Below are 55,075 nucleotides of genomic sequence, written 5' to 3'. Positions count from 1 at the left end.
CCGATCGGACGCCGCGGCTACTGCCCGCGCCGACCGAGCGGCTGCGCTTTCGAGAGATGACGCCCGGCGATCTCGACGAGATGGCCGAGATGCTCGGCGATCCGAAGGTGATGGCGTTCTACCCGGCGCCGCTCTCCCGCGCGGAGAGCGCCGACTGGATCGACCGGATGCAGCGGCGCTACGAGGACGATGGGCATGGGCTCTGGCTGATCGAGACGCGCGACGGTGACTTCGTCGGCGACTGCGGACTCACGTGGCAGAGGGCGAACGGCGCACGGGTGCTCGAAGTCGGGTACCACGTGCGAACCGCTCAGCAGGGGCACGGGTACGCGACGGAGGCGGCGCGGGCCTGCGTCGAGGTCGCGCGCACCCATTTCGCCCCCACGACGCTGACGGCGATCATCCACCCCGAGAACATGGCATCGCGACGCGTCGCGGAGCATCTCGGCATGACGCACATCGACGACGACCGCGCCCATCCCTGGATCGTACGCACGGTCATGGGGATGCCGCTCGAGCGCGCGTCCGAAGATCAGGCCTGAGCGGCTCGCACGCGGATCTCGCGAGCGAGATGATCGCGCTGCTCGACGACCAGTCGCCGCAGCGATGACGGTGCGTCGTCGTTTGCCGCGAGCCAGGCGTCGACCGCGTCGGTGGTCGACGTGGACGGGAAGAATCCGATGACGAGACGTCGTGCGATCTCGATGCTCCGCGAGCGCCAGGTGTCGAGAAGGCGCGCGAAGTAGTCGTCGTCGAACCGCTCGGTCAGATCGCGGCGCCCTCCGGCCCGGAAGCCGGCGATCTCGGCGTCGAGGTGATCGTTGCTGAGCGACGAATCCTCCCAGGCCGTCTGCCATGCCGCGGCGCGGATATCCGCCGACGGGCGGGAGGCGAGTGCGCGACGGGCCGCCGTCCGGCCCGTGCCGGTGTCGTCGCCTTCGAGCTGCGTTGCGACCTCGTCGGCCGACGCCGCACCGACGGTGACGAGCGCGGTGAGCAACTGCCACCGGAGGTCGGGGTCGATCACGAGCCCCTCCGGCGTGTGCCCGTCGAGCAGTTCTCGCACCTGCGCCGTGTGGTGGTCGTCGAACGACGCCGCCGAGGCGAACGCACGTGCCCAGGAGAGCTGGGCGTCGCTGCCCGGCGCCGCCTCCCACAGCGAGACGAGGGTGGCGGCGAGCCATGCCCGCTGCTCTTCGTCGCGATGGGCGTCGGCGACGAAGTGGCGCACCGCGAACGCCGCATTCGCGAGAACACCCGTCAACAGTCCGCTGTTCGTCTCGTGGGCCGCGTGCCTCCGCACGATCGCGAGGAAGCGGCGGGCGTCGAGGTCGCCGTCGCGCGTCGCGTCCCAGAGCGACGACCAGACGAGCGCCCGTGCGAGCGGCGCCTCGAGCGCCGAGAGCGACTCCTCGACGGTGTCCAGCGACCGGGCGTCGAGGCGGGTCTTGGCGTAGGTGAGGTCGTCGTCGTTCACGATGACGAGGTCGGCGTCGGGGAGCACCACCGGGGTGCGCTCGTCGACGATGTCGACGGCGACCTGGTCCCGACGCACCAGCCGATCGCCGTCGCGACCGTAGATGCCGATGCGCACCCGGTGCGGGCGGGGGTCGGTCTGCACCAGCATCCACCCCTCATCGCCGTGCTCGAGGGAGAGCGTCGACATCCCGGTGGTCTCGAGCCACGCGGCGGACCACTCCGCCATGTCGCGTCCCGACACCGCGCTGAGCTCTGCGAGCAGGTCGGCGAGCGTCGTGTTGCCGTAGGCGTGGGCGGAGAAGTATCGACGTGCGCCCTCGAAGAACGCCTCCTCGCCGACGAACGCGACGAGCTGCTTCAGAACAGACGCGCCCTTCGCATAGGTGATGCCGTCGAAGTTGAGCTTAGCGGCCTCGAGGTCGGGGATATCGGCGACGATCGGATGCGTGGTGGGCAGCTGGTCCTGTTGATACGCCCACGCCTTGCGCCGCAGGGCGAACGTCACCCAGGCGTCGGTGAAGCGCGTCGCCGCAGCCGACGCGTGCGCTCCCATGTAGTCCGCGAACGACTCCTTGAGCCACAGGTCGTCCCACCAGCGCATGGTGACGAGGTCGCCGAACCACATGTGCGCCATCTCATGCAGGATCGTGTTGGCTCGCGCTGCTCGCTGTGCATCGGTGGCGGCACCACGGGAGATGTACGCCTCGGTGAACGTGACGAGGCCCGGGTTCTCCATGGCGCCCAGGTTGTACTCGGGCACGAAGATCTGGTCGTACTTGCCCCACGGGTACGGGAAGGCGAAGGCATCGGTGAAGAAGTCGAGGCCCTGTCTCGTCACCTCGAGGATCTCGTCGGCTTCGACGTGCTCCGCCAGGGACCGCCGGGCCAGAACCCCGAGCTCGATGCGCTGATCGTCGCGCGTCCACTTCCCCGAGACCCGCGCATACGGCCCGGCGGCGATAGCGGTGATGTAGCTCGAGATCGGCAGTGTGGGCGCGAACTCGACCCGCTGCACGCCGAGGCCGGCATCCACGCGCTCGGGGGCTTGGTTCGACAGCACCTCCCACCCGGTGGGGGCGTCGACGACGAAGGTGTACGACGCCTTCATGTCTGGCTGCTCGAAGCACGCCATCACTCGTCGCGCATCGGCGGGCTCGTACTGCGTGTACAGATATGTCAGATCGTCGGCGGGATCGTGGAACCGGTGCAGGCCCTCGCCGCTGCGGCTGTAGGCACCGACGGCATCGACCACGACGGTGTTCGATGCCTCCAGACGGTCGAGCACGAGGCGCGCGCCGTCCCAGGCGACGTCCCGCGGCTCGCCGTTGACGACGACGCGGTCGACGCTCTCGCCGATGAAGTCCAGCCAGGTCTGCGAAGCGGTGGCGTCGAACTCGAGGGTCGTCACGGTGCGGAAGCCGGTGCGGGCACGCTCGGGTGCTCCGGTGAGGTCGAGCTCGACGCGGATGCGGTGCACGGTGATCGCCGCGGATCGCGCGGCGGTCTCCTCGCGGGTCAGGTTGGCGGTGTCCATGCATCCATCCTCCCATCCGGTGGTCATCTCAGCCCGCCGGGGTGTTGCGGAATGCAACAGAGGGCCCTAGCGTTGCATAGAGCAACAGGAGGTGTCATGGCCACTCGTCCCACGCGATCCGACGACAGCGCGACCGTGCTGCGATCGCTCGTCGCCATCTCGCGACGCGGCGTCGCCGACGCGCGCATCGATGAGACACCGCTCACCATGACCGAGCAGTCGATCGTCACGGCCATCGCCGAGCAACCAGGGATCCGCTCGATCGACATCGCCCGGATGTTCCGTCTCAACCGCTCGACCGTGTCGCGGCAGCTCGCGTCGCTCATGCGACTCGGCATCGTCGCCGAGGGCGACGGCGACGGCGGGCGCGGGCGCCCGCTCACTCTGACCCCTGCGGGATCCGACGCCTACCGCCGCACGCTCGACACTCTGCAACGCATCGTGGATGAGCATCTCGCGACCTGGAGCGACGCCGAGGTGGCCCGCTTCGCCACCGACCTCTCCCGTTTCGACCGAAGCTCCGTGGCGCCCCGACCGGGCACCGCGGTGAATGACCCGACCCACGAAGTCGCACAGAAAGAAGAAGGAAAATGAAGAACATCACCGTCCTCGGTACCGGAGTGCTCGGATCGCAGATCGCGTTCCAGACCGCGTTCCACGGCTTCGACGTCGTCGCCTATGACGTCGACCAGCCGGCACTCGATCGTGCCGCCGACCGCTTCCGCGGGCTCGCGGCGCGATACGCGACGGACGGCGTCGACGGCGCCGCCGACGGTGGAGCGGAGGCGGCGATCGCGCGCATCCGGCTGAGCAGCGACCTGACGGATGCCGTCGCCGCCGCCGACCTCGTGATCGAAGCGGTGCCCGAGAACCTCGAGCTGAAGCAGGACATCTACCGCCGTCTCGCCGACGCCGCACCGCAGACCACGATCTTCGCGACCAACTCCTCGACGCTCCTGCCCAGCGCACTGGCTGAGTCGACGGGGCGGCCGGACCGTTTCCTCGCCCTGCACTTCGCCAACGAGATCTGGTCGCACAACACCGCGGAGATCATGGGCACGCCCGCGACCGATCCCGCCGTGTACCAGCAGGTGGTCGAGTTCGCCGGGCGGATCGGCATGGTCCCGATCGAGATCAAGAAGGAGAAGGCCGGCTACCTGCTGAACTCCCTGCTGGTGCCCTTCCTGCAGGCCGCGGGAGAACTGCTCGTCGACGGCATCGCCGAGCCCGAGGCGATCGACGCCACGTGGCGCATCGGTACCGGTGCCCCCGCGGGTCCTTTCGAGATCTACGACATCGTGGGCCTCACCACCGCGTACAACATCTCGCGCATGGGTGACGAGAAGCAGCAGGCGTTCGCCGACCTGATCAAGGAGCGGTACATCGACCAGGGCAAGCTCGGCGTCGCCACGGGCGAGGGCTTCTACACCTACCCGCGGGGTAACTGATCGCCGGACGCGCGGCGGACGTCGCCGGTGCCGCCGCGCGTCACCCCCGGAGCAGCCGCCGGATCGCCGTCTCGGGCGAGACCGTGAGGTCGAGCAGCTTGCCCCGCGCATACAGCGAGAACACCCGCGGGTCGATGTAGCTCGCACGGGCGACCGCGATGGTGTTGCCCAGCGCCGACGCGGTCGCCTGCACCGCCAGACGCTCCGCGCGGTCGCGGTCCTTGCGGGTGTCCATCGGCCCGATGCGGGCCAGCGCGTCGGCCGCCATGATCGTGCCGTGCAGCGTGCGGAAATCCTTGGCCGTGAAGCCCTCGCCCGTCACGTCCTTCAGGAAACGGTTGACCTCGGCGGGGGTGATCTTCACCCGACGCCGTCCGCGGCGGTAGGCCAGCAGGGGCGCACGGTCGGGTCCGGCCGACAGGTCGTCGAGCACGGCGGCGAGCACGTCGTCGGTGATCTCGATCGCCGCCGTCTGCCCGCTCTTCGCCGGGAACGACAACGACACCTTGTCGCCGTCGACCTTCACGTCGCGCCGACGCAGTGTCGTGAGCCCACGACTGCCGTGGCGGGCGAGGTACCGCTCCGAGCCGATGCGCAGCGCACCGTCGTCGAGCAGGCGGAACGCGGTGGCGAGCACCTTGTCCTTCGAGAGCTTCTCATCCTGCAGCGCGCGGGTGACGCGTCCGCGCGCGTGCGGCAGCGCTTCGGCGAGGTCGAGCGCCCGACCGTACTTGCGCCGGTCGCGCTTCGTGCGCCAGAGCGGGTGGTACAGGTACTGTTTGCGCCCCGCCGTGTCGATGCCGACGGCCTGGATGTGTGCGAGCGGGTCGGCGGCGATCCACACGTCCGTCCACGCCGGCGGAATCACCAGATCCTTGATGCGCTCGCGGTCCGCCTCCTGCACCGGATGGCCGTCGACATCCAGGTAGCGAAAACCGGTGCCGGAACGAAGGCGTCGGAACCCGACGTCCTCCCCCGGGATCACACGCACGAGAGCTGCCATGAGAGCATCCTCCCGCCGCCGTCGCGACCACGGCAGGGGCTGGCCCTGCGCTGGTCGTCTCTGGTAGTCGGGCACCGCACAGCGACGACGCGAGCTTGCGCAGTCGGTCCTCACCTGGTTCACTCAACGACATGGCAAGTGAATCGGTCGAGGCGAGGGAGTTCGACTCCGTGCGGCGCATGCTCGAGGGAATCGAAGACGATCGCCGAGGTCTCGGCCTCCGCATGACCGCCGAGACCTGGTGGGCCGCCCCCGCACAGGGCGTGGGCGCGGGGCTGATGGTCGCGGCGCCCGCTGCCGGACTCACCTGGGGATGGCTTCTCTTCCTCACCGGCGTCGCAATCTTCTTCGTGGTCGAAACCGTGTTCCGACGCCGCAGCGGCCTCTCGATCTCTGGGCCGGCGGGACCGCGCGGGCTCGTCCTCGTGGTCGGACTCGGGTGCTTCCTCGCTGTCGCGCTGGCTGCCGGGATCATTCTCTCGTTTCTCGGACTGATCGCCGCCGTCTGCGGCATCGCGGTGATCGCCGGCGGATGCTTCGCCCTCGGCGTCGTTGCGTACGACCGCGTCTACGCGATCGAGGTCGCGCGTGTCCGGTAGCGCCGTGCCGCGCTTCGATGAGACGATCCACGCCCCCACCCGCCTACGCCTCTGCGCGCTGCTGCGCCCTGTCGACGCTGCGGAGTTCTCGGCCATCGCGTCCGCCTTGGATCTCAGCGAGGCGACCCTCTCGAAGACGATCCGCAATCTCGCCGACCTCGGGCACGTGCGCGTCCGCAAGGGGCCGTCGGCTGATCGAAACGACGCCCGTCGGGTGAGCGCCGTCGAACTCACGCCGCAGGGGCGACGGGTATTCGACGGACACCTCGCCGCGTTGCGTGCGATGGTCGGTGAGTGACGCCCCTCACGCGCCTCGACCCTACGCCGACGTCAAAGCAAGAAGCCCGGACCTCCGCATTCCTGCGGATTTCCGGGCTTCTATGAAGTGCTGGGGTACCTGGACTCGAACCAAGAACAACGGAACCAGAAACCGCCGTGTTGCCAATTACACCATACCCCAAGGGCGAAACCGGAGCCTCGCACCGAGAATCTACTCTACCCGACCCCGGCTCCGGTTCCAAATGCGCACGGTCGCCCGCGCGTGGCGTTCAGACCGCGAGGGTCTCCGAGAGCAGACGCAGGCGGCGCAGCGTCTCGTCCTTGCCGATGAGCTCCATCGACTCGAACAGCGGCGGCGACACCCGGCGTCCGGTGATCGCGACGCGCGGCGGACCGTAGGCGACCCGAGGCTTGAGCTCGAGGTTCTCGACGAGCGCGGCGGCGAGAGCATCCTGGATCTTCTCCGGCGTGAACTCGGTGACCGGCTCGAGAGCCGCGACGCACGCGTCGAGCACCTCGCGGGCGTTCGCAGGCAGACCCTTGAGCGCATCCGCCTCGTAGGCGATGTCGTCGGTGAAGAGGAAGCCGAGCATGCCGGGCACCTCCCCCAGCAGCTGCACGCGCTCCTGCACGAGCGGCGCGGCGCGGAACGCGAGCACGAGCTGCTCGTGCGTGGGCTCGTCGAAGAGCCCTGCCGCCGCGAGATAGGGGATCGTGCGCTCGGCGAAGTCCTTCACGTCGAGCATGCGGATGTGGTCGCCGTTGATCGACTCGGCCTTCTTCTGGTCGAAGCGGGCCGGGTTCGGATTGACGTTCTCGATGTCGAACGCGGCGATGAACTCGTCGAGCGAGAACACGTCGCGATCGTGGCCGATCGACCAGCCGAGCAGGGCGAGGTAGTTGAGAAGACCTTCGTGGATGAAGCCGCGCTCGCGGTGCAGGAAGAGGTCGGCCTGCGGGTCGCGCTTGGAGAGCTTCTTGGTGCCGGTCTCCCCCAGCACGAGCGGCATGTGCGCGAAGCGCGGCACGAAGGTCGTGACACCTGCGTCGATGAGCGCCGCGTAGAGGGCGAGCTGACGAGCCGTCGACGGCATCAGGTCTTCGCCGCGGAGCACGTGCGTGATGCCCATGAGCGCATCGTCGACCGGGTTCACGAACGTGTACAGGGGGATGCCGTTCGGACGCACGACCACGAAGTCCGGGAACGAACCCGCCGGGAACGTCACCTCGCCCCGGATCAGGTCGACGTAGGTGAGGTCCTCGTCGGGCACCTGCAGGCGCAGCGCGGGCTGGCGCCCCTCGGCGCGGAAGGCGGCCTTCTGCTCCTCGGTGAGGGTGCGATCGTAGTTGTCGTAACCGAGCTGCTTCGCACGACCGTTGGCTTCGTTGCGGGCGTCGATCTCCTCGGCGTTCGAGTAGCTCTCGTAGAGCGCCCCCGTGGCGAGCAGCTTGTCGATCACCTCGCGGTAGATGTCGTGCCGCTGCGACTGGCGGTACGGCGCGTGCGGTCCCCCGACCTCGACGCCCTCATCCCAGTCGATCTTGAGCCAGGTCAGCGCGTCGACGAGCTGGCGGAAGCTCTCCTCGCTGTCGCGCGCCGCATCGGTGTCTTCGATGCGGAACACGAGCTTGCCACCGTTGTGACGCGCGTACGCCCAGTTGTAGAGCGCGGTGCGCACCATGCCGACGTGCGGCAGGCCGGTCGGCGAGGGGCAGAAGCGGACGCGGACGTCGGCACCGCTGGCGGTCGTGGTGAGGGGGTGAGGAGTAGCCATAGCCCTTCGATTCTAGGGCGCGCGCCCCACCCCCACCGCCGCCGTGTGCGGCAGCGACAGCACACCCCCTCGTCCGTGCGCGGCACAAGTCGCATCGAACCCGCGCCGGAAGCGCACACGCGCCGCAGCATTCAGCGCACCGTAGAACAGGCCCGCCGACGCGACGCCGCCCTCGGCCGACGACCAGAGCGCGGCCGAAGACACCTCCCAGACCCACGTCGACTCGGTGGACGAGACCTCCCGCCAGCCGGCATCGCGGAGCATCGCCGTCAGACCATCGGCGGTGCGCGCGAAGTCCCGCTGCGGGGGTAGCCGCTCGCCGGCTGCCGGCTCGAGATCTGCCCGCTCGCACACCTCCCGCCAGAACCACGACGGCGATGACACCCAGACGGTCGCGGCCAACGGAGCGCCAGCACCTGCCACGCGGGCGAGTTCGCCTGCCGAGCGGCGCGGGTCATCGACGTGGTTGAGCACGAAGTTGGCGGTCACCGCATCGAAGGAGTCGTCGTCGAAGGGAAGACGGGGCAAGCCGCCGGCGATGAACGGAACCTCCGGATGCTCGCGCTCCGCGACGGCGCGCATCGAGGCCTCGGGATCACACCCCGTTGCCCGCCACCCCTCACGCGCGAGCCGGGCGACAAGGTCACCCGTGCCCGATCCCACGTCGAGCACGGTGCGGCCCCCGCCCGGGCCGAGCATGTCGGTCAGGGTACCGATCGTCCCCGCGCAGAGCGAGGCGTACGAGGCCGCGTAGGCCTCCCCCACTCCGGCCCACTGCTTCATCAGCGACGTGAGCGCGCGAGCGGCGAGAGAGCGACGATCGCAACGACGAGGACGGATGCCGCGACCGCGAGCCCCGCGTACTGGAAAGTCGAGAGGATGACGCCGGCCAGCACAGCTCCTGCCGCTGCGGAGAGGCTCATCAGCGAGTCGCTGCGTCCCTGGCGGCGGGTGCGCAGCTCGGGGGCACTCGATTCGGTCAGCAGCGCGGCGCCCGCCACGGTCGCCGCGCTCCACCCGAGACCGAGCAGGATCAGCGCCACCATGACCCCCCACGCCTCGTGATTCGTGAAGATCGCGAAGACCAGCGAGGCGGCGAGGAGCCCCTGACCGAGGAGCACCACCTGCAGACGCCCGAGGCGGTCGGCGAGGATGCCGAACACCGGCGAAAGCGCGTACATGCCCGCGACGTGCAGGGCGATCGTCACACCGACGAGCTGCGAGACGTCGGCCGCCGCCGCGGCCGCATCGTGCCCCGGGTGCATGCTGTGCGCCATGTGCGACAGATGCACCGGCGTCATCGCCATGACCGATGCCATAGTGACGTGCGAGCCGGCGATCGCGAACATGGCGTAGCGGGCGGCGACGGGGCGGTCGGGAACGGCCGGCGCCGCGTTCGCCGCGGCCGCCGTCGCCAGACGCTGAGCGGCGAGCAGCGGGTCCGGGCGCAGCGCCACGAGGTAGAGCACCAGCGCGGCGGACTGCGCGACGAACGAGAAGACGTACGACCCCGTCTGCGGCGGCATTCCGATCGCGGCCCCGACGACTTCTCCCGGACCGAGCAGGAGCGGCCCCGCCACTCCCCCGACGGTCGTCGCCCAGACGACGATCGACAGGTCGCGACCGCGGTGCGCGGGAGCCGCGAGGTCGGTCGCGGCGAAGCGGGATTGCAGGTTTCCGGCGTTGCCCGCGCCGATCATGATAATTCCGACGAGCAGGAGGGGGAAGATCCGCACGGAGGCGGCGAGGATCACGACGGCGATGCCCACGAGGGCGAACAGGTTGCCGAGGGTCAGGGCGCGACGGCGGCCGACCCGTGCGGCGAGCCGGGCGAGCGGGATCGCGCAGAGCGCCGCTCCGAGGGTCACGGATGCCGTGGCCAATCCCGACAGAGCGTCGTCGCCCGAGATGTCGGCGGCGAGCAGCGCACCGAGCGACACGGTGGCGCCGAACGCGATCCCCCCGAGCACCTGCCCGAACGAGAGCGTCAGCACCGTGCGACGCTGCACCGCCGCCTGCTGGTCCGCGGTGAGGACGGGGGTGCTCATGCCGTCGGAGCGGCGTCGCGCACGGCGCTGCGGAGGATCCCGAGGCCGGTGATCTCGACCTCGACCGTGTCTCCGGCCTCGAAGGCTCCGACCCCCGCCGGCGTGCCGGTGAGGATCACGTCTCCCGGAAGCAGCGTGAACACGGCCGAGGCGTAGGCGATGATCTCGGCCACCGAGTGGATCATGTCGCTCAGCGGAGCCTTCTGTCGAACCTCGCCATTCACCCGCGTCTGGAGCACGGCATCCGCCGGATCGAAGTCGGTGCTGATGGTCGGCCCGAGGGGGCAGAACGTGTCGAAGCCCTTCGCGCGCGTCCACTGACCGTCTGCACGCTGCAGGTCGCGTGCGGTGACGTCGTTGGCGATCGTGTAGCCGAGCACGTGGTCGAGGGCGTTCTCGGCCGTCACGTTCTTCGCGAGCTTGCCGATGACGACCGCGAGCTCGCCCTCGAACTCGGTCTGCTGCGACAGCGCGGGGCGCACGATCGCGTCGCCCGGGCCGATGACAGACGTGTTCGGCTTGAGGAAGAGCAGCGGCTCGGCCGGGGCCTCGCCGCCCATCTCAGCGGCATGGTCGTGGTAGTTCTTGCCGACGCACACGACCTTCGACCGCGGGATCACGGGGGCGAGCAGCACCGCATCGGCGATCGGCACGCGGTCGCCCGTGGGCTCGTAACCGGCGTACAACGGGTCGCCCGAGAGGACGACGAGATCCTTGTCGTCGACGATCCCGAACAGGATGGCGTCGTCGTGGGCGAATCGGGCGATCTTCATGCATCCAGCCTAGCCAGCGCGCTCGACGTCGAAGACCCCGCCCGGCGTGGCACGCGGGGCGGGGTGTTCAGCGAACGAGGTGCACTCAGGCGTCGAGGCGGAGCAGCCAGCCGTGGCGGTCCTCGCGACGGCCGTACTGGATGTCGGTGAGCTCTTCACGCAGCGACAGCGCGAGCTCGCCCAGGGGCTGAGGCTCTTCGAAGCCCTCGCCCACGAGCGCACCGATCGGGGTCACGACCGCGGCGGTGCCGCAGGCGAAGACCTCGACGATGTCGCCCGAAGCGACGCCCTGACGCCATTCGTCGATCGAGATGGGGCGACGCTCGACGGTGTAACCGCGGTCCTCGGCGAGCTGCAGCAGCGAGTCGCGGGTGATGCCGTCGAGGATGCTGTCGGACTCGGGCGTGACGACGCGGCCTTCCTTGAAGACGAACACCACGTTCATGCCGCCGAGCTCCTCGACATCGTTCTTCTCGTTGAGGAAGACGACCTGATCGCAGCCCTTGGCGCTCGCGAGGGCCTGCGGCAGAAGGCTCGAAGCGTAGTTGCCGCCCGTCTTCGCCTTGCCGGTGCCGCCGCGGCCGGCGCGCGAGTGCTCCTCCGACAGCCAGATGCGCACGGGCTTCACGCCACCGGTGAAGTACGCACCCGCCGGGCTGGCGATCACGTAGTAGGCGACCTTCTGCGCCGCTCGCACGCCGAGGAACGCCTCCTTGGCGAACATGAACGGGCGCAGATAGAGGCTCTGGTCGGCGCCGGAGGGCACCCACCGGCCGTCGACGGCGATGAGCTGTCGCAGCGACTCGATGAAGTACTCGCTCGGCAGCTCCGGCAGCGCGAGGCGGCGTGCGCTCGCCTGAAGCCGCGCCGCGTTGCGGTCGGGGCGGAAGGTGTGGATCGATCCGTCCGCATGGCGGTAGGCCTTGATGCCCTCGAAGATCTCCTGACCGTAGTGCAGCACCGAGGCCGCCGGGTCGAGAGGGATCGGCCCGTAGGGAGACACCCGCGGGCGATGCCAGCCGCCCTTGGCGGACCAGCAGATGTCGACCATGTGGTCGGTGAAGACGACGCCGAAGCCGGGGTTCTCCAGCACTTCGGCGACGCGCGCGGGCGAGGCCGCGGCGAGGTTTTTGGTCACAGCGAACTCGAGCGGCGCTGCGGGCGCCTGAGCGTCGATGGTCGTCATGGTGTTGTTCCGTTCTGAGGAGGGTCGCGTCTTCGCGCGGTCTCAGCCTACGCCTGCGCTCCGAGGCGCGCGGCGATGGCGGAGCCGATCTCGGCGGTCGTGCGCGAGCCGTCACGGCTGGCGATGTCGGCCTCGACCGCCGCGCTGACGCGAGCGAATTCGGCCGGGAGGCCGAGGTGGTCGAGCAGCAGCGCGATCGAGAGGATCGCCGCGGTGGGATCGGCCTTCTGCTGCCCCGCGATGTCGGGCGCCGAACCGTGCACCGGCTCGAACATCGACGGGAAGGCGCCGGTCGGGTTGATGTTCCCGGACGCGGCGAGACCGATGCCGCCGGTGACGGCACCGGCGAGATCGGTGAGGATGTCGCCGAAGAGGTTGTCGGTGACGATGACATCGAAGCGAGAGGGGTCGGTCACGAGAAAGATCGTGGCCGCGTCGACGTGCAGATAGTCGACGGAGACCTGCGGATGCTCCGCCGCGACCTCGTTCACGACGCGCTGCCAAATGGCACCGGCGTGCACGAGCACGTTCGTCTTGTGCACGAGGGTCAGCTTCTTGCGGCGGCGTTCGGCGAGTTCGAAGGCGTAGCGCACGACGCGCTCGACCCCGAAGGCCGTGTTCACGGAGGTCTCGTTCGCCACCTCGTGCGGGGTCCCGCGACGGATCGCCCCGCCGTTGCCGACGTACGGACCCTCGGTGCCCTCACGCACGACGACGAAGTCGATGTCGCCCGGATCGGCCAGCGGACCGGCCGCACCGGTGAACAGCTTCGACGGACGGAGGTTGACGTAGTGGTCGAGCGTGAAGCGGAGCTTCAGCAGCAGGCCGCGCTCGATGTTGGCGTCCTTCAGACGCGGGTCGCCCGGCGCGCCGCCGACGGCGCCGAGCAGGATCGCGTCGTGCGCCGAGATCGCGGCGAGATCGTCGTCGGTGAGGGTGTCGCCCGTCTCGAGGAACCGCGCGGCGCCGAGCGAGAAGCGCGTCTTCTCGAAGCTCACACCCGAGTCGGCGGTGACGGCGTCGAGCACCTTCTCCGCCTCGGCGATGACCTCGGGACCGATGCCGTCACCCGGGATGACGGCCAGTTTCACGACACGCGACATGGCTCTCCTTGCTTCGGGGAACCGGCACGACGCTCGACGAGGCGCGCCGGTTCCTTCAGCGTAGTGGTCAGTGCGGGGTGCGCGTGCGCAGTGTGACGGCGGCGATCACGGCCGCCACGACCACGAGCCCCGCGCCGATCAGCGAGGTGATGAAGACACCCGAGCCGAAGGCATCCGCTGCCGCCGCCCACAGTTGATCGCCGAGCGTTCCGGGCAGACCGTCGGCTGCGGTGTACGCGCCGGCGAGCGTCTCCTTCGCCGCGTCCGCGGCACCGGCGGGCAGCCCGTCGGGGAGCACGATGGCCGAACGGTAGAACGCGGTGATGATGCCGCCGAGCACCGCCGTACCGAGCACCGCGCCGAGTTCGTACGCCGTCTCGGAGACGGCGCTGGCGGCCCCCGCCTTCTCGGCCGGGGCGCTCGAGAGGATGAGCTCGTTCGAGATCGTCTCGGCCGCTCCGATACCTATGCCGAGCACCACGAAGGCGAGGATCAGCGGTGCGACGCCGTGCGCGTGCGAGGTGAAGGCCACGATCAGGTAGCCGACGACCGAGAAGGCGAGACCGACCGGGATGATCACGTGCGGGGGCACTCGACGCGACACCGGCACAACACCGAGACCCGCGACGATCATGACCGCCATGCCGGGCACGAGCGCGAGCCCGGCCATCATCGGCGACAGACCGAGCACGAGCTGCAGATGCTGAGACACGAAGTACAGGAACCCCACGAGAGCGACGACGCTCAGCAGGTTGACGAGGATCGCGCCGGAGAACGTGCCTCGGCGGAAGAGAGCCATGTCGAGTATCGGGATGTCGGCCCGCAGCTGGCGGCGGACGAACAGCACGCCCATCACCACACCGAGAAGCGCCCAGGCCCCCGCGACCACGGTCGGCCCGTCGACGGCGAAGGACTTGATCGCGTAGACCACCGGGATCATCGCCGCCATCGAGAGAGCGATGCTCACGAGATCGATGCGGCCCGGGTTCGGGTCGCGGCTCTCGGGCACGAGAAGCGGCGCGGCGATGAGCAGCGGGAGCAGCACGGGCACGGCGATGAGGAAGACCGAGCCCCAGGCGAAGTGCTCGAGGAGGAAGCCGCCGACGATCGGGCCGAGGGCCGATCCCGCGGAGAAGGCGGATGCCCACACCGCGATCGCGAGGCGGCGCTGGTCGCGGTTCGTGAAGATCGACCGGAGCAACGAGAGCGTCGACGGCATGAGCATCGCACCGAAGAAGCCCAGCAGCGCACGGGCGGCGATGAGCAGGCCGGCGGTCGGGGCGAAGGCAGCGAGCACCGAGACTGCGGCGAAGCCCGTGGCACCGATGAGGAGCAGTCGGCGACGGCCGAAGCGGTCACCGAGGGTGCCCATCGTCACCAGCAGACCGGCGAGCACGAGTGGGTAGACGTCGATGATCCACAGCTGCTCGGCCCCCGAGGGGGCGAGAGCGAGGGAGATCTCGGGCAGCGCGAAGCTGAGCACCGTGTTGTCGACCGACACCAGCAGCACCGGCAGCATGAGCACGACGAGCGCGGCCCATCCGCGAGCGCCGACGCGGGGGGCATCCGTTCCTGCCGTCGGGATCGACGCGGTCCGGGTCATGGCACACCTCTCAGTTCCGGGACGGTGTTACTAAACCGTCCGGATGGTATAGTAACAGATGCCGCCGACCGCGACCGAGAAGAGGATCCGATGCCCCGCCCACCCCTCGCCCGGGAACGCGTGCTCGACGCCTTCCAGCAACTCGTGCTCGAGGAGGGTGAGCGCTCCGCGACACTCGACGCGACGGCGAAGGCCGCCGGGGTGTCGAAGGGCGGTCTGCTCTACCACTTCGGGTCGAAGGACGAACTCGTCGCCGGGCTGCTCGATCGGCTCGACACCCTCACGACCGCAGACCTCGAGCGCATGGCCGCCGACGAGGAGGGCCCGGTCGTCTACTACATCCGAACTTCGGTCATGGAGGACGAGGCGCTCGACCGCGCACTCATCGCCGCCTCGCGGCTCGCCCAGGGCGGTTCCGTCCCCGCCGCCGACGCACTGCGACACGTGCGGCGTCGCTGGGAGGAGATGATCCGCCCGCACGTGCGCGACGAGACGAGTCTCGCTCTCGTCATGCTCCTGAGCGACGGGTTGTACTTCAACAACTCTCTCGACGTGAACGGGTCGGAGCACCTCGTTCCGCAGGGCGCCGATCTCGACCGCCTGATCGAGGTCGTCCTCCGCACCGCCGCTCCCTGAGTGCGCTGAGGAACCGGCTCGGGAACGGCGAAGGGCGGGACGCGCCTGCGCCCCGCCCTCCCTCGATCTCAGATCTCGGTGATCTCGATCTGCCGGAACAGGTCGGCGTCGATCGCGGTGCGCACGTCGTCGAGCAGCTCGTCTGCGACCGGCGAGTCGAGCGTCAGCACGCTCAGCGCCTGCGCTCCGGCCGCCTCACGAGCGATCTGCATGCCGGCGATGTTGATCCCCGCCTCGCCGAACTTCTGGCCGTAGACCGCGACGATTCCCGGGCGGTCGGTGTACAGCATCACCACGTGGTGCTTCTCGATCGGCAGTTCGAGTGCGTGGTCGTTGATGCCGATGAGCTTCTCGGCCTGCTTCGGGCCGGTCAGCGTGCCCGAGACCGACAGCTGCGAACCATCGGACAGCGCGCCGCTGAGCGTGATGACGTTGCGGTACTCGGCGCTGACGTCGTCCTTCAGCAGACGCACCGCGATGCCGCGCTGCTCGGCGAGGAGCGGAGCGTTCACGTACGACACCGTCTCGCTGACGATGTTGGTGAAGACGCCCTTCAGTGCGGCGAGCTTCAGCACGCTCACGTCGTAGTCGTTCAGTTCGCCGTGCACCTCGACGTCGAGGCTCGTGAGCGGCGATGTCGCGAGGGCGGCGAGGATCTGTCCGAGCTTCTCGACGAGCGAGATGCCGGGGCGCACGTAGGGGTCGATGACGCCGCCGGCGACGTTGACGGCGTCCGGCACGAGGTCTCCCCCCAGGGCCAGGCGCACCGAACGGGCGACCGAGACGCCCGCCTTCTCCTGGGCCTCCTCGGTGCTGGCGCCCAGGTGGGGGGTGACGACCACGTTCGGCAGGTCGAGGAGGGCGCGAGCGGTGCCACCCTCCGCGGGCGGCTCGGTCGTGAAGACGTCGAGTCCGGCGCCGGCGATCTCGCCCGCGACGAGCGCTTCGCGCAGTGCCTCCTCGTCGATCAGCCCGCCGCGTGCGACGTTCACGACGAACGCCGTGGGCTTCATGGCGCGGAACTGCTCGGCGCCGATCATGCCGGTCGTCTCCGGCGTCTTCGGCATGTGGATCGTGAGGAAGTCGGACTCGGCAACCAGCTCGTCGAGCGAGAGAAGCTGCACACCGAGCTGCTGGGCACGGGCGGAGGTGACATACGGGTCATAGGCGACGACGCGCATGTCGAAGGCGGCGAGACGGGCCGCGACCAGCGCGCCGATCCGTCCGAGACCGATGATGCCGACGGTCTTCTCGAAGAGCTCCGCACCCGTGAACGAGCTGCGCTTCCACGCACCGGACGAGAGCGACGCGTGCGCCGCGGGGATGCGGCGGGCGAGGCTGAGGATGTGTCCGACGGTCAGCTCGGCCGCCGAGACGATGTTCGAGGTCGGCGCGTTCACGACCATCACGCCCGCAGCGGTGGCCGCCTTGATGTCGACGTTGTCGAGTCCGACACCGGCGCGCGCCACGACCTTCAGCCGAGGTGCGTGCGAGAGGGCTTCCTCGTCGATGTGCGTCGCCGAGCGGATGAGCACCGCGTCGGTCTCGGCCAGCGCCGTGAACAGGGCGGGGCGATCGGTGCCGTCGACGTGGCGGACGTCGAAGTCCGGGCCCAGGGCCTCGATCGTGGCGGGAGAGAGAACTTCGGCGATGAGCACAACGGGCTTCGGCACAGTGGATCCTTCGGGGCAACACAACAGGGGCCGATGCGCCGCACACCGTCGGGGGCGCGATCGGTTCCACTGTACCCGAGCGAATCCCGCCGCCCCGCCGTGTGACGTTGCACCACGTCGCATCCTCGGTGCCGCCACGAGGGCGAGCGAGCGGAGCCGGGTGTCAGGGCGCGACGAGTCCGAGGCTGAACGCCAGCAGACAGAGCCGGAACACCGCGACGATGCCGAGCCCGGCGAGCAGTACGAGCGCCAGCTCCCCCACGCGACGTCGGCGCCCGATGCCCGCCGCGAAGGCGAAGACGAGGGCGGGGAACACCACACCGAACGCCAGGGTGATCCATCCCGCGGTCGTCAGCCCCGTCTGCGCCATCGAGACGAGGTGGGCGACCGCGTTCCAGACGGCGTAGGCGTAGAAGAGCCCCGCGAACCCCAGTACGAGGGCGGCGGGCCAGCGCAGTTGGTCGCGGCGGTGCCGCTCGGTCTCGACGGACATCAACCGATCACCCCCACGGTCACGAAGGGCCAGGGCACGAGGAGCACCACTCCCAGCAGCAGCAGCGCGATGCGGATCCACGAGGCCTTGGCGCGCGTGAGCACCCACACCGCCAGGAACCAGAGCGCGGGTGCGGCGATCGCGAGCACGAACCACGGGAGGAACATGAAGTCCGCCACGAAGAATCGTGCCAACGGCTGCAGTCGCAGCCCGCCCACGACCCACCCGACGGAGTAGAGCAGATAGATGCCTCCGACGACGCCCGTCGCGAGCAGCATCGTGGTGCTCAGCGGTGCGGGAACGGAATCCGCGTCGTCCTCGATCCCGGCGGCGGTGCGACCCGGCGCCTCGGTCGAGGCAGCCGCAGCGGTGGACGCGCGCGGCGCCCGGCGCGAGGTCGCAGCCGCCCGTCCCTCGGCGCCCGGGGCGCTCCGCGGCTCGCTCGCGTCGTCGTCGCCCTCCCAGCTCAGCGCGTCGTCGGCATCCCGTGTCATCCTTCCAGCGTAGGACACCTTCTCCACTAGGCTCGGCCCTGAAAACGAGGGGACGACATGAACGAGAGCATCGACGCCGTGAACAACGGCGCGCGACCCCGCGACTGGCAGCCGACCGCCTCCGCCCGCGCGACGGCCGTCCGGTTCCGCTGGATCGCCGGCATCCTGTGGTTCCTCGCCATCGCCGCCGAAGCGGTCGCGATCTTCTGGCTGCTGCGGCAGCGCGAGGTCGTGGGAGCGGACGGCCAGCTCGTGCGCGATCCCGACTCCGGGCTGCTCGAGCAGAGCGGTGCGACCACGCGCTTCCCCGCCTGGGCGTTCATCACCCTGTTGGTGCTTCTGGTGGCCATCGCCGCACTCTCGATCACGGGCTCGCTGCTGTGGAAGCGCGCGAACCGCCTCGACCCCGCCCGACGGTCGGAGACCACGCGCTTCTTCGTGCAGAATCAGCTCGGCGCCATCATCGCGGTCATCGCGTTCCTCCCCCTCATCGTGGTGGTCCTGCTCAACAAGGACATGTCGAAGGGGCAGAAGGCGACGGCCGGCATCGTCGGCATCGCGCTCGCCGTACTCGCGACCGTCATCGGCATCGATTTCGATCCGCCCTCCGTCGAGCAGTACACCGCCGACCAGTCCACGGTCATCCAGCTGCTCGGCGCCGACGAGGTGGTCTGGGTCGACGGCGGCGAGGTCTACCACGTGTGCGACGAGGTGCCGGCCATCCAGACCGGCAGCGAGATCCGCACCGGGACGACCGCCCAGGCCGTCGAGGCGGGGAAGATCCGTCTCACGCTGCAGTTCGCCTCGGAGCTGCGCACCTGCGGCCTCGCCGTTCCCGAGAACGGCGAGGAGATCACCGCGGCGCTGCGCGCGATCCAGGCCGGAGACACCGACACTCCCCTGCCTGCGCCCGTGTGGGCGGATCCGGCCGACGCGCCGATCCGGATCGACGACGCCCCGTCCGACTGATCGTCAGAACGCCGCCGCGTCGTCGCGCAGAGCCTCGACGAGCCGTTCCTCCGCCGCGCCGAGGTGATGGTGCAGGACCGACGACGCGCGATCGGCGTCGCCCGCCGCGATCGCGTCGAGGATCTCGGCGTGCTGGGCGGCGATCACCTCGGCGTCGAGCAGTCGTCGCCCCTGCACCTGCGCCATGCACAGCCGCACCTCGTCGAGCACGCTGCGGTACATCCGGCTGGTGCGTTCGCTGTGCAGGGCCTCGATCAGTGCGAGATGGAAGCGCAGGTCGGGGTCGACCGTCCGTGGGTCGGGTCCTGGCGGGAGGGCGGCGATCTCCGCATTCGCCTCGTGGGCCGCGGAGGGCGCTTCGCGCTGCCCGGCCAGTTCCCGCAGCGCCGCGCTCTCGAGACGGGTGCGGGTGCGATAGACGTCGCGCACGGTGGCGGGGTCGATGGCGACGACACGCGCGCTCCGATGCGCCGAGCGAACCAGCAGCCCCGCGGCGACGAGCTGCTCGATGGCGGCCTTCGCGCTGGGACGGGCCACACCGTATTCCTCGGCGACGAAGGCCTCGGTGACGGCGGATGCGGGTGCCAACTCGCCCGTGAGGATGCGGGTGCGCAGGCGCGCCGTGACGGCGTCGACGACACCGATCACGCCGAGCGGAGCATCCGACGATGAGGACATGGCAGACAGCCTATCCAGGTCGGCGATGATCGGTACACTTGTCTGACAATCCGTCTCGACGCCGAGGAGCACCATGCCGACCACTCTCGCGGAACCGCTCGACCCGAACCTCCTCGGCGACGAGGTCTCGGTGCAGTCCCGGTCGATCGACCGGTTCGCCCGGGCCCATGACGCCTCGCACTACCTGCTCGTGCCGGATGCGGTGGTCTCCCCCTCCGACGCGGAGGGCATGGCGCGCGTGTTCGACGCCGTGCGCGCAGCGGGCCGCACCCTCACCTTCCGCTCCGGCGGCACCAGCCTGTCGGGCCAGGGCGTCAGCGGCGACATCCTCGTCGACACCCGTTCCGCGTTCCGCGGCATCCGCGTCTCCGACTACGGCGCCACCGTCAGCGTCGGGCCCGGGGCGACGGTTCGCCAGGTCAACACCCGCCTCGCGCGCCACGGACGCAAGCTCGGCCCCGACCCCGCCAGCGAGATCGCGTGCACGATCGGCGGCGTGGTGGCCAACAACTCCAGCGGCATGGCCTGCGGCGTCGTCGAGAACTCGTACCGCACGATCGAGTCGATGGTGCTGGTGCTGCCGAGCGGCACGATCCTCGACACGGGCCTTCCCGACGCCGACGAGCGCCTGCACCGCTCCGACCCCGAGCTCGCCGCCGGCCTGCTGGCCCTGCGGGAGAAGCTGCTCGCCCACCCCGAGAACGCTGAGTTCATCCGTCGGCAGTTCTCGATGAAGAACACGATGGGCTACGGGCTCAACTCGCTGCTCGACTTCGACACCGCGGTCGCCATCCTCGAGCACCTGGTAATTGGATCGGAGGGAACGCTGGCGTTCGTCGCCGAGGCGCGCTTCCGCACCGTCGAGGTGCGCCCCGCCATCGCCACGGGCCTGTTGGTCTTCGAGACGCTGTCGGACGCGATGGCCGCTCTCCCCGGACTCGCAGACCTCGGCCTTGCGACGATCGAGCTGCTCGACGCGGCATCGCTCCGCGTGGCGCAGGGACTCACCGACGTGCCCCGCACCATCGCGAGCATCGACGTGCACGGGCACGCCGCCCTGCTCGTCGAGGTGCACGCGGCGGACGACGCGACCCTCGCGGCCGGCACGGACGCTGCCCTCGCTCACCTGTCGACCCTGCCCCTCGCCGTCCCGGCGGCTCTCACCACGGATGCCGCGGAGCGCGCCGCGCTCTGGCACGTGCGCAAGGGGCTCTACACGGCCGTCGCCGGCGCCCGCCCGTCGGGCACGACCGCGCTGCTCGAAGACATCGTGGTGCCGGTCGACCGGCTTCTCACGACCTGCGAGCGGTTGATCGAGCTGTTCGACGCGCACGACTACGAGGGCTCGGTCATCTTCGGACACGCCAAGGACGGCAACGTCCACTTCCTGCTGAACGAGCGCTTCGACGACCCCGCGAGCGTGGCTCGATACCGGCGGTTCACCGACGACCTCGTCGACCTCGTGCTGGGGCAGGGCGGCTCGCTCAAGGCCGAGCACGGAACGGGGCGCATCATGGCCCCGTTCGTGCGACGGCAGTACGGCGACGAGCTGACCGACATGATGTGGGAGATCAAGCGCCTGTTCGATCCGACCGGCATCCTCAATCCCGGCGTCGTGCTGTCGGACGACCCCGACTCCTACCTCCACGACCTCAAGCGCGTGCCCACAGTGGAGGCCGAAGTCGACCGGTGCGTGGAGTGCGGCTACTGCGAGCCGACCTGCCCGAGCAAGGACCTCACGCTGACGCCGAGGCAACGCATCGTGCTGCGACGCGACATGGCCTGGGCCGAGGAGCAGGGAGACACCGCCCTGCTCGCCGAGCTGCGCGCCGACTACGACTACGACGGTGTGCAGACCTGCGCGGTCGACGGCATGTGCGGTGTGGCGTGCCCGGTCGACATCAACACCGGCGATCTCGTGCGCCGTCTGCGTGCCGAGGAGGCGTCGAAGGTCGAAGACGCCGCGTGGGACGTCGCGGCGCGCGGCTGGGGCGCGGTGACCCGCGTCGGCGGGGCCGCGCTGACGATCGCGTCGGCTCTTCCCTCCCCTCTCGTCACCGGCGCGACGAAGGTCGGACGGGCGATCCTCGGATCCGACACGGTGCCGCTGTACGACGGCGGCCTCCCCCGCGGCGGATCCACCCCGCCGCGTCCGCAGTCGCCCGCCGACGCGCGCGCGGTGTTCTTCGGCGCGTGCATCGGCACGATGTTCGGCGCCGAGGGCCACGGCGAGGGCTCCCGCGACGCGGTGGCCGCGCTGCTCGACCGCGCCGGCATCCCCTTCGCCGTCCCGGAGGAGTCGGGCGGGCTCTGCTGCGGCACGCCCTGGAAGTCGAAGGGCCACCTCTCCGGCTACGACCGGATGACCGAGCGCACCCTCGCCGCGCTCTGGGAGGCGAGTCGCAACGGTGAGCTCCCCGTGGTGTGCGACGCGGCATCCTGCACCGAGGGGCTGCACACGATGCTCGCGAAGTCGCTGCGGGAGTACCCGCAGTACGCCGGGCTGGTGATCGAAGACGCGACGACGTTCATCGCCCGCGAGGTGCTCCCGCAGCTCACGGTGACGCAGAAGCTCGACAGCGTGGCGGTGCATCCCACCTGTTCGACCACCGCGCTCGGGGCGACCGGCGCGCTGACCGAGATCGCCCGCGCGGTAGCGACCGAGGTCTACGTGCCGGACGGCTGGGGCTGCTGCGCCTTCGCCGGCGACCGCGGGATGCTGCATCCCGAGCTCACGGCCAGCGCGACCGCCGTCGAAGCCGCCGAGGTGCGCGCGGCCGACGACGCACGCGGCGGGTTCGGAGCGTTCGTCTCGGCGAACCGTACGTGCGAGATCGGTATGACCCGCGCCACCGGTCAGCCCTACCGACACGTCGTCGAGGTGCTCGAGGAACTCACCCGCGCCTGACACGAGAGAGCGGGCCCTCCCCGAAGGGAAGGCCCGCTCTGACGTTCAGCGATCAGGCGATCGATGGATCAGCGCGCGGCGCTGCCGTCGACGTAATCCTCGTCCTGCTGCTTCCACGCGAAGAGCGCACGCAGCTCCTTGCCGGTCGCCTCGATGGGGTGCTGCTCCTCCTTGGCGCGCAGCGCGAGGAACTCCTCGCCGCCGTTGTCCTGGTCGTCGATGAAGCGCTTCGCGAACGCACCCGACTGGATGTCGGCGAGCACGCCCTTCATGCTCTCCTTGACGCGCTCGTCGACGACGCGGGGTCCCGACACGTAGTCGCCGAACTCGGCGGTGTCGGAGATCGACCAGCGCTGCTTGGCGATGCCGCCCTCCCACATGAGGTCGACGATGAGCTTCAGCTCGTGCAGCACCTCGAAGTAGGCGATCTGCGGCTGGTAGCCCGCCTCGACGAGGGTCTCGAAGCCGGCCTGCACGAGGTGGCTCATGCCACCGCACAGCACGGCCTGCTCGCCGAACAGGTCGGTCTCGGTCTCTTCGGTGAAGGTCGTCTTGATGACGCCGGCGCGGGTACCGCCGATCGCCTTCGCGTACGACAGAGCGACGTCCCAGGCGTGGCCGGACGCGTCGCGCTCGACGGCGATGATGTCGGGGATGCCGCGACCGGCGACGAACTCGCGACGCACCGTGTGGCCGGGGGCCTTCGGGGCGACGAGGATGACGTCGACACCCTCGGGGGCGTCGATGTAGCCGAAGCGGATGTTGAAGCCGTGCGCGAAGGCGAGGGTCTTGCCCGGGGCCAGGTTCGGGGCGATCGACTCGCTGTAGATCGTGCGCTGGTGCTGGTCCGGCGCGAGGATCATGATGAGGTCGGCCCACTCGGTGGCCTCGGCGACGGTCTTCACCGGGAAGCCGGCCTCCTCCGCCTTTGCTGCCGACTTGGAGCCCTCCTTGAGGGCGATCGCGACCTCGACACCCGAGTCGCGCAGGTTCTGCGCGTGGGCGTGGCCCTGCGAGCCGTAGCCCACGATGGCGACCTTCTTGCCCTGGATGAGCGACAGGTCGGCGTCGGCGTCGTGGAAGATCTCAGTGCTCACTGTGTGTTTCTCCTTGTTCGTGGCGGTTCGTCTCGCTCCGCGCCGGACAGCGGCGGAGCCGATGGTTGGGGGTGGTCTGGGTCAGCCGCGCAGCACGCGTTCGGTGATGCTCTTGCCTCCGCGGCCGATGGCGAGAAGACCCGACTGCGCGATCTCCTTGATGCCGAAGGGCTCGAGTGCACGGAGCATGGCGTCGACCTTGCCCTTGTCGCCCGTGACCTCGATCACGAGCGCGTCGGCGGCGTAGTCGACCACCGCTGCGCGGAAGAGGTTGACGACCTCGATCACGTTCGAGCGGGTGGTGTTGTCGGTGCGCACCTTGACGAGCATGTGCTCGCGCTGCACCGACGTGGCGAAGTCGAGCTCGACGATCTTGATCACGTTGATCAGCTTGTTCAGCTGCTTGGTGACCTGTTCGAGCGGCAGCTCGTCGACGTCGACGACGACGGTGATGCGCGAGATGCCGGGCACCTCGGTCACACCGACGGCGAGGGAGTGGATGTTGAATCCGCGGCGGGCGAAGAGGCCGGCCACGCGGGTGAGCAGGCCGGGGGTGTCCTCCACCAGGAGGCTCAGCACGTGGGTCGACATGGTCAGTCCTCCTCGTCGAATGCGGGTGCGTGGTCGCGGGCGTACTGGACGTAGCTGTTGCTGACGCCTTGGGGCACCATCGGCCACACCATGGAGTCGGCGCTGACGACGAAGTCGATCACGACCGGGCGGTCGTTGGTGTCGAGGGCCAACTGGATGGCCGCATCGACCTCCTCCTCCTTCTCGACCCGGATGGCCAGGCAGCCGTAGGCCTCCGCGAGCTTCACGAAGTCGGGGATGCGGATGGTGCCGTGTCCGGTGTTCAGGTCGGTGTTGGAGTGGCGCCCGTCGTAGAACAGGGTCTGCCACTGACGCACCATCCCGAGGGAGGAGTTGTTGATGATCGCGACCTTGATCGGGATGTTGTTGATCGCGCAGGTCGCGAGCTCCTGGTTGGTCATCTGGAAGCAACCGTCGCCGTCGATGGCCCAGACCGCACGGTCGGGTTCCGCGACCTTCGCACCCATGGCGGCGGGCACCGAGTACCCCATGGTGCCCGCTCCCCCGGAGTTGAGCCAGGCGTTCGGCCGCTCGTACTTGATGAACTGCGCCGCCCACATCTGGTGCTGGCCGACACCCGAGGCGAAGATGCCCTCCGGGCCGGTGAGCTCGCCGATGCGCTGGATGACGTACTGCGGAGCGAGCAGGCCGTCGGTGGTCGGCGCGTAGCCGAGCGGGAACTCGGTACGGAGACCGTCGAGGTACGACCACCACTCGGAGATGTCGGGCTTCGACCCTCCGGTCACTCCGCGGAAGGCGGCGTGCAGGTCGGTGAGCACATCGCGCACGTCACCGACGATCGGAACGTCTGCCATGCGGATCTTCGAGATCTCGGCGGGATCGATGTCGACGTGCACGACCTTCGCGTTCGGCGCGAACAGCGCGGCCTTGCCGGTGACACGATCGTCGAAGCGGGCGCCGAGCGACACGAGGAGATCGGCCTCCTGCAGCGCCAGCACCGCGGGGACCGTACCGTGCATGCCCGGCATGCCCAGGTGCTGCCCGTGCGAGTCGGGGAACGCGCCGCGTGCCATCAGCGTGGTCACCACGGGAGCACCGGTGGCCTCGGCGAGTTCGAGCAGCTCGGCCGCCGCGCGCCCGCGCACGACACCGCCGCCGACGTACAGCACGGGCTTCTTCGCCTCGGCGAGCAGCGCCGCCGCAGCCTGGATCTGCTTGCCGTGCGCCTTGGTCACCGGACGGTAGCCGGGCAGATCGATCTTGGGCGGCCACACGAACGGGGCGACGGCCTGCTGCGCATCCTTCGTGATGTCGACGAGCACGGGTCCGGGGCGTCCGGTCGAGGCCACCTCGTAGGCGGCGGCGATCGCGCCGGGGATGTCGGCCGCGTCCTTCACCAGGAACGAGTGCTTCGTGATGGGCATCGTGATGCCCACGATGTCGGCCTCCTGGAAGGCGTCGGTTCCCATCAGGGTCGAGAACACCTGTCCGGTGATTGCGAGCAGCGGGACCGAGTCCATGTAGGCGTCGGCAATCGCCGTCACTAGGTTCGTGGCGCCCGGACCGGAGGTGGCGATGCACACGCCGACCTTCCCCGACGCGGAGGCGTAGCCCTCGGCCGCGTGACCCGCGCCCTGCTCGTGACGGACGAGGATGTGGCGCAGCTGCGACGCGTCCATGAGCGGGTCGTAGACGGGCAGGATCGCGCCGCCGGGGAGCCCGAAGACATCGGTGATGCCGAGAAGCTCGAGCGAGCGGACGACGGCCTCGGCACCGGTGATCTCCGGAGCGCTGGAGGAACGGGCGGGCGGCCGCGGCACGGCCGGGGCGGAGTCAGCAGTCATGACTCTCCTTCTGGTGATCTGTGGGTGTCGGATGCCGGCGGCGACACGGGCCGAGCCGATCGAGTCGGTGTCAGCCGGTCGTCGCGCCTTCGGCGGCGGACCGCACGAGACGGGAGTACTTGGCAAGAACGCCACGGGTATAGCGCGGGGGAAGCGGCTCCCAGCCGGAACGGCGGGAGGCGAGCTCCGCCTCGTCGACGAGTAGGTCGAGAGAGCGAGCTGCGATATCGACCCGTATCAGATCACCATCGCGCACGAAGGCGATGGGACCAGCGTCCACCGCTTCGGGTGCTATGTGGCCGATGCACAGGCCGGTTGTGCCGCCTGAGAATCGTCCGTCCGTCAAGAGTAGTACATCTTTTCCGAGCCCCGCGCCCTTGATGGCCGCGGTGATGGCGAGCATCTCCCGCATGCCGGGGCCGCCCTTGGGGCCCTCGTAGCGGATGACGATGACGTCGCCCGCCTGCACCTCGCCGTTCGCGAGGGCATCCATCGCCCCGCGCTCGCGCTCGAAGACGCGCGCCGGCCCCTCGAAGACGTCGGCGTCGAAGCCGGCCGACTTCACGACCGCTCCCTCGGGCGCCAGCGATCCGTGCAGGATCGTGATGCCGCCCGACGCGTGGATCGGGTTGGAGAAGGTGTGGATCACGTCGCCGTCGACCGGGTCGGGGTTCAGGTCGCGGAGGTTCTCGGCGACGGTCTTGCCCGTCACGGTCAGGGCGTCGCCGTGGAGGAGCCCCTCGTCGAGCATCGCCTTCATGATCACGGGGATTCCGCCATGGCGGTCGACGTCGTTCATGACGTACTTGCCGAACGGCTTCATATCGGCCACGTGCGGGGTCTTGCTGCCGATGCGGTTGAAGTCGTGCAGATCGAGATCGATCTCGGCCTCGCGTGCGATCGCGAGCAGGTGCAGCACGACGTTGGTCGACCCGCCGAGCGCCATGGCCAGGGCGATCGCGTTCTCGAACGACTCCTTGGTCAGGATGTCCTTCGTCGTGATGCCCTGGCGCAGCAGCTCGACGACGGCCTCGCCCGATCGGTGGGCGAAGTAGTCGCGTCGGCGGTCGGCCGAGGGCGGCGCCGCCGAACCCGGCAGGCTCAGCCCGAGCGCCTCGGCGACCGACGCCATGGTGTTCGCGGTGTACATGCCGCCGCAGGCGCCCTCGCCGGGGGCGAACGCGCACTCGATGCGCTTGAGGTCCTCTTCGCTCATCCGCCCCGCACGGCAGGCGCCGACGCCCTCGAACGAGTCGATGATCGTGATGTCCTTCTCGGTGCCGTCGGAGAGCTTCACCCATCCCGGCGCGATCGATCCGGCGTAGAGGAAGACGCTCGACAGGCCGAGGCGGGCGCTGGCCATCAGCATGCCGGGGATGGACTTGTCGCATCCGGCCAGCAACACGGTGCCGTCGAGGCGCTCGGCCATGATGACGGTCTCGACGGAGTCGGCGATGACCTCGCGCGAGACGAGCGAGAAGTGCATGCCCTCGTGTCCCATCGAGATGCCGTCCGAGACCGAGATGGTGCCGAACTGCAACGGGTACCCGCCGCCCGAGTGCACGCCTTCCTTGGCGCCCTGCGCCAGCCGGTCGAGGCTGAGGTTGCAGGGCGTGATCTCGTTCCAGCTCGAGGCGATGCCGACCTGCGGCTTCTCCCAGTCGGCGTCGCCCATCCCGACGGCGCGCAGCATGCCGCGGGAGGTGGTCGCCTCGATGCCGTCGGTGACGACACGACTGCGGGGCTTGATGTCGATGGCCGCGCCGGCGGCAGGATCATGCGAGGACATGCACGAAGTCTATTCCGGACGCGCGGCCCGTTCGTCCGCGATCGCGGCGAGCAGCGATGCCACCTCGGCCGGACCGTCGACGCGCAGCGCAGCGGCGCTCTCCCCCGGCCCCACGCGCACGCCGAGGTCGCCCGGCTGCAGCACGCGCAAGGCGTCTTCGTCGGTCACGTCGTCTCCCGCGAAGACGATGCCGGTGGCGTGGAAGCGTTCGCGCAGAACCCCGATCGCCGCATCCTTCCCCTCATTGCGCGAGGAGAACTCGAGCACGCGGTGGCCGGAGCGTCGGCGCCAGTGCGGGAAGCGCTCCGCCACGAGGGCATCCACCTCGGCGAACACGGCCTCCTCGGTCGCGCGGTCGGCACGTCGCGTGTGCACGCCCATGCCGAACGCCTTGGGCTCGAACTCCGCGCCGTCGTAGCGATCGATGATCGGCCGGGCGGCCGCCCAGAGCTCTTCGCGCGACGCCGAGTCGTCGGCGCCGTCGGCCGGAGCGATCTCGCCCTCGCCGGGGAACCAGTACTGCGCCCCGTGCGAGCCCGAGAGCGAGACGGGCGAGTCGTCGGCGTGCTCGGTGATGATGCGGAGATCGTGCATGCTGCGCCCCGAGACGAAGGCGACGAACGTGTCGGGCATCGCCGAGAGCCGGGCGATCTGCGCGACCGTCTCGGGAAGCGCGCGAGCGGCCATCGGGTCCGGCACGAGTGGCGAGGCCACGCCGTCGAAGTCCAGCGCGATCACGAGACGTTCAGTGCGGGCGATCGCGGTGATCTCGTCGGCGGGCGTTCCGGGGGTCCAGGGGCGCGTCATGTCAGTCTCCAGAGAGGTGTTCGGCGGACTCGGCAGAGAGGTCGGAAAGGTCAGCGACGGCGCGCCTCGGCGAGCGCTGCCAGGAACGACGACGACCAGGCGTTGACGTCGTTCTCGAGCACACGGCGTCGCAGCGCGCGCATCCGCTTGCTCTGCTCGGCGGGGGTCATCTCGATCGCCTGCACGATGGCGTCCTTGAGGCCGTCGATGTCGTGCGGGTTGACTCGAACGGCCTGGCGCAGCTCGTCGGCCGCGCCGGTGAACTCGCTGAGCACGAGCACGCCGCGGTCGTCGGCGCGCGTCGCGACGTACTCCTTGGCGACGAGGTTCATACCGTCGCGCAAGGCGGTGACGAGCATCACGTCCGCCGCGAGGTAGAGGGCCACCATCTCCTCGCGCGGGAATCCCTGATGCAGGTAGCGGATCGCGCTGTGGCCGACCGTGTCGTGGTCGCCGTTGATGCGGGCAACCAGCAGCTCGATCTCGTCGCGCAGGTGCACGTAGGCGTCGACCCGCTCACGGCTGGGGCTCGCGACCTGGATGAGGGTCACGTCCTCGACATCGAGGCGGCCGTCTTCGATGAGTTCGCCGTACGCCTTGATGCGGTGGCGGATGCCCTTGGTGTAGTCGAGCCGGTCGACGCCGAGCAGGATGCACCGCGGGTTGCCGAGGCTCGCGCGGATCTCGGCGGCGCGAGCCTGAACGTCCTCGCGGGCGGCGAGCGCCAGGTACGGCTCGGTGTCGATCGAGATGGGGAAGGCGCGGGCGACGGCGGTGCGCGTCTGCCCGTCCGGCCCGGGCACCGCGATGCCGGGGCCCTTGACCTCGTAGCGCAGACGGCGGCGCACGGCGGTGAGGAAGTAGGTCGCGTCCTGCGCCCGCTGGAAGCCGATCACGTCGGCGCCGAGCAGGCCCTGCAGCACCTGGTCGCGCCACGGCAGCTGGGCGTACAGGCCGTGGGCCGGGAACGGGATGTGGTGGAAGTATCCGATGGTGACGTCGGGGCGCAGTTCGCGCAGCATCTGCGGGACGAGCTGGAGCTGGTAGTCGTGCACCCACACGGTGCCGTCGGGGGCGGCGGCGTCGGCAGCGGCCTGGGCGAACCGGCGGTTCACGCGCACATACGCGTCCCACCACTCCCGGTGGAACTGGGGAGGGGCGATGACGTCGTGGTAGAGCGGCCAGATCGTGTCGTTGGCGAACCCCTCGTAGTAGTCCTCGACCTCGGACTGGCTCAGGGTGATCGGGATGAGGTCGATGCCGTCGGCCTCGAACGGCTCGAGCTCGAGATCGGCCTGCCCTGCCCAACCCACCCATGCGCCGTTCGCCGAGCGCATCATCGGCTCGAGCGCGGCGACCAGACCGCCCGGCGAGGTGCGCCAGGTCTCCTCCCCGTCCGGCCCGACCACCCGGTCGACGGGAAGACGGTTGGCGACGACGACGAACTCTGCAACAGCCACGACGGCTCCTCACACCTGGGGGTGTTCCCAGGCTATCGAGGTTCGAGCCCGGTGCGCGCCCGAGCGGCGTCCCCTCGTCATCCCGCTCAGGCGACGGCGATGACGTCGCGCGCAACGGGGCGCGAGACGAACCAGTTGGCGACCGCGGCGACGAAGGCGACCGACGCCGCGATGACGGGCAGTGCGAGCGCGGCATCCGTTCCGACGTTCTCTGCGACCTCTCCCGCGACAGCCGCGCCGATCGACTGGCCGACCACGATCCCGGAGCCCAGCATCGTCATGACCGTCGCCGAACGACCGAGCGGGCTGCGCTCCGCCCCGAAGCTGTACTGCGTCACGAGGGTGGGACCGATACCCACTCCCATCACGGCGAGCGCGACCATCATCGTCGCCGGGGAGTCGACGACCCCCAGCAGCAGCGTGCCGGCGAGCAGGATGCTCGCGAAGACGATCCACCGTGCCCGCAGCGAGAACCGGGGCGGCAGCCACGCCACGCCGAGGGCGAGGATCGCCGAGCCGACGCCCATGACGCCGTACAGCAGGCCCGCCTGCTCCGACGCGCCGCGGTCGGCCATGAACGAGGTCAACGAGGTCAGCATCGTGCCGAAGAACATCCCGACGCCGAGGATGCCGACGACGACGATGAGCAGACGCGGGCGGAAGAGCTCGGCGACCGACGACGGTGCCGAGCCGTCGGCTCCGCGAACAGCGGCGACGTGACGGCCGCTCGGGTGCAACGCGAACGCACCCACGAACACGACGGTGAGGACGGCGGCGCCGATCAGCGGCGCCCACGGAGCGATGACGGACGCGAGGATGCCGACGAGGAACGGCCCGAAGACGAACACCGTCTCGTCGGCGGCGGACTCGTAGGCCATGGTGCCCGAGACCGTCCGCGCCTGGCGCTGCGCCGGCATGCGCTCGGAGATGATCGTCACCAGGCGGGCGCGCGACAGCGGCGCGACCTGCGGAGCGGTGGCGCCGATGCCCACCGCCGCCACGAGGACGAGCGCGTCGACCGCATCGCCGTAGACGACGAGGGTGAAGAGCGCCATCATCGCCCCGTTGGCGACAGCCAGAATGACGAGCACGCGCCGCTGACCGAATCGGTCGGCCGCGGCACCGAGGAGCGGACCGAAGCAGGCGGTGCCGAGGCCGACGGCGGCGGAGGTGAGGCCGCCCAGGGAGAGCGACCCGCGAGCCGACACGACGACCGTGAGGACGCCGACGACCATCATGGCGAAGGGCAGTCTCGCGATGAACGCGATGAGGAAGTAGGGAAGGCCGGCGAGTCGGAGAAGGCTCGGCTCGGCAGAGGTGTGTGTCTGGGTCATGGCTCTCGCGCGCCCCGCGGACGCGGTGGTCGGGTGCCGCCGCTGTCCGCCGGATTGCCGACGGCCGGTAGATACACGGTTCTGCCGCGGCACGCCGCGACCCATCCAGGATAGCGAACGCCGCTGCACGGCGGCTGCATGCACGTCGCCGCCCGGCGGTGTCAATCCCCCGCGCCCGTCGCCCGAGGCCCGGTACGGTGGGGCCATGCGTTATCTGTTCAGCACGGGCCTGTTCGGAGCGATCACCACGGGTGTCTCGCTCCTCCGCGGCAGCCGCGAGACGCCGTTCACCTGGCGAGCCGGTCTCGCCTGGGTCAGCTGGGCGATCACGTTCGCCCTCGCCCTGGGGGCCGTCCGAGACACGCGCCGCTTCGACCGGGGCATGGAGGTCGCCCTGGACTCGCCTCTCGCGCCGGCGCAGGCCAAGCGTGCGCACCGCGACGAGAAGCAGGCGACGAAGGCCGCCGCGCAGAAGCAGAAGCGCCGCCGCGGCTGAGCCGCGTCCGGGCCCCCTCGATCTCGGGGGCCCGGAGCGACCGCGTCAGCGGGTGAGGATGAGCGCCTCGCCCTGACCGCCACCACCGCACAGCCCGACCGCTGCGGTGCCGCCGCCGCGGCGCGCGAGCTCATGGGCCGCGTGCACGACTAGACGGGCACCCGAAGCGCCGATGGGATGCCCGATCGCAATGCCGCCGCCGTGGATGTTGACGATCCCCGCGTCGAGCCCCAGCTCCTGCTGGGAACGTGCGACGACCGCGCCGAAGGCCTCGTTGATCTCGACGAGGTCGAGGTCGGACGGGGCGATGCCCTGCTTCTCGCACGCGCGCTCGATCGCCCGCGCCGGCTGCGCCTGCAGGGAGTTGTCGGGTCCTGCGGTCTGCCCGCTCGCCCCGACCGTCACGAGCGGCGTCCACCCCTTCGCGGCGGCGACACCCCGCGTTGTCACGACGACGGCTGCGGCACCGTCGGAGATCTGCGACGAGTTGCCGGCGGTGATCGAGCCCCCTTCCGCGAAGGCGGCGCGCAGTCCCGCGAGCGTCTCGACGGTGGTGTCCGGGCGCACGCCCTCATCGGCCGTGACCTGCAGCGGCTCTCCGCGGCGCTGCGGCACCGACACCGCCACGATCTCGTCGTCGAACGTCCCGGAGGCCTGTGCGGCGGCGGCGCGCTGGTGCGACAGGGCGGCGACGGCATCCTGCGCCTCGCGCGTGAGCTCGTACCGGGCGTTGTGACGCTCGGTCGAGGCTCCCATGCTCTCCCGGTCGTAGGCGTCGGTGAGACCGTCGTACGCCATGTGGTCGAGCACCTCGACCGAGCCGTACGTCCAGCCGTCGCGCGAGCCCATGAGCAGGTGCGGCGCGCGGGTCATCGACTCCATGCCGCCGGCGACGACCACGGAGGCGTCGCCGGTGCGGATCATCCGCGCGGCATCGATCACCGCGGTGAGGCCTGAGAGGCACACCTTGTTCACGGAGTGCGCCGGCACGTCCCAGCCGATGCCCGCGGCGATGGCTGCCTGGCGTGCGGCGTTCTGCCCGGATCCGGCGGCGAGCACCTGCCCCAGGATGACCGCGTCGACCTCGCCCGCGTCCACGCCTCCGCGCTCCAGTGCTCCGCGGATCGCGAACCCGCCGAGCTGGGGCGCGGTGAAAGCGGCGAGCTGCCCCTTCAGCCGTCCCTGCGGCGTCCGTGCCGCCGCCACGATGACGATGTCGTCGTCGTTCATGTCATGCATCCTCTCGTTCCAGGTGCGCCGCGACGGTGAGCGGCGGTTCGGTGGCGGCGATGACCTCCGCCACGGTGACGCCCGGCGCCGTCTCGACCAGCAGGAGCCCGTCGGCCGTGACGTCGATCACCGCCAGATCGGTGATGATGCGGTCGACGACGCCCCGTCCGGTGAGCGGAAGCGAGCAGTCGTCGACGATCTTCGCCGATCCGTCCTTCGCGACGTGCTCCATGAGCACGATCACCCGCGCGGCTCCGTGCACGAGGTCCATCGCGCCGCCGGGGCCCTTGACCATCTTCCCGGGGATCATCCAGTTCGCGAGGTCGCCGCGCGCCGAGACCTGCATGGCGCCCAGGATCGCGGCGTCGATCTTCCCTCCGCGGATCATGCCGAAGCTCGTGGCCGAGTCGAAGAACGCGGCCCCGGGGAGCACGGTGACCGTCTCCTTGCCGGCGTTGATGAGGTCGGGGTCGACGGCGTCTTCTGCCGGGTAGGGCCCGACGCCGAGGATGCCGTTCTCCGACTGCAGCACCACGGTGACGTCGCGGGGCACGTGGTTGGGAACGAGCGTGGGCAGGCCGATGCCGAGGTTGACGTACGAACCGTCGGCGAGTTCGGCGGCGGCCCTGGCCGCCATCTGATCGCGGGTGAGCGCCATGTCAGGCTCCTTCCGCGGCGACGGTGCGCCGCTCGATGCGCTTGGGGATGTCGGTGCCGACCTCGACGATGCGGTGCACGAAGACGCCGGGCAGGTGGATGCTGTCGGGGTCGAGCTCGCCCGGTTCCACGAGGCGCTCGACCTGCGCGATGCAGATGCGGCCGGCCATCGCGGCGAGGGGGTTAAAGTTGCGGGCGGCCTTCGTGAAGACGAGGTTGCCGTGGCGGTCGCCGGCCGCGGCGTGCACGAGGGCGAAGTCGGTGGTGATGGCCTCTTCGAGCACGTACTCCGCGCCGTCGAAGGTTCGCACGTCCTTCGCGGGCGAGGCGACGGCGATGGAGCCGTCGGACGCGTAGCGCTGGGGCAGCCCGCCTTCGGCGACCTGGGTCCCGACACCGGTCTGGGTGTAGAAGGCGGCGATGCCCGAGCCGCCGGCGCGCAGCTTCTCGGCCAGGGTTCCCTGCGGGGTCAGCTCGAGTTCGAGTTCGCCGGTGAGGAACTGCCGCTCGAACTCCTTGTTCTCGCCGACGTACGACGAGGTCATCTTGCGGATGCGGTGCGCGGCGAGCAGGACTCCGAGGCCCCAGTCGTCGACGCCGCAGTTGTTGCTCACGACGCGGAGATCGGTCGTGCCCTGCGCGAGGAGCGCCTCGATGAGGGCGATGGGGTTGCCGGAGAGTCCGAATCCGCCGACGGCGAGGGAGGCCCCGTCGGGGATGTCGGCCACGGCCTCGGCGGCAGAGGGCCACTGCTTGTCGATCACGCGTACTCCTTCGAACGGACGTCTTCCCAGCATGCGGCGCCTCGGGCCTCCACCGCGCGGCGCTTCTTGCGATGTGGACATCGCGGCGAGTAGCGTCCACGATGTGGAACACTCGACGACCTCGGTCCCCGGCGCGCAGGCGATCGCCCGCGCCGCCCGCCTCCTGCGTCTGGTGTCGAGCAGCGGGTCGGAGGGGGCATCGCTGCAGGATCTCTCGCGGCGCGCCGACCTCACGAGGTCGACAGCCCATCGCCTCCTCAGTGCTCTGCGGGCGGAAGGCCTGGTCGACCGCGACGAGGCGACGGCCCGGTGGATGCCCGGGCCCGAACTCTTCGTGCTGGGCAACGCCGCCGCAGCGCGGTACGACGTGACGGCGATCGCTCGCGATGTCGTGCGTTCCCTGGCCGTCAAGACCGAGGAGAGCGCGTTCTTCTCGGTGCGACGAGCCGACGAGACGGTGTGCCTGCTCCGCGAGGAGGGATCGTTCCCCATCCGCTCGTTCGTCCTCAGCGAGGGTGTGCGCTTCCCGCTCGGCGTCGCGAGTGCAGGGCTCGCCATCCTCGCTTTCCTCCCCGACCACGATGTGGATGCCTACCTCGCGCGGCATCCCGACCTCGCGTCGACCTGGGGGCGCACGCATTCCGCTGCGCCGTTGCGCCGGCGACTCGTCGAGACCCAGGAGCGTGGTTTCGCCGTCAACCCGGGCCTCATCGTCGAAGGCAGTTGGGGGCTGGGCGCCGCGGTGTTCGACCGGCACGGGCGACCGGAATGGGCGCTGAGCCTCACGGGCGTCGGGTTCCGTTTCGGACCCGACCGCCTCCCCCAACTCGGACGCACTCTCCTCGCGCACGCCCACGAGCTGACGGCGCGCATCGCCGGGTCGCGGCACTGACCACGCGGCGCGACTATTACATACCAACAGGTATATACTTGCTGGTATGCAACGAGCTGACGTCATCCCCTCGATCGTGCTCTCGGGCTATGCGCTCGGGCGCATCGCCGCGCAGGACGCGGGAAACGAGGCGCCCGCCGCGCAGTGGCGCGTGCTCTCGCTGCTCGACCGCCAGGGAGCCGCACGCGTGGGCGAGCTCGCCCAGGCGGCGCGCACCACGCAGCCCGGCATGACCCGACTGCTCGGCACACTCGAGCGCGACGGACTCGTTCGTCGCTCGCCAGACCCCTCCGACTCGCGGGCGGTCGTCGTCGGGGTCACGTCGGCGGGCACGAATGCTCTCCGGGCGTGGCGAGACGAGTTCCGCGACACGCTCGCGCCCCGGTTCGCCTCCCTCAGCGACGACGAGTGGCGCACGCTCACCCGCGCCGCCGAGATCCTCGCCGCGCACACCGACCAGAACGACCGAAAGGACGCAACGCAGTGAACACGACCGCCACCCCCTCCCCCTGGAAGCAACCGGCGCAGGTCTGGGCGGTCGCCTTCGCCAGCGTCGTCGCCTTCATGGGCATCGGCTTGGTCGACCCGATCCTCCCCGCGATCGCCGAGTCGCTCGAAGCATCTCCGGTCGAGACCGAGCTGCTGTTCACCAGCTACCTCCTGGTCACCGGGCTCGCCATGCTCGTGACGAGCTGGATCTCGAGCCGTATCGGCGCGAAGGCCACCCTGCTCGTCGGGCTCGGCCTGATCGTCGCGTTTTCCCTGCTCTGTGCCCTGAGCGGCAGCGTCGACGCGGTCATCGGCTTCCGGGCCGGATGGGGTCTGGGCAACGCGCTGTTCATCTCGACGGCCCTCGCCACCATCGTCGGTGCGGCCTCGGGCGGGAGCGGAGCGGCGATCGTGCTCTACGAGGCCGCCCTCGGACTCGGCATCGCCATCGGTCCCCTCCTCGGCGGACTCTTGGGCGAAATCAGCTGGCGCGGCCCGTTCTTCGGCGTCGTGGGCCTGATGGCGATCGCCTTCGTCGCGGTGAGCATCCTGCTGCGCGGCGGTGACGAGAAGCGGACGCCCATCCGTTTCTCCGCGCCGTTCACCGCCCTCCGCCGGCCGGCGCTCGCCGTCCTCGCGGTCGCGGCCCTGTTCTACAACATCGGATTCTTCGTGCTCCTCGCCTTCTCGCCGTTCCCGCTCGGCTTCGGTGCGATGGGCATCGGGTTCACGTTCTTCGGGTGGGGCCTGGCTCTGGCCGTCACGAGCGTCTGGGTCGCGCCGTTCCTGATGCGGCGGATGCCGCGCACGCGCATCCTGCTCACCGTGCTGCCGCTGCTGGCCGTCGACCTCGTCGCCGCCGGACTGCTCGCCGGCTCCCCCGCCGGCCTCGTCGTATGCATCGTCGTCGGCGGCCTGCTGCTCGGCGTCATGAACACCGTGCTGACCGAGGCGGTCATGGAGGCGACCGACCTCCCCCGCTCCGTCGCGTCGTCGTCGTACTCCGCCGTGCGATTCCTCGGTGGAGCGATGGCTCCGCCCCTCGCCGCGCTGCTGTGGCACGCCTTCAATGCGACGGTGCCGTATCTCTTCGCCGCCGCATCCGTGCTGCTCGCCGCCCTGACGGTCCTCCTCGGGCGTCGCGCACTCGCACACATCGACGACCACGCCGACGCGTCGCCCACCGAGGACGCGCAGGCGATCCTCGTCGGGGACGCCGCCTGAGCCGATCGCGGGAGCGTCGCCGCCGCCCGCGGGCGCGACACTCCCGCGATCCGGGCTCGATTTCGCCACGCGTGGATCCCCTGGTAATGTAATTCCTCGGTCGGGGTTCTCCCGGGCCACGCACCTCTAGCTCAATCGGCAGAGCAACTGACTCTTAATCAGTGGGTTCAGGGTTCAAGTCCCTGGGGGTGCACGGATCAGCCTCAGTAGATCTCGCCATCTACCGGGGCTTTTCTGCTTTTCAGGGCACGACGAGGGATGGTGCAGCACAAGCACGCAATCAGGATCTGGTCAGGATGCGTGTCTCGTCACGCTCCGCCTCTACCGGTCGATTCACCCAGTCGTTCGGGCTAGCAGCGCAGCTCTTCAAGGGTGCCCGGTCGGGGAGAGTCCGCCTACTAGTTTGGGCTCATGACCAAACTGAACGACCTGCATGACTATTTTCTCTCGCACGCCGGACCCGATAAGGACTTCGTGAAGAGCGTTGCGACGCAGATGCTGCTCGCTGGTCGCGAGGTGTTCCTCGACGCGTGGTCCATCGACTACGGCGAATCTATTCCGGGTGCCATCGAGGAGGCGCTTCGAGAAGACAAAGCTTTCGTGCTGTTTTGGTCTGAGCATGCTGACTCGTCGGCGTGGACTATCAAGGAGTACCGCTCGGCAGTCAGTCGCTTCTTGGACGATGGAGATCGCACTCTCCTGCTCGTCAGGTTGGATGACACGGATGTGCCGGAGTTGGTCCGAGACTTGAAGTGGATCGACGGGCGGGGCGGGGACGCAGGATCAGTTGCCGAGGTGCTCATGGGGATGCGGGGCAACGACCGCTTGATCGCGATGCAGAAGACGCTCGACGAACTCGGCATCCAGATGGAGTATTTCCCTGGCTATGGCCCTCTATTGGCCTGCCCGAAGTGCGGAGCGACAGTCGATAAGGTCACCGGTTGGAGTCAGATTGACGATGAGCGCGACGACGAGTACGCGGGAGCCAAGTGCACAGTTTGTGGTTGGAATGACGGTGGCGAGGTCTGAGCCGTTCGTGGAGCTCCGGCCTGGTCAGGATTTGTCCTGACTCTTCCGAGTCTTTCGGAGCGCTCGATTTCGGGCATTCTTCATCTTCTCCGTGACCTCGTCCATGCGGTCCGGAAACAGGTGGCTGTACGTGTTCAACGTCTCCTTGGCGTCCGCGTGACCAAGCTCGCCTCGCTCCATTCCGGAGTGCCAGGGAGCCAGGAGTCCATGTCCTCTGGGGCGCGTCCGCCACGAACCCACACGGGGCCATAGCGGGCGATCTGCGCATTCTCGTCATGGACGAGGGACGGCCATCCCGCACGTCCGTGCCGATCCACTGCCGCGCGGAGCATGCGGTCGATGACTATGACCGTCTCGCCGCGCGTGGTGATGTGTCCCCCCGTGCCCACGGCCTCTTTGGGGAGAGCGAGAGGAATGACGCGGCCCGACCCCAAGGAGTGGATCTCATCGGCGGGCTTGGGCATGCGCACCTCCACGACGGGATCAGTCTTCGCTGCGGCTGCTGCGGCTTCACGGGCTGCGCGCAGTCGTGCAACGCCTGCGGGCTCGGGTGCTTCCAGCTCAGCGCTCAACTCGGCCAGGCGGGCAGCCTTGTCTGCGGTGCTCATGCGGTGATCTCGATTCTCGATTCAGGGTCTGCCATCTGCCGGATCTGATCCGCCTAGTCGGCCCGGGTTCTTCTGCTCCAGCACGTTGACGATCACGGCGGCCACCTCCGGGTGCTCACGCACAACCGTGCCGATCAGGCGGAGAGCGTCCTCCGCGTCTCTGATGGCCTCAGCGATGTCCGTCCCCAGGGCATCCAACGGTGCGAGAGCGACCAGGACACGCGCCTCTGCCTGTCCAGCGTGCAGTGCGGTCTTGTGGTCCCCTTCGGCCGCTGCTGCTGCTCTTGTGTCACAGGCATGATCGGCCACGTCGAGGAGTCGGCCAGCGAGCGTGAGTCCAGGAGTTCCATTCACTGCCACGAGCGCCGCGCGGGCCGCTGCTGAGAGGTGATCGCGGACATGGCGTCGAACTCTCTCGGGAGCCAGGCCGTGCTGCCCCGCGACGCCCCGGATTTACGAGGTGCCAGCCGTCAGCTCGAACTCGATCCGGGCGCGGTCAGGATGGCTGCACAGCACGCATCGACGCCCCGGGCGACGCGGTGCTGGGGTGAGGGCTGACGTGCTCATGCAAAGAGTATCGACCGCACCTCAAACAGCGTGCTGCGCCGCGTACGAGGTTGAGACATGGGCTCAGTCCAGCGTTCCGCTGCGCGGAAGGTGATCGAGGTCCTGAGCGGACGGTTGCCTCCGCCGTAGTGCCCCGCCCGTGCCCTGAAAACGTCGATCATGAGCCGCTTCGTCCAGCTCGATCCAGTCGGCTGCGGCTGAGGCGTCACTGGCTGCTGCACGGTCCAGGAGTGCCCCCGGGGTGATCGAGCCTGCTGGAGCGGCTGTCATGCCCTTCTGGGCGTACCTCAGCGCCTTCCCACGGGTTCGGGTGATCTTCTCCACGTACTGCGCCGCGGGCTTTGCGGAGTAGCCCAAGGCGTCGATGATGCGAGCCCGTCGCGTGCGGATCTCTGCTTCGACCTGCGGCACGTCGATCTCATTTCCAACAACGAGGAACGCCGCTGCAGTGCCATCCCGCGCTACCGGTCGTGATCTCGGTAGACCAACGCCAGGCACTACCCGAGTCTTCAGCCAGTCACCAACGAACCGACCCCGGGCCGTGTCGAGGGCGTCCCACAGGTCCGAAAGCGGACTGCCGGGGGTGCTCTGAAGGCTGAAGGTCACAGCGATGACGGCGGTGTACTGCTCGGTCTGTGCTGCGAGATCCGCGGCCCGACTGCTGGCGCGCTGGCGCGCACACACGTCGCACAGCGGGTGCCCGCACGAGTTCCACTTCCGATGCGCCGGGAGCGGGATGGTTCCACAACCACGAAGACGCTGGATCGAGCTGTACTCACGGATGAACTCACGTCTCTGGAGTCGAGTCGAGAGGGGATTATGTGTCTCTTCTGAATAATCAAGAGATGCGAGCGCGTTCGCTCTAACTGCGCGATACGCGCTGACCGATGAGAGTGGCGCTCGCCGCAGGAGCTGGACGCATCGGGCGTCGGCGCCGCTGTGTGGGCTCGCCTCTCCGCTGTGAACGGGGTCGTCGAACTGGTCGCGTCTGGGATCGTTCCAGTACACTGGACATCGAGAATCTAACTCTTCGCCGCCTCGGTCCACTGCAAGGACGGGGCGGCTTCTCTCTGCCCCGGACGGTCAGTGTGAGTATCGACCGGTCGTAGGCGAGATCGACCGGGGCGTGAAACTCGCGAAGTAGCGCTCGTAGGTGACGAGCACGCGCGGTACGGTCGAGTGAAGCGGCGAGCGTCGTACCCCCGAGGTAGCGTTCGCATCCTGGGAACTGGACCTGAAGGGAGAGCCATGGCAGACGAAACGGTGTTCGAAGTCGATGACGCGGTAGTGCTGCTCCTTGGTGCAGGTAGCGGTGGGCGTGAGCAAAAGGCGCAGATCAAGGGAATCACACGTCTTGAAAAGCTCGTGTTCCTTCTCGAACGCGAAACAGATGCGGGCAAGATCCTGACCGAGGATCCCCAGTTCAAGGCGTACAACTTTGGCCCCTTCTCACAGAAGGTCTACCAGGCAGTTGACAAGCTTGTTGCCGCTGGACTCTTGACAGATTCCAAGCGGCTAAGCCGCTCCTCCGAGGATTCGTGGGAAGCGGCGTCCCTGCTTGGCGTTGACGACGTTTATACAGACTTCAGCACTCGTGATTTCGAGCTGACCGACGTCGGACGCGAGTATTACGGTGCCCTCACTGAGGAACTTCCGAACGCAGTAGTCAGGCAGGCCGCTGAGTTGCGCAATAGATTTTCCGGTTGGAGACTGCGCGATCTTGTCAGATATGTATACGAGAGATACGATCAGTTCACAGAAAAATCGCTCATTAGAGACGACATCCTCGGCAAAGGTCGCTAGTGGATCAGCAGCTCATTTTGAATATTGCGATCCCTTTTGCGCTAGCGAGTTACGTACCCCTGCTCGCGGCGGCGGTATCAACAGGGCTGGTGCAAAAGCTGAGAGACCGAGAGGTACAGACGCGTAGTCGCTTGGTTGATGGTGGAATCAAGCAACTGCGCGTCGTCCAATTGGCACTTGACGAGTTCTTCTCCGAGTGGGACCCGGAGGAGGATCCCTTCTTCATAAAGGCTCGCCCTCGCGATCTGAAAAGACCCGTTGCCGAATACCTGCGGTACATCTCCCTTCAGGACAAGATGCAGCAAGCATTGCGCGCAGTTGCGAAACTCACGCGGATCGCTTTTTGGTTTGTGGTGGCTTTCTCTATTCTTACCACCGCGGCAGTGGTGTTCGGCATCTTCTACACACTCCACGGCGACTATTGGGCGGTGCGAGCACTCATCGCCGCGGGCGTGGTTTTCTTCATTGGCGGGTCTCTCTACCTGCTCATTCTGTGGTTCGCTCGCCGTGTCGATAAGGCTCACAGCGTTGCCATCATGCTAGAAGGAGGGGAATCGTGACAATGATTGAATGGGGGCAGGATGTCGATGTCAAGAACGCTGAGGAGGCGCTGCTCCTGAATCCCCTTTTGGTGATGCTTGCGCGTCGTCGATGGATAAGCGAATCAACCACTCTTCACAACGAATTCGCGTGGAACGGTCGCCGCGTCGATGTTGCATTAATCGGCAATCGGAATCGAACAGCGGCATTCGAGCTAAAACTAGGATCATTTGGCCGAGTTCTAGAACAAGCGATGTATAACAGGCTGAGCTTCGACCGTAGTTGGGTCGTAACTGACGGCGTTCCAAAATCCACAAGCATGGAGTTCGCTGCCGCGAACGGCGTTGGCGTGATCTCCGTCGTGGCTGGCCTTCCGCGGGTACTGCTCCAAGCCGAGCTTCAGATCGTGAGCCCGGCAGTTCGCAAAAGACTCATCGCACAATTGGGGGTACCGCGCACATGAAAGACATGTTCGACGCTTTCTCGCATTTCTTGGCTTTCGGAATATCTGATCAGCGCACCCTACGAGAACTCACGCATGAATATGACGGAATGATCGTGCCGGGGACTATCGCGGCCTATCAGGCTGACCCCACGCGCGGCTTTGTGCTCTCTCTCTCTGCATCCGAGAAGTTGCCGTATGCAATCGATTCTCGGTTCCCCCTTTTTCAGTCGCACCTGCCTTCACCGAAGCCGTCCCATCTTCTCCTCGCTGACATCCTCGGGCTGGAGGCGGATGGGTCAGGGCGGTGGCTAACAGAGGCGACGCTGAGCGATGAGTCGCTGGCCGCTATCGCCGCCCGATGGATAGATTTCAACACCAAGTTTCTGGGTGACCAGCCCTCTCAGTTCGAAAAATACGCCAAGCGTCTGAAGCGTCCGCTCCCACACACCGAGGCACACGGTCCGCGGTGGATCTTCCCGCCGTACTTCATGAAGGACGAGCAGTTTCCACACGCACTTGATCTCTCCCAGCGCCTGTGGGAGCACAGCGTCCAGGCGGCTTCCGCACGCAACGTGACGCCACGGTTGCGAAGGGTAGTTGCAGTGAAGGATCCTGCTGACCTCGTTCCTGGAGCGATCCAGAGCGGTCAAGATGAAGTTGTGATCTGGGTCAGCGATCTAGACGAGATGAAGCCAGAAAACTATCAGCGTCTCGCGGCATACGCATCGGCCATCAAGACGTTGCGTGCGAACGACGTCACACCGTTCGCACTCTACGGGGGATACTTCGCCGTCATGCTTCGTTCCCTGGGACTCGCGGGGGCGTCGCACGGGGTCGGCTTCAGCGAGTCACGTGACCATGTGGAGCTGAAGACTTCAGGCGCTGCACCGGCGCGGTTTTATGTTTCTCGACTGCATCGCTTCATCAGCCGCGACCTCGCCGCCGAACTGTGGCGACGGCGACCTTCATTAATAGACTGCGACTATCCGGGCTACGTGTCGCGCGATCCCCTCGACTTCGACTACCACGGTCTGATGCAACATTCGGTACACGCAAGACAGCACGAGATTCATCAGAGCGCCCTACGTACAACGTCGGACTACGTCGCAGAGCTCCGACAGGGCCGTAGTTCGTTCCTTGCGGAACTCGAAGCACTGCCACTGCCGCCCACGGTCATGAAGCGAGCGAGCGACCTCACGCTACCGCTTTCCGTATGGGCTAACGCTCTAGAGCAAGCGATTTAGCGGTTGCTGACCCGGGTGACACGTCCAGCAAGATCAGTCAAATTGGGGATGCGACGATCATTATCCGAGTCAGGATCTAGTCAGGATGCCTCTGGGAACGTCCGTGATCGGGCGTAGCGACTCGTTTCCGGAATTGATCTTTTGAACTGGGTTTTCCCCGGGTCTCCACACGCGCACGATGACGAGCGATCACGCTCGATTACCCGTCCGGACGATCAGTGGGTTCAGGGTTCAAGTCCCTGGGGGTGCACGGATCAGCCTCGAAGTCTCTCGCCGGACTTCGGGGCTTTTTCGCGCTCAGAGGCCATTCGTCTCACACGTTCACATCGAGGGGTCTCACGGGAGCGCCGACTACGCTGTTCGGGTGACCGCGCTTCCCCCCACGCCTTCGTTCGCCGATGACCTCGCGCTCGCGCTGCGCCTCGCGGATGCGGCCGACGCACAGTCGCTCCCGCGATTCGACGCCACCGACCTCGAGGTCTCGACGAAGGCCGACCGCTCGCACGTCACCGACGCCGACCTCGCCACCGAGCGGGCCATCCGCGCCATGCTGCAGCGGGAGCAACCCGACGACGGCATCTTCGGCGAGGAATACGGCGCCGAGGGCGACAGCCGCCGCCAGTGGATCATCGACCCCATCGACGGCACGGCGAACTTCCTGCGCGGCGTGCCGCTGTGGGGCACGATGATCGCCCTCGCCGTCGACGGGGTGCCGCAGGTCGGCGTCGTGAGCATGCCCGCTCTCGACCGGCGCTGGTGGGCGTCCCCGGACGGCGGGGCGTGGACCGGTACGGCCGATGCCCCGAAGCGCCTGCGCGTCTCCGCGGTCGACACGCTCGACGACGCGAGCGTCAGCTTCCAGAGCATCGGGCAGTGGCGGGATGCAGGCCACCTCGACCAGCTGCTGCATCTCGCGGAACACGTGTGGCGGGACCGCGCTTACGGCGACGTGTTCTCGTACATGCTCCTCGCCGAGGGGCGCCTCGACATGGTCGCCGAGTTCGACGTGAAGGAGTACGACATCGCTGCAGCCGTCGCGATCGTCCGGGAGGCCGGCGGCCGGATGACCTCGTTCGACGGCGATGAGACGATCTCGGCCCGCTCGACGCTCGCCACCAACGGCGTCCTGCACGACGCGTTCCTCACCCTCCTGCACTCCTGACGAACCGGACCCCCACGATGACCCCCCGCCTCCCCTCCGCGACGATCGGCCTCCTCCTCCTGGTGGCCGCTGCGCTCGTCGGATGCTCGTCGTCTCCCGCGCCCGAGAAGACCACTCCGTCGAACGACTCGGCGTCATCCCCCGCGCCGACCGCCGGTCCCGCCACCACCCCCGAACCCGAGCGCACGCCCGGCGCGCTGAGCTGCGAGGCGATGGTCTCGCCCGGTACCGTCGACGCGCTCACCGCTCAGGGGTGGACCGCCGAGACGAAGGAGTTCGTGATCGGCGACGTCGCGCTCGGTGAGGACGCGGGGCTGCTGTGCTTCTGGGCCGACTATTCGATCGCCTCGGACCACGGCCAGTTCTACGGCTGGGCCTCGATCAGTCCGACGGATGCGGCGAGCGCGCAGGACTCACTGCTCGCGAGCGGATGGCGGCGCGAGGACGCGGGCGGAGAGGTCGTCGTCACCGAGGATCCGGCGTATGCCATGGCCACTGACGAGGAGGGGTACGGCATGACCTACCTCTTCGGAGACGGGTGGGTGAAGTTCGCCGACACGAAGCAGGGGCTGCTGCTCATCGAGTGGACTCCCTGACCTCGAGCAGGTCGGCGGCGAGCGCGCGGGCACGGAGCAGCCGATCGGTGTCGCCGTCGACGGCCTGCTGAGCAACGGCCCCCTCGGCGAGAAGGAACAGGTGGTCGGCGAGCGACGCGGCGGCTCCGGGCGAGTCCTCGCCCACCAGCTCCTCGATCCGTTGCCGCACGCGTCGTTTGTGTGCGCGGATCACCGGCAGGGCGGGGTGCCCCTCCGGAAGCTCGGCTGCGGCGTTGAGGAAGGCGCATCCTCGTCCGGAGCTGTCGGCGTCATCCCGGTAGGCATCGAAGACCGTCAGCGCGCGCGGTGACGGCGCCGTGGCGAGCCGCTGCTCCCATCGCGCCCACCACGAGGCATCCCGGCGTTCGAGGTAGACGCTGACGAGTGCCTCCTTCGACCCGAAACGGTCGTAGAGGGTGCGTTTGGTCACGCCGGACGCGGCGGCGATGGCGTCGACGCCGACGGCGTGGATGCCGCGCTCGTAGAACAGGTGCGAGGCGGCGTCGAGGATGCGCCGGGCTGCCGGCGTCATGGTCGTTGCTCGCTCGGTCATGCATCCTCCCCACTTCACCGATCAGTGTACTCGCCGCGTATACTTCACAGATCAGTGAACCTCGGAAGGCGGCCATGACCGACACGCTCCCCCGCGCTGCGGCACCGTGGCGACTCGCTGCCGCGGGCCTCTCATTGATCGCCGTCTGCTACGGGCTCGCCCGCTTCGCCTTCGGGCTCTTCACCCCCGCGTTCCGCGCGGCGTTCGGCCTCGATGCGGCGGCGATCGGCCTCATCGCCGCTCTGGGTTACGCCGCCTACTGCGTCGGCGTCGGCGCCGCGACGTTCGGCACTCCCCGCTGGGGCGCCCGGAGCGTGGCGGTCGCGGCGGGACTCCTGGCGACGGCGGGAACGATCATCGTCGGGTCGTCGGCAGACGCGGTGACTCTCGGCATCGGCGCGGCGATCGGGGGCGCCAGCACGGGTGTCGCCTCCCCCGCCCTCGCCGACGCCGTGGCGAAGGGCGTCACGCCTGCCCGGCGCGATCGCGTGCAGAGCGTCATCAACGCCGGTACAGGGCTCGGCGTCCTCGTCGCCGGGCCGATCGCACTCCTGCTCCTGGACCAGTGGCGCGTTGCATGGTTCGTCTTCGCCGGCCTGGCCGCAGCGACGACGCTGTGGGCGGCGGTCGCCGTGCCGGCGGGGCGCACCACGCCTACCGGGATCCGCGCGGCGCCGCCCGAAGCGCGCGCAGAGTCCGCCGCAGCGCGAACGTCGCCCGACACGTCCCGCGGCATCCCTGGGGCGCGGACGCGGGCACTGCGGCTCCCGCTCGCGTCGCTCCTGCTGGGAGCGGGCAGCGGAGCCGTGTGGACGTTCGGTCAGGATGCTCTGGCCGCCTCGCTCGGTCGCCCGCTCGCGACCGTCGGGTGGATCGTTCTCGGAGCATGCGGGCTGCTGGGAGCCGCCGCGGGCGACGTCATCCGACGACTCGGCGTGAACACCGCCTGGCGGGTGTTCCTGGCGCTCATGGCAATCAGTACGACGATCATCGCGGTGCTCTCGCATCTCCCGGCCCTGGCCATCCCGGCGGCCGGAGTGTTCGGGGCCGTCTACATCGCGGCCACCGGGGTGCTGCTAATCGCCGGTACGCGCATCCGCCCCGACGACCCCGCCCGCGGTGTGGGCTCGGCGTTCCTCCTGCTCGCGGTCGGACAGGCGGCATCCTCCCCGGGCTGGGGCGCGCTCGGAGACGTCGCCGGGCTTCCCGTCACCCTGCTCGGTGCGACCGCGACGACCATCGTCGCCCTCCTGATCGCTCCTCTCAGCGCAGGGGCAGCACACGCCTCGACACCACGCAAGGGCGATGACAAGTGACGACCCGCATGATCGAGTGCAGATGCGGCACGACCGCCGCGGAAGGAGCATCACATGATCCCCGAGTCCTCCACCCCGCTCTCCCCCGGTGAGCAGCCCATCCGCCCGGAGCCTCTCGCGCCCGAGCCGCAGGAGCCGTCGTTCCCGCACCCGGAGGAGCCTCTGGCCCCGACTCCGAACGAACCCCTCGCGCCCAATCCCGAGGAGCCGACCGTGCCCCTCGACGGGGGCGCCTTCGAGTGAGCTCGTTGTCAACCCGGTGCACCCACCCGACCGTGTGCGGAAAGGTGGGCTTGCACGTCGACGAGAGGAGCCTCCCATGAGCAGCGACAAGGACCGTATCGACATCAGTACGGAGCCGTCCCCCGGTCCCGAGGAGAACGACAACCTCGGAGCAGAGGACGGCAAGGGCGATCCGCCCGCCGTGCCTCCGACGGACCGCGGCGACGACGTCTCCGCCGACGCCTGAGCCGTCCGTTCTACACCGCGAGACCCCGGGATTCCACGAGTACCGGGGTCTCGTCGTGTTCGGCGGTGTCGGAGGTTCCACCTAGAGTCGTTCTCCTCGGCCGGAGAAAGGAACTGCCGGCGATGGGAAACCCTGGCGCGACGCTCTCGGCCTACCGCGACATGCGGTCGCAGCACGAAGCCATCCTCGCCGCCGCACGTTGCGGGCCCCTGCAATCGCTCACCGAGCGGGAGATCGACCTCCGCGAGCAACCTCTCACGGTGTACCCGCGGCCCACACCCGTCTCGGCGTGGGTGCGCTTCGGCCCCGAGGCGGTGCGCGTCGACGCACGGCTGCTGCGCTCGACGCCCCTCGCCGCGGGGATCGAGTTCCGGGCGGGCGGGGAGGTCTTCCGCTGCTGGGTCTGGGGCAACGCCGTCACCCTCTCGTCCGACTGATGCCGACCGCTACCGCCGCGAGGCTGATGGACGCAAGCCCCTCTCAGCGTTCAGGGTCCACGCCTACCCTGGACGCATGAACGAGACGGTGACGATGGAGCAGAACGCTCTGGCGGTGAATGGAATCGACTACCTCCTCGCGCAGGATCAGGACATCGCAGACCTCCGCGAGCGCATCGAGGAAGCGGCGGCCACCAGCGGCCGATTCGTCGACTTCGTGGTCGTCGGCAACCGGGCCGTGAGCATCCTCGTCTCCGGTCGCTCCGAGGTCGTCCTCTCCACGGCGACCGTGCAGTTCGATGCCCGCGACACCGGCGACCCGGAGTCTCCATTCGGCGGTTACTTCGACCTGTTGTGAGTCGCGCCCGCGAGGACTCGAGGGAATGCGCCGTTCAGCGCAGGTCGTCGAGAACCAGTTCACCGCGCGCGTTGAGCGATCCCATCATGCGCTCGACGCGCCGAGGGTCGACGGCGGGCAGGGGGTCCGAGTCGAACTCGATGATGAGGGGGATGCTCGGGTGCATCCACGCGGTCATGCGACCGCGGTGGGGGGCGCCGGCCGTCCACGTCATCATGAAGCTCTCCTGACGACGCAGCTTCGTCCCCATCACGATCTTGACGTGCACGAGCGTCTCGTCGTCGACCTCGATCGGCGGACGAGAGCTGTTGTACTCGAGCTTTCCCATGGGAGAAGAATATGTCTCCGCGCCGGGACGCCACGAATCGCGCCGCATCGCAGAAGCCGACCGCGCAGCTTCGGCGGCCGTCAGTCCATCGCGCCGCGCACGGCCCTCGCGGTCGCCGGGGGTTCGCCGACCTCGTCGACGGTGTGCCCGCTGCACGCCATGCGGGTCGCGCTGGCCCGTTCGATCCGAGACACCGCGAACCATCGCATCCCGTCGCGCAGCTGACACCACCCCACCAGGTACCATCGGCCGGCCGTCGACGCGAACAGCACCGGCTCCACGTCACGGGTCGTCGTGGCGCCGTCACGCGCCGTGTACCGGATGCGCAGAACCCGCTGCTCGGCCATCCCCTCCTCGAGCGCCGATCTGACCGCGCGGGAGGGGACGGGCGGCGCGTCGACCCAGACGCGCCCCGCCAACGCATCCGCCCTGTCGCGGGTTCGGGGGTCGATGACCGCCAGGATCTTGCGCACTCCGGCTGCCCCCAGGTCCGCGTAGGGCGCATCGTGGGCAGCCGACACGGCGGCCATGAGGGCAACGGCCTGCGACGGAGAGAGGGTGATGGGCGGGAGCGCGCCGCCCTCCGCCAGGCCGTATCCGCCCCCGGGCCCCGGGCGCGACCAGATCGGCGCCCCGCTGCTCTCGAGCGCATCCAGGTCGCGTTTGACCGTTCGCACCGAGACCTCGAACTCGCGCGCGAGACGCTCGGCCGACACGCCCCGCGTTCCGCCATGACGCAGCATCTCGGTGAGAGCGTGCAGCCGCTCCGCTCGCTTCACCGCGCGCATCCGGGAATATTCATGACAGAGATAGTGACACACCTTTGTCCAGACGCGCTGCGAAGGTGAAGACATGACCAGCACGAACAGACCGACCATCCTCCTCCTCGCCGGGCACTGGCTCGGAGCATGGGCGTGGGACGAGGTCCTCGCTCATCTCCCCGCCGACCACGCCCGAGCGGTGGCGATGACCCTTCCGGGACTCGACCCCGACGACCGGGGGCGCACCACGAGAACCCTCGACGACCAGGTGCACGCGATCCGAGACGCCATCGCCGCGCATGGTGATGAGCCGGCGGTCCTCGTCGCTCACAGTGGCGCCAATGCGCCGGTGACCCTCCTCCTCGACCGTCACCCCGACCTCGTCACCCGGGTGATCTGGGTCGATTCGGGCCCGGTGGCCGATGGCAGCGTCTTGGCTCCGGATCTGCCGGTCGGTGTCGACGAGCTTCCCCTGCCGCCGTTCGACGATCTCGCTCGCCAGGCGAGTCTCGAGGGTCTGAGCGACGACGTGCTCAAGCGGTTCGGCGAGCGCGCCGTGCCGGAGCCCGGTCCGGTCCTCCGTCAGGCCGTCGCTCTGTCGAACGACGCGCGTCGGGGCGTTCCGACGACCCTGGTGTGCTGTTCGATCTCGGGTGCGCAGGTGCAGGCACTCGTGCAGGCCGGCCACCCGATGTTCGCCGAGGTCGGCACGCTCGCCGACCTCGACATCATCGACCTGCCGACGGGGCACTGGCCGATGTGGAGCCGCCCCCGTGACCTGGCCGACGTGATCCTGTCGGCCGCCGCGAAGACCGCCTGACGCCGACGGGACACTGTGACCCGGCGCGCATGGCCGCGCGCGAATGCGAAGAGGCGCGCCTCCCCACGATGGCGGGGAGGCGAGCCTCTTCGTGTGCGACAGCGACCTGTGGAGCTGGGGGGGAATCGAACTATGCCCCGCCACGCATGACTGCGCATCATCCGCGAAATTACGGGAGGGAAGCGTTGGTCAGCGATGGGCGCTTAGGGGGTGCGACGGGCGGGGGGCAAGATGTGGGCACGCGGTCGTGAGGGTGCGATGCGCACGAGTGAACACGAGGAGGCGCTCTGCCCTCACCAGAACAAACTCCAGCCACTCCCATGCGTGTCACGAAGAGCGACGTAGTCCGCACCCGAGAGCTGATCGGACACCCCGACCGCGTCCGCGACCTGCCGACCGGAATAGAGTCGCCCCCCGATTGCCATTGTGCTCGTCCTCCGACATTGCAACGCCTGACGTCGGATATGCGACGCAAACTCGACGTCTCGGCCGGAGGAAGGAAACCCGGCCATGCCTTCTCGAGGACTGTCGCCCACGGCGACGCTCAGCGTTACCCTCGAGGACGAGAACAACGCGACGCTGTGCGCAGCTCGGCGCACGCTCCCGGACTTCGACGAGTGGATCGCGCTCGGACGGTTCCGCCGTGGGATGCGGGCTCACTCCACCCCGTCGCACGACCACCTCGTCGTGCTGTCGTGAAGGGTGCCCACTCCCAAATTGGTACCTATCGCTAGCGAGCGCCGAGTGAACCTCTCAAAGTATCGGGTCGAGCGCGGCGGCGTATGTAGGCCGAAGAGTGGACAGCCGCCGTCCGCCCCGGGCCAATACGTTGAGCGCATGATAAATGCGAACGGGCGCCCGACGAGGCGCCATCGGAGGGTGTTACTCGGACTCGTCGCGGCGGCAACAGTCGCCATTGCGACGCTCGTTCCCGCGACAGCTGCGTCGGCAACGCCAACACAGGCTGGTGCGCAGGCCCTTGCACAACAACTCCTCGCGAGTGGCCGATTCGCCGCAGCAAGTGAGGCGATGGCGCAGGTGGAGGCGTACGCGAATGGCACGATGCGGCAGCATCCGCGTACCGGACGCGATTGCTACATCGACACCTCGATCCTCCAGGCACTCAAGACCGTCGTGGTCGACAGGGGAACGAGCATCCGGGTCTCGTCGCTCAACCGCTACTGCAGCGGTGACCTGACCGCCTCAGGGACGAGCAGCTACCACTGGCGCGACGGCGGCGGGCGCGCCGTTGATATCGATCGCGTGAACGGAGTTCTGGCGACCGGGAACACTGCACAGGACCGCGCCCTCATTCAATCCATGACCACAGCACTGCCCGGCCCTGCTGGACTGGGGCAGAGCAACTGCCGCAGCACCCCGGTGTCCGTCCCCTCGAACTGGGTACAGTTCAGCGACTCGTGCAACCACAACCATTTTGAGTTCCGGGGAACCAGCTCTGGGGTTCCGACAATTCCGGTGACCGACACTGACGGGGACGGTGTTCCCGACGCGAACGACGTCTGTCCCGGCGCCGCTGGTTTCGCAATGTACGACGGATGCCCCATCCCCCGCTCTGCGAACTCGACCGACTTCAGCGGCGACGGCACCGCAGACGTCTTCTTCGCGCACCCCAACGGCCAATGGTGGACTTCCAACAACGGCGCCAGCCCCTGGCAGGCGATCAACACCGCAGGGGTCGCACCTGCACTCCTGCAGTTCGCAGACTTCGACGGCGACGGCAAGTCGGACGTCTTCTGGCCCAACCCGGCGACCGGTGACTGGCTCGTCTCCTACGGAGGCAACAGCGGATGGAACATCCTGTCTAGTGGAAACGGCATCCCTGGCCATGAACTTCAGCTTGGCGACTTCAACGGAGATGGAAAGGCAGACGTATTCTGGGCCAACGCTGGAGCTGCACAGTGGTGGATCTCCTACGGCGGCAACTCACCTTGGGCTATCACAGCCACGCAAGTGCCGGCGACCGGACTGCGCATCGCCGACCTGACCGGCGACGGGAAAGATGATGTGTTCTGGGCACATCCGTCCGGTGAGTGGTGGCTGTCGCCGAACGGTTCGAGCTCCTGGCAGATCATCAATAACGCTGGTATCAGCGCGTCTCTGCTGAAGTTCGGAGACGTCGACGGCGACGGTAAGGATGACGTCGTCCTGCCCAACCCCGCAACCGGCAACTGGCAGGTCTCGTTTGGCGGAACCACCCCCTGGGCGATCACCGCGAGCGCCAACGTGCGCGGTGAGCAGCTACAGTTGGCCGACCTCACCGGGGACGGCAAAGCTGACATGTTCTGGCCCAACCCCGGTGCCGGTCAATGGTGGATTTCGAGCGGCGCATCTGGGCCCTGGCAAGCCATCAACACGGCCAGCATCGATTACAACCTCCTGATCGTTCGATAGCGTTCAGAACATTCACCCCCGAAGAGGACTCTCGCCGTTCCGAAAGAACGGCGAGAGTCCTCTCTGCTCTCATGCCCATCAAATCAATCCCCGCTGACGTCACCGGCGCGCCTCGACCCACGTGCGCGCAGCTCGGCGCGCTGCACGACGGCGTGCGCGAGATCGAGGCCGACGACATGCCCGCGCTCGAAGCGAAAGTGCCCGACGGGGGGCAAATGCTCTCTGTGCGCCGCGTCTGACACCGCAGAACGCTGACCGCTATGGCACCCTTCTACGACGTCGCGGGTCTGCTCGACGGTGCCGCTGGGTTCGAGCTCCCGGTGCGCGGCACCACCGCAGTCGTCCGCCAGGGTGGCACCGACCGCTGGGTGGTGCTCTTCGAGGGCGAGGTCGTCGGCTCGTTCCGACGCATGCGCCGCGACCACGCCACATGTACGCGAGTGAGCCCGGCGTGCTCGACTGCGTGAGCGATGCCGCTTCGATTTGTTAGCCCCGCGCTCCGACCATCTGAGGTGCGGGAGACTCGTCGCGCAGATGACTGGCAACACGGCGGGAGAGTCGGTGTGCGTTCCGCTCGACAGCGAGGTAGAAGACGATAGCCACAATGAGGCTGGTGATGATCTGGGCGAGCGTCGTCGACTTACCGGGGCCCAGGAGGAAGAGCAGACCGATCACGATGGGGCCGTGAGTGAGATAGAGGCTGAATGAGATCGTGCCCAACGCCACGAACGGCTTCCAATGGAGCACGGACCGTAGGGGCGCCCAGAGCATCACGATCGCCAATAGAAGGACCATGCCTGCGAGCTTCGCGAGAGTGAACACTGTCGTCCAGGCGTTGATGCTCACCTCAGATTCACGGTCGACCGCGAAGTTCAGGGAGTAGCCAGCGGTGATGAGGCAGATCGACAGGGCGAGGGCTCCCACTCCGATGATGTGTGTCGCGAACCTGCTGGCAGACGTCATGGTGAGACGACCAGAGATGGGTTCCCAGTGGTAGCCCAGAACGGCGCCGATGATGAACATCGGCATGTAGAGCAGGAACAGCGAGCCGGTCCAGACACTCGCGACCGAGGCCACCACGCCGAGGGTCAGAGACCACCATGGGAACCGCCGAGCGAGCAGCACTGCTACCGGGAGAAGGAGCGAGAACAGCACCTCCCACTGCAAAGACCACAACGGCACGTTCGCGATGCTCGTGCCGGTCAGGAGCGTTGCGTCTGCGAGCGCGCTGTCCACCGTGTACGACGTGGGCAGACCTTCGACCATGCGTGCAAAGTCAGGGGTTGCTGTGTGAGGGATCAGCCAGAAGACGATCGCTGTCACGAGAACCGACCCGATCACCGGGACGTAGAGGCGGATGATGCGGCTCGGGTAGTAGGCGTCCCACCGGTATCCAGGTATTGCAGCCGAGCGCACGAGCACGAAGCCGGAGAGCGCGAAGAAGAGCCACACTGCCTCGGGCCCGGCGGTGAAGATTCGCAGAGGCGAGTACATCAGCGCGTTGTTCCAGAATCCCTCGACGGGGAGGAAGTCCGCGCCGTCGAACCACGCGGGAATGGATGCCGCCGTCGCGTGGAACAACAGCACAACGAGGGCGGCAACCCCACGGAGGGAATCGAGTTCGATCTTGCGCACGGCTTGCTTTCTCGTTCAGGGGTGACCCGGAGCAGTCTAGTCTGACGATCCACCGCGCCCAGAAACGACGAAGTCCCCTCACGCGGCGCAGTCTCTCAGACCTACCAGGCTGGCCCCGGATGGGCCACGACTGTAGCCCTCGTCGCGGGTGACTTCAATGGCGACGGCGCAGGCGACTTCTTCCAAAGCCGCAACCACGGAAGCCTCTACTTCTACAAGGGTGACTTTGCGAGCGATTTCACCTCCGCCGACATCGGGCCGGAATGGGCGTCGTACTCCCTGCTGACCGGTGGCGCGGACTTCAACTCTGACGGACGGGCGGACCTCGCCGCGCGCGGTCCAGACAGCAACGTCTACCTGTACCCGGGGAATGGTCACGGCGGCTTTGGGAACCCTGTACAGATCGACGGAACCCCCAATGGCCTGGGCCTCGTTCGGCAACTTGGTCAGGGGTGGGGCGCCTTCTCCAACATCCTGAGCAACGGCGATCACGACGGCGACACCAACCCCGACCTCATCGCGCGGCGCATCAGTGATCAAACGTTGTGCCTGTACTGAGCGGGGGTCTCTCTGTGGACATCAGCGAACCGACTCGACGAGCGAGCGGCCGCGGCATGTGGGCAATGTGTGGGCAGGGCTCGCCGCCTGACGACTTATCCACAACGCAAAAAAGGCC

The 55,075-nt window shown here is 68.5% G+C and carries 58 protein-coding genes and 2 tRNA genes (1 of these 60 only partly in view); 30 read left to right on the top strand and 30 right to left on the bottom strand.

Features of this window, described 5'->3' with window-relative positions:
* Positions 1 to 542: the 3' portion of a GNAT family N-acetyltransferase gene (locus tag RWS82_RS03930; RefSeq protein ID WP_314647149.1), read on the top strand. It extends 4 nt beyond the left edge of the window; only the last 542 of its 546 coding nucleotides appear in the window; its start codon lies beyond the left edge, outside the window; it ends in the stop codon at positions 540 to 542.
* Here the strand turns inward: RWS82_RS03930 and pepN are convergent.
* Positions 533 to 3,013: an aminopeptidase N gene (pepN, locus tag RWS82_RS03925; protein WP_314647147.1), complete on the bottom strand. Its 2,481-nt coding sequence runs from the start codon at positions 3,011 to 3,013 to the stop codon at positions 533 to 535. The genes RWS82_RS03930 and pepN overlap by 10 nt on opposite strands.
* Before the next feature lie 96 nt (positions 3,014 to 3,109).
* On the opposite strand from pepN, the gene RWS82_RS03920 reads away from it, so the two are divergent.
* On the top strand, positions 3,110 to 3,607 hold the full coding sequence (locus RWS82_RS03920; RefSeq protein ID WP_314647145.1) for a MarR family winged helix-turn-helix transcriptional regulator: 498 nt from the start codon (positions 3,110 to 3,112) through the stop codon (positions 3,605 to 3,607).
* Entirely contained in the window at positions 3,604 to 4,461 is an 858-nt protein-coding gene (locus tag RWS82_RS03915) for a 3-hydroxyacyl-CoA dehydrogenase (RefSeq protein ID WP_314647140.1), read from the top strand. Before RWS82_RS03920 ends, RWS82_RS03915 begins: the two co-directional genes overlap by 4 nt.
* A 40-nt stretch (positions 4,462 to 4,501) precedes the next feature.
* Here the strand turns inward: RWS82_RS03915 and RWS82_RS03910 are convergent, their stop codons facing one another.
* Positions 4,502 to 5,464 carry a DNA topoisomerase IB gene (locus RWS82_RS03910; RefSeq protein WP_314647138.1) on the bottom strand — a complete coding sequence of 321 codons (963 nt, stop codon included), beginning with the start codon at positions 5,462 to 5,464 and terminating at the stop codon, positions 4,502 to 4,504.
* Positions 5,465 to 5,595: 131 nt separating this feature from the next.
* On the opposite strand from RWS82_RS03910, the gene RWS82_RS03905 reads away from it, so the two are divergent.
* On the top strand, positions 5,596 to 6,063 hold the full coding sequence (locus RWS82_RS03905; RefSeq protein WP_314647135.1) for a hypothetical protein: 468 nt from the start codon (positions 5,596 to 5,598) through the stop codon (positions 6,061 to 6,063).
* Positions 6,053 to 6,361 carry a transcriptional regulator gene (locus RWS82_RS03900; RefSeq protein ID WP_314647133.1) on the top strand — a complete coding sequence of 103 codons (309 nt, stop codon included), beginning with the start codon at positions 6,053 to 6,055 and terminating at the stop codon, positions 6,359 to 6,361. The genes RWS82_RS03905 and RWS82_RS03900 overlap by 11 nt, the downstream gene beginning before the upstream one ends.
* A 90-nt stretch (positions 6,362 to 6,451) precedes the next feature.
* Here RWS82_RS03900 and RWS82_RS03895 read toward each other — a convergent pair.
* The 8 genes from RWS82_RS03895 to RWS82_RS03860 form a co-directional block, all read right to left on the bottom strand.
* Positions 6,452 to 6,523 (bottom strand) — tRNA-Gln (locus RWS82_RS03895).
* 88 nt (positions 6,524 to 6,611) lie between these two features.
* Complete coding sequence (gene gltX / locus RWS82_RS03890; RefSeq protein WP_314647130.1) at positions 6,612 to 8,117, bottom strand: glutamate--tRNA ligase; 1,506 nt, start codon at positions 8,115 to 8,117, stop codon at positions 6,612 to 6,614.
* Positions 8,118 to 8,129: 12 nt separating this feature from the next.
* Complete coding sequence (locus RWS82_RS03885; RefSeq protein ID WP_314647128.1) at positions 8,130 to 8,900, bottom strand: methyltransferase domain-containing protein; 771 nt, start codon at positions 8,898 to 8,900, stop codon at positions 8,130 to 8,132.
* Positions 8,900 to 10,165, bottom strand: coding sequence for an MFS transporter (locus RWS82_RS03880; protein WP_314647126.1), 1,266 nt, complete (start codon positions 10,163 to 10,165; stop codon positions 8,900 to 8,902). The genes RWS82_RS03885 and RWS82_RS03880 overlap by 1 nt, the downstream gene beginning before the upstream one ends.
* A complete protein-coding gene (locus RWS82_RS03875) occupies positions 10,162 to 10,938 on the bottom strand; it encodes a fumarylacetoacetate hydrolase family protein (protein WP_314647122.1) in 777 nt (258 codons plus the stop codon). The genes RWS82_RS03880 and RWS82_RS03875 overlap by 4 nt, the downstream gene beginning before the upstream one ends.
* 85 nt (positions 10,939 to 11,023) lie before the next feature.
* Positions 11,024 to 12,124: a branched-chain amino acid aminotransferase gene (locus tag RWS82_RS03870; RefSeq protein WP_314647121.1), complete on the bottom strand. Its 1,101-nt coding sequence runs from the start codon at positions 12,122 to 12,124 to the stop codon at positions 11,024 to 11,026.
* A 47-nt stretch (positions 12,125 to 12,171) separates the two neighbouring features.
* Positions 12,172 to 13,227: a 3-isopropylmalate dehydrogenase gene (locus RWS82_RS03865; protein WP_314647119.1), complete on the bottom strand. Its 1,056-nt coding sequence runs from the start codon at positions 13,225 to 13,227 to the stop codon at positions 12,172 to 12,174.
* Positions 13,228 to 13,294: 67 nt separating this feature from the next.
* Positions 13,295 to 14,830, bottom strand: coding sequence for an MFS transporter (locus tag RWS82_RS03860; protein WP_314647116.1), 1,536 nt, complete (start codon positions 14,828 to 14,830; stop codon positions 13,295 to 13,297).
* A gap of 90 nt (positions 14,831 to 14,920) precedes the next feature.
* Here RWS82_RS03860 and RWS82_RS03855 point away from each other — a divergent pair, with 90 nt between their 5' ends.
* The gene (locus RWS82_RS03855; RefSeq protein ID WP_314647114.1) at positions 14,921 to 15,466 is read left to right on the top strand and encodes a TetR/AcrR family transcriptional regulator; all 546 of its coding nucleotides are present in this window, start codon (positions 14,921 to 14,923) and stop codon (positions 15,464 to 15,466) included.
* 68 nt (positions 15,467 to 15,534) lie between these two features.
* On the opposite strand, the gene serA is transcribed toward RWS82_RS03855, so the two are convergent.
* The 3 genes from serA to RWS82_RS03840 form a co-directional block, all read right to left on the bottom strand.
* A complete protein-coding gene (serA, locus tag RWS82_RS03850) occupies positions 15,535 to 17,139 on the bottom strand; it encodes a phosphoglycerate dehydrogenase (protein ID WP_314647111.1) in 1,605 nt (534 codons plus the stop codon).
* Positions 17,140 to 17,302: 163 nt separating this feature from the next.
* Positions 17,303 to 17,632, bottom strand: a complete 330-nt coding sequence (locus RWS82_RS03845; RefSeq protein WP_314647110.1) for a hypothetical protein — start codon at positions 17,630 to 17,632, stop codon at positions 17,303 to 17,305.
* Positions 17,632 to 18,126: a hypothetical protein gene (locus RWS82_RS03840; protein ID WP_314647109.1), complete on the bottom strand. Its 495-nt coding sequence runs from the start codon at positions 18,124 to 18,126 to the stop codon at positions 17,632 to 17,634. The genes RWS82_RS03845 and RWS82_RS03840 overlap by 1 nt, the downstream gene beginning before the upstream one ends.
* Positions 18,127 to 18,183: 57 nt before the next feature.
* On the opposite strand from RWS82_RS03840, the gene RWS82_RS03835 reads away from it, so the two are divergent.
* Positions 18,184 to 19,095 (top strand): hypothetical protein, encoded by a 912-nt coding sequence (locus RWS82_RS03835; protein WP_314647106.1) that lies wholly within the window; start codon positions 18,184 to 18,186, stop codon positions 19,093 to 19,095.
* 3 nt (positions 19,096 to 19,098) lie between these two features.
* Here the strand turns inward: RWS82_RS03835 and RWS82_RS03830 are convergent, their stop codons facing one another.
* Complete coding sequence (locus tag RWS82_RS03830) at positions 19,099 to 19,773, bottom strand: GntR family transcriptional regulator (RefSeq protein ID WP_314647105.1); 675 nt, start codon at positions 19,771 to 19,773, stop codon at positions 19,099 to 19,101.
* Positions 19,774 to 19,846: 73 nt separating this feature from the next.
* On the opposite strand from RWS82_RS03830, the gene RWS82_RS03825 reads away from it, so the two are divergent.
* Positions 19,847 to 22,681 carry an FAD-binding and (Fe-S)-binding domain-containing protein gene (locus RWS82_RS03825; protein ID WP_314647103.1) on the top strand — a complete coding sequence of 945 codons (2,835 nt, stop codon included), beginning with the start codon at positions 19,847 to 19,849 and terminating at the stop codon, positions 22,679 to 22,681.
* Positions 22,682 to 22,749: 68 nt separating this feature from the next.
* Here RWS82_RS03825 and ilvC read toward each other — a convergent pair whose 3' ends face one another.
* From ilvC to RWS82_RS03790, 7 genes are all read right to left on the bottom strand, one after another.
* Positions 22,750 to 23,778, bottom strand: a complete 1,029-nt coding sequence (ilvC, locus tag RWS82_RS03820) for a ketol-acid reductoisomerase (protein WP_314647101.1) — start codon at positions 23,776 to 23,778, stop codon at positions 22,750 to 22,752.
* Between the two features lie 81 nt (positions 23,779 to 23,859).
* Entirely contained in the window at positions 23,860 to 24,369 is a 510-nt protein-coding gene (gene ilvN, locus RWS82_RS03815) for an acetolactate synthase small subunit (protein WP_314647099.1), read from the bottom strand.
* Positions 24,370 to 24,371: 2 nt separating this feature from the next.
* On the bottom strand, positions 24,372 to 26,174 hold the full coding sequence (locus tag RWS82_RS03810) for an acetolactate synthase large subunit (RefSeq protein ID WP_314647096.1): 1,803 nt from the start codon (positions 26,172 to 26,174) through the stop codon (positions 24,372 to 24,374).
* A 70-nt stretch (positions 26,175 to 26,244) separates the two neighbouring features.
* On the bottom strand, positions 26,245 to 27,963 hold the full coding sequence (gene ilvD, locus RWS82_RS03805; protein ID WP_314647093.1) for a dihydroxy-acid dehydratase: 1,719 nt from the start codon (positions 27,961 to 27,963) through the stop codon (positions 26,245 to 26,247).
* Between the two features lie 9 nt (positions 27,964 to 27,972).
* Positions 27,973 to 28,770: a trehalose-phosphatase gene (gene otsB / locus RWS82_RS03800; RefSeq protein WP_314647090.1), complete on the bottom strand. Its 798-nt coding sequence runs from the start codon at positions 28,768 to 28,770 to the stop codon at positions 27,973 to 27,975.
* A gap of 50 nt (positions 28,771 to 28,820) precedes the next feature.
* Positions 28,821 to 30,230, bottom strand: a complete 1,410-nt coding sequence (locus tag RWS82_RS03795) for a trehalose-6-phosphate synthase (RefSeq protein WP_314647089.1) — start codon at positions 30,228 to 30,230, stop codon at positions 28,821 to 28,823.
* A gap of 86 nt (positions 30,231 to 30,316) precedes the next feature.
* Positions 30,317 to 31,564 carry an MFS transporter gene (locus tag RWS82_RS03790; RefSeq protein WP_314647087.1) on the bottom strand — a complete coding sequence of 416 codons (1,248 nt, stop codon included), beginning with the start codon at positions 31,562 to 31,564 and terminating at the stop codon, positions 30,317 to 30,319.
* Positions 31,565 to 31,769: 205 nt separating this feature from the next.
* Between RWS82_RS03790 and RWS82_RS03785 the strand changes: the two genes are divergently transcribed.
* Entirely contained in the window at positions 31,770 to 32,060 is a 291-nt protein-coding gene (locus tag RWS82_RS03785) for a hypothetical protein (protein WP_314647084.1), read from the top strand.
* Between the two features lie 45 nt (positions 32,061 to 32,105).
* On the opposite strand, the gene RWS82_RS03780 is transcribed toward RWS82_RS03785, so the two are convergent.
* Genes RWS82_RS03780 through RWS82_RS03770 form a run of 3 tightly spaced genes read right to left on the bottom strand, consistent with a single transcriptional unit; the run spans position 32,106 to position 34,711 of the window.
* Positions 32,106 to 33,290, bottom strand: coding sequence for an acetyl-CoA C-acetyltransferase (locus RWS82_RS03780; RefSeq protein WP_314647082.1), 1,185 nt, complete (start codon positions 33,288 to 33,290; stop codon positions 32,106 to 32,108).
* 1 nt (position 33,291) lies between these two features.
* Positions 33,292 to 33,948, bottom strand: coding sequence for a 3-oxoacid CoA-transferase subunit B (locus RWS82_RS03775; protein WP_314647081.1), 657 nt, complete (start codon positions 33,946 to 33,948; stop codon positions 33,292 to 33,294).
* A 1-nt stretch (position 33,949) separates the two neighbouring features.
* Complete coding sequence (locus tag RWS82_RS03770) at positions 33,950 to 34,711, bottom strand: CoA transferase subunit A (RefSeq protein ID WP_314647078.1); 762 nt, start codon at positions 34,709 to 34,711, stop codon at positions 33,950 to 33,952.
* A gap of 103 nt (positions 34,712 to 34,814) precedes the next feature.
* Between RWS82_RS03770 and RWS82_RS03765 the strand changes: the two genes are divergently transcribed.
* The 5 genes from RWS82_RS03765 to RWS82_RS03745 all read left to right on the top strand — a co-directional run bounded on the left by RWS82_RS03765 (position 34,815) and on the right by RWS82_RS03745 (position 38,345).
* Positions 34,815 to 35,603 (top strand): IclR family transcriptional regulator, encoded by a 789-nt coding sequence (locus RWS82_RS03765; protein ID WP_314647075.1) that lies wholly within the window; start codon positions 34,815 to 34,817, stop codon positions 35,601 to 35,603.
* Between the two features lie 46 nt (positions 35,604 to 35,649).
* Positions 35,650 to 36,090 carry a MarR family transcriptional regulator gene (locus RWS82_RS03760; protein ID WP_314647074.1) on the top strand — a complete coding sequence of 147 codons (441 nt, stop codon included), beginning with the start codon at positions 35,650 to 35,652 and terminating at the stop codon, positions 36,088 to 36,090.
* The gene (locus RWS82_RS03755; protein ID WP_314647073.1) at positions 36,087 to 37,316 is read left to right on the top strand and encodes an MFS transporter; all 1,230 of its coding nucleotides are present in this window, start codon (positions 36,087 to 36,089) and stop codon (positions 37,314 to 37,316) included. The genes RWS82_RS03760 and RWS82_RS03755 overlap by 4 nt, the downstream gene beginning before the upstream one ends.
* Positions 37,317 to 37,436: 120 nt before the next feature.
* Positions 37,437 to 37,509 (top strand) — tRNA-Lys (locus RWS82_RS03750).
* A gap of 218 nt (positions 37,510 to 37,727) precedes the next feature.
* Positions 37,728 to 38,345 (top strand): toll/interleukin-1 receptor domain-containing protein, encoded by a 618-nt coding sequence (locus RWS82_RS03745; protein WP_314647072.1) that lies wholly within the window; start codon positions 37,728 to 37,730, stop codon positions 38,343 to 38,345.
* A gap of 1,238 nt (positions 38,346 to 39,583) precedes the next feature.
* Here the strand turns inward: RWS82_RS03745 and RWS82_RS03740 are convergent.
* On the bottom strand, positions 39,584 to 39,931 hold the full coding sequence (locus tag RWS82_RS03740; protein ID WP_314647071.1) for a hypothetical protein: 348 nt from the start codon (positions 39,929 to 39,931) through the stop codon (positions 39,584 to 39,586).
* An 837-nt stretch (positions 39,932 to 40,768) separates the two neighbouring features.
* Here RWS82_RS03740 and RWS82_RS03735 point away from each other — a divergent pair.
* From RWS82_RS03735 to RWS82_RS03710, 6 genes are all read left to right on the top strand, one after another.
* The gene (locus RWS82_RS03735) at positions 40,769 to 41,323 is read left to right on the top strand and encodes a hypothetical protein (RefSeq protein ID WP_314647070.1); all 555 of its coding nucleotides are present in this window, start codon (positions 40,769 to 40,771) and stop codon (positions 41,321 to 41,323) included.
* Entirely contained in the window at positions 41,323 to 41,883 is a 561-nt protein-coding gene (locus tag RWS82_RS03730) for a hypothetical protein (protein WP_314647068.1), read from the top strand. The genes RWS82_RS03735 and RWS82_RS03730 overlap by 1 nt, the downstream gene beginning before the upstream one ends.
* Entirely contained in the window at positions 41,880 to 42,326 is a 447-nt protein-coding gene (locus RWS82_RS03725) for a hypothetical protein (protein ID WP_314647065.1), read from the top strand. The genes RWS82_RS03730 and RWS82_RS03725 overlap by 4 nt, the downstream gene beginning before the upstream one ends.
* Positions 42,323 to 43,552, top strand: a complete 1,230-nt coding sequence (locus tag RWS82_RS03720) for a hypothetical protein (RefSeq protein ID WP_314647062.1) — start codon at positions 42,323 to 42,325, stop codon at positions 43,550 to 43,552. The genes RWS82_RS03725 and RWS82_RS03720 overlap by 4 nt, the downstream gene beginning before the upstream one ends.
* A gap of 364 nt (positions 43,553 to 43,916) precedes the next feature.
* On the top strand, positions 43,917 to 44,714 hold the full coding sequence (locus RWS82_RS03715) for an inositol monophosphatase family protein (protein ID WP_314647059.1): 798 nt from the start codon (positions 43,917 to 43,919) through the stop codon (positions 44,712 to 44,714).
* Between the two features lie 17 nt (positions 44,715 to 44,731).
* Positions 44,732 to 45,310 carry a hypothetical protein gene (locus RWS82_RS03710; protein WP_314647056.1) on the top strand — a complete coding sequence of 193 codons (579 nt, stop codon included), beginning with the start codon at positions 44,732 to 44,734 and terminating at the stop codon, positions 45,308 to 45,310.
* Here RWS82_RS03710 and RWS82_RS03705 read toward each other — a convergent pair.
* Positions 45,291 to 45,863: a helix-turn-helix domain-containing protein gene (locus RWS82_RS03705; RefSeq protein WP_314647053.1), complete on the bottom strand. Its 573-nt coding sequence runs from the start codon at positions 45,861 to 45,863 to the stop codon at positions 45,291 to 45,293. The genes RWS82_RS03710 and RWS82_RS03705 overlap by 20 nt on opposite strands.
* A gap of 74 nt (positions 45,864 to 45,937) precedes the next feature.
* Between RWS82_RS03705 and RWS82_RS03700 the strand changes: the two genes are divergently transcribed.
* From RWS82_RS03700 to RWS82_RS03680, 5 genes are all read left to right on the top strand, one after another.
* Positions 45,938 to 47,179, top strand: coding sequence for an MFS transporter (locus tag RWS82_RS03700; protein ID WP_314647049.1), 1,242 nt, complete (start codon positions 45,938 to 45,940; stop codon positions 47,177 to 47,179).
* 54 nt (positions 47,180 to 47,233) lie between these two features.
* Positions 47,234 to 47,422, top strand: coding sequence for a hypothetical protein (locus RWS82_RS03695; protein ID WP_314647047.1), 189 nt, complete (start codon positions 47,234 to 47,236; stop codon positions 47,420 to 47,422).
* A gap of 76 nt (positions 47,423 to 47,498) precedes the next feature.
* Entirely contained in the window at positions 47,499 to 47,648 is a 150-nt protein-coding gene (locus RWS82_RS03690) for a hypothetical protein (RefSeq protein WP_314647044.1), read from the top strand.
* A gap of 122 nt (positions 47,649 to 47,770) precedes the next feature.
* Positions 47,771 to 48,085 (top strand): hypothetical protein, encoded by a 315-nt coding sequence (locus RWS82_RS03685; protein ID WP_314647043.1) that lies wholly within the window; start codon positions 47,771 to 47,773, stop codon positions 48,083 to 48,085.
* A 76-nt stretch (positions 48,086 to 48,161) separates the two neighbouring features.
* A complete protein-coding gene (locus RWS82_RS03680) occupies positions 48,162 to 48,443 on the top strand; it encodes a hypothetical protein (RefSeq protein ID WP_314647041.1) in 282 nt (93 codons plus the stop codon).
* Positions 48,444 to 48,477: 34 nt separating this feature from the next.
* Here the strand turns inward: RWS82_RS03680 and RWS82_RS03675 are convergent, their stop codons facing one another.
* Positions 48,478 to 48,771, bottom strand: coding sequence for a hypothetical protein (locus RWS82_RS03675; RefSeq protein WP_314647039.1), 294 nt, complete (start codon positions 48,769 to 48,771; stop codon positions 48,478 to 48,480).
* 80 nt (positions 48,772 to 48,851) lie between these two features.
* A complete protein-coding gene (locus RWS82_RS03670; protein WP_314648176.1) occupies positions 48,852 to 49,550 on the bottom strand; it encodes a WYL domain-containing protein in 699 nt (232 codons plus the stop codon).
* A gap of 73 nt (positions 49,551 to 49,623) precedes the next feature.
* Between RWS82_RS03670 and RWS82_RS03665 the strand changes: the two genes are divergently transcribed.
* The 5 genes from RWS82_RS03665 to RWS82_RS03645 all read left to right on the top strand — a co-directional run bounded on the left by RWS82_RS03665 (position 49,624) and on the right by RWS82_RS03645 (position 53,231).
* Positions 49,624 to 50,352, top strand: coding sequence for an alpha/beta hydrolase (locus RWS82_RS03665; protein WP_314647038.1), 729 nt, complete (start codon positions 49,624 to 49,626; stop codon positions 50,350 to 50,352).
* Between the two features lie 510 nt (positions 50,353 to 50,862).
* Positions 50,863 to 51,051: a hypothetical protein gene (locus RWS82_RS03660; RefSeq protein WP_314647033.1), complete on the top strand. Its 189-nt coding sequence runs from the start codon at positions 50,863 to 50,865 to the stop codon at positions 51,049 to 51,051.
* A gap of 330 nt (positions 51,052 to 51,381) precedes the next feature.
* Positions 51,382 to 52,764: a VCBS repeat-containing protein gene (locus RWS82_RS03655; protein ID WP_314647032.1), complete on the top strand. Its 1,383-nt coding sequence runs from the start codon at positions 51,382 to 51,384 to the stop codon at positions 52,762 to 52,764.
* A gap of 71 nt (positions 52,765 to 52,835) precedes the next feature.
* Entirely contained in the window at positions 52,836 to 53,003 is a 168-nt protein-coding gene (locus RWS82_RS03650) for a hypothetical protein (protein WP_314647030.1), read from the top strand.
* 21 nt (positions 53,004 to 53,024) lie between these two features.
* Positions 53,025 to 53,231: a hypothetical protein gene (locus RWS82_RS03645; RefSeq protein WP_314647028.1), complete on the top strand. Its 207-nt coding sequence runs from the start codon at positions 53,025 to 53,027 to the stop codon at positions 53,229 to 53,231.
* A 19-nt stretch (positions 53,232 to 53,250) separates the two neighbouring features.
* On the opposite strand, the gene RWS82_RS03640 is transcribed toward RWS82_RS03645, so the two are convergent.
* Positions 53,251 to 54,399 (bottom strand): acyltransferase, encoded by a 1,149-nt coding sequence (locus tag RWS82_RS03640; protein WP_314647025.1) that lies wholly within the window; start codon positions 54,397 to 54,399, stop codon positions 53,251 to 53,253.
* A 78-nt stretch (positions 54,400 to 54,477) separates the two neighbouring features.
* On the bottom strand, positions 54,478 to 54,939 hold the full coding sequence (locus tag RWS82_RS03635) for a hypothetical protein (protein WP_314647023.1): 462 nt from the start codon (positions 54,937 to 54,939) through the stop codon (positions 54,478 to 54,480).
* Positions 54,940 to 55,075: the final 136 nt, after the last annotated feature.

It is taken from the genome of uncultured Microbacterium sp., from assembly GCF_963528945.1.
Taxonomy (GTDB): Bacteria; Actinomycetota; Actinomycetes; order Actinomycetales; family Microbacteriaceae; genus Microbacterium.
Note: the sequence above shows the minus strand (reverse complement) of the source record. Positions and strands in the feature narration are given on the sequence as shown.

Excerpts from the sequence above, each read along its gene's own strand:
- RWS82_RS03915 (WP_314647140.1), top strand. The coding sequence starts at position 3,604 with ATGAAGAACATCACCGTCCTCGGTACCGGAGTGCTCGGATCGCAGATC.
- ilvN (WP_314647099.1), bottom strand. The coding sequence starts at position 24,369 with ATGTCGACCCACGTGCTGAGCCTCCTGGTGGAGGACACCCCCGGCCTG.
- RWS82_RS03650 (WP_314647030.1), top strand. The coding sequence starts at position 52,836 with ATGCCCATCAAATCAATCCCCGCTGACGTCACCGGCGCGCCTCGACCC.
- RWS82_RS03825 (WP_314647103.1), top strand. The coding sequence starts at position 19,847 with ATGCCGACCACTCTCGCGGAACCGCTCGACCCGAACCTCCTCGGCGAC.
- RWS82_RS03845 (WP_314647110.1), bottom strand. The coding sequence starts at position 17,632 with ATGTCCGTCGAGACCGAGCGGCACCGCCGCGACCAACTGCGCTGGCCC.
- RWS82_RS03910 (WP_314647138.1), bottom strand. The coding sequence starts at position 5,464 with ATGGCAGCTCTCGTGCGTGTGATCCCGGGGGAGGACGTCGGGTTCCGA.
- RWS82_RS03785 (WP_314647084.1), top strand. The coding sequence starts at position 31,770 with ATGCGTTATCTGTTCAGCACGGGCCTGTTCGGAGCGATCACCACGGGT.
- RWS82_RS03880 (WP_314647126.1), bottom strand. The coding sequence starts at position 10,165 with ATGAGCACCCCCGTCCTCACCGCGGACCAGCAGGCGGCGGTGCAGCGT.
- RWS82_RS03780 (WP_314647082.1), bottom strand. The coding sequence starts at position 33,290 with ATGAACGACGACGACATCGTCATCGTGGCGGCGGCACGGACGCCGCAG.
- RWS82_RS03810 (WP_314647096.1), bottom strand. The coding sequence starts at position 26,174 with ATGACTGCTGACTCCGCCCCGGCCGTGCCGCGGCCGCCCGCCCGTTCC.
- RWS82_RS03920 (WP_314647145.1), top strand. The coding sequence starts at position 3,110 with ATGGCCACTCGTCCCACGCGATCCGACGACAGCGCGACCGTGCTGCGA.
- RWS82_RS03875 (WP_314647122.1), bottom strand. The coding sequence starts at position 10,938 with ATGAAGATCGCCCGATTCGCCCACGACGACGCCATCCTGTTCGGGATC.
- RWS82_RS03695 (WP_314647047.1), top strand. The coding sequence starts at position 47,234 with ATGATCCCCGAGTCCTCCACCCCGCTCTCCCCCGGTGAGCAGCCCATC.
- RWS82_RS03865 (WP_314647119.1), bottom strand. The coding sequence starts at position 13,227 with ATGTCGCGTGTCGTGAAACTGGCCGTCATCCCGGGTGACGGCATCGGT.
- RWS82_RS03690 (WP_314647044.1), top strand. The coding sequence starts at position 47,499 with ATGAGCAGCGACAAGGACCGTATCGACATCAGTACGGAGCCGTCCCCC.
- RWS82_RS03830 (WP_314647105.1), bottom strand. The coding sequence starts at position 19,773 with ATGTCCTCATCGTCGGATGCTCCGCTCGGCGTGATCGGTGTCGTCGAC.
- RWS82_RS03885 (WP_314647128.1), bottom strand. The coding sequence starts at position 8,900 with ATGAAGCAGTGGGCCGGAGTGGGGGAGGCCTACGCGGCCTCGTACGCC.
- RWS82_RS03745 (WP_314647072.1), top strand. The coding sequence starts at position 37,728 with ATGACCAAACTGAACGACCTGCATGACTATTTTCTCTCGCACGCCGGA.
- RWS82_RS03675 (WP_314647039.1), bottom strand. The coding sequence starts at position 48,771 with ATGGGAAAGCTCGAGTACAACAGCTCTCGTCCGCCGATCGAGGTCGAC.
- gltX (WP_314647130.1), bottom strand. The coding sequence starts at position 8,117 with ATGGCTACTCCTCACCCCCTCACCACGACCGCCAGCGGTGCCGACGTC.
- RWS82_RS03660 (WP_314647033.1), top strand. The coding sequence starts at position 50,863 with ATGCCTTCTCGAGGACTGTCGCCCACGGCGACGCTCAGCGTTACCCTC.
- RWS82_RS03710 (WP_314647056.1), top strand. The coding sequence starts at position 44,732 with ATGACCCCCCGCCTCCCCTCCGCGACGATCGGCCTCCTCCTCCTGGTG.
- ilvD (WP_314647093.1), bottom strand. The coding sequence starts at position 27,963 with ATGTCCTCGCATGATCCTGCCGCCGGCGCGGCCATCGACATCAAGCCC.
- RWS82_RS03735 (WP_314647070.1), top strand. The coding sequence starts at position 40,769 with ATGGCAGACGAAACGGTGTTCGAAGTCGATGACGCGGTAGTGCTGCTC.
- RWS82_RS03665 (WP_314647038.1), top strand. The coding sequence starts at position 49,624 with ATGACCAGCACGAACAGACCGACCATCCTCCTCCTCGCCGGGCACTGG.
- RWS82_RS03840 (WP_314647109.1), bottom strand. The coding sequence starts at position 18,126 with ATGACACGGGATGCCGACGACGCGCTGAGCTGGGAGGGCGACGACGAC.
- RWS82_RS03870 (WP_314647121.1), bottom strand. The coding sequence starts at position 12,124 with ATGACGACCATCGACGCTCAGGCGCCCGCAGCGCCGCTCGAGTTCGCT.
- RWS82_RS03775 (WP_314647081.1), bottom strand. The coding sequence starts at position 33,948 with ATGGCGCTCACCCGCGATCAGATGGCGGCCAGGGCCGCCGCCGAACTC.
- RWS82_RS03645 (WP_314647028.1), top strand. The coding sequence starts at position 53,025 with ATGGCACCCTTCTACGACGTCGCGGGTCTGCTCGACGGTGCCGCTGGG.
- RWS82_RS03835 (WP_314647106.1), top strand. The coding sequence starts at position 18,184 with ATGAACGAGAGCATCGACGCCGTGAACAACGGCGCGCGACCCCGCGAC.
- otsB (WP_314647090.1), bottom strand. The coding sequence starts at position 28,770 with ATGACGCGCCCCTGGACCCCCGGAACGCCCGCCGACGAGATCACCGCG.
- RWS82_RS03760 (WP_314647074.1), top strand. The coding sequence starts at position 35,650 with ATGCAACGAGCTGACGTCATCCCCTCGATCGTGCTCTCGGGCTATGCG.
- RWS82_RS03685 (WP_314647043.1), top strand. The coding sequence starts at position 47,771 with ATGGGAAACCCTGGCGCGACGCTCTCGGCCTACCGCGACATGCGGTCG.
- RWS82_RS03700 (WP_314647049.1), top strand. The coding sequence starts at position 45,938 with ATGACCGACACGCTCCCCCGCGCTGCGGCACCGTGGCGACTCGCTGCC.
- RWS82_RS03705 (WP_314647053.1), bottom strand. The coding sequence starts at position 45,863 with ATGACCGAGCGAGCAACGACCATGACGCCGGCAGCCCGGCGCATCCTC.
- RWS82_RS03855 (WP_314647114.1), top strand. The coding sequence starts at position 14,921 with ATGCCCCGCCCACCCCTCGCCCGGGAACGCGTGCTCGACGCCTTCCAG.
- RWS82_RS03655 (WP_314647032.1), top strand. The coding sequence starts at position 51,382 with ATGGCGCAGGTGGAGGCGTACGCGAATGGCACGATGCGGCAGCATCCG.
- RWS82_RS03680 (WP_314647041.1), top strand. The coding sequence starts at position 48,162 with ATGAACGAGACGGTGACGATGGAGCAGAACGCTCTGGCGGTGAATGGA.
- pepN (WP_314647147.1), bottom strand. The coding sequence starts at position 3,013 with ATGGACACCGCCAACCTGACCCGCGAGGAGACCGCCGCGCGATCCGCG.
- RWS82_RS03720 (WP_314647062.1), top strand. The coding sequence starts at position 42,323 with ATGAAAGACATGTTCGACGCTTTCTCGCATTTCTTGGCTTTCGGAATA.
- RWS82_RS03860 (WP_314647116.1), bottom strand. The coding sequence starts at position 14,830 with ATGACCCGGACCGCGTCGATCCCGACGGCAGGAACGGATGCCCCCCGC.
- RWS82_RS03905 (WP_314647135.1), top strand. The coding sequence starts at position 5,596 with ATGGCAAGTGAATCGGTCGAGGCGAGGGAGTTCGACTCCGTGCGGCGC.
- RWS82_RS03790 (WP_314647087.1), bottom strand. The coding sequence starts at position 31,564 with ATGACCCAGACACACACCTCTGCCGAGCCGAGCCTTCTCCGACTCGCC.